Annotated in this window: 46 protein-coding genes (2 of these 46 only partly in view); 25 read left to right on the forward strand and 21 right to left on the reverse strand. The window is 36.9% G+C overall.

The genetic code is table 11. The features are described from left to right. The 3 genes from HCX49_RS24640 to HCX49_RS24650 form a co-directional block, all read left to right on the forward strand. Nucleotides 1-1,020 carry the 3' portion of a hypothetical protein gene (locus HCX49_RS24640; protein WP_168128423.1) on the forward strand. It extends 336 nt beyond the left edge of the window, so the window shows 1,020 of its 1,356 coding nt (coding positions 337-1,356); its start codon lies off the left edge, out of view; its stop codon occupies nucleotides 1,018-1,020. Nucleotides 1,021-1,077: 57 nt separating this feature from the next. Next, nucleotides 1,078-1,893 carry a hypothetical protein gene (locus HCX49_RS24645; RefSeq protein WP_168128424.1) on the forward strand — a complete coding sequence of 272 codons (816 nt, stop codon included), beginning with the start codon at nucleotides 1,078-1,080 and terminating at the stop codon, nucleotides 1,891-1,893. A gap of 73 nt (nucleotides 1,894-1,966) precedes the next feature. Further along, complete coding sequence (locus HCX49_RS24650; RefSeq protein ID WP_168128425.1) at nucleotides 1,967-2,281, forward strand: hypothetical protein; 315 nt, start codon at nucleotides 1,967-1,969, stop codon at nucleotides 2,279-2,281. A 31-nt stretch (nucleotides 2,282-2,312) separates the two neighbouring features. Here the strand turns inward: HCX49_RS24650 and HCX49_RS24655 are convergent, their stop codons facing one another. The 4 genes from HCX49_RS24655 to HCX49_RS24670 form a co-directional block, all read right to left on the reverse strand. After that, nucleotides 2,313-3,656, reverse strand: coding sequence for a S41 family peptidase (locus HCX49_RS24655; RefSeq protein WP_168128426.1), 1,344 nt, complete (start codon nucleotides 3,654-3,656; stop codon nucleotides 2,313-2,315). 184 nt (nucleotides 3,657-3,840) lie between these two features. Next, nucleotides 3,841-5,178 (reverse strand): OmpA family protein, encoded by a 1,338-nt coding sequence (locus HCX49_RS24660; RefSeq protein ID WP_132772249.1) that lies wholly within the window; start codon nucleotides 5,176-5,178, stop codon nucleotides 3,841-3,843. A gap of 192 nt (nucleotides 5,179-5,370) precedes the next feature. Beyond that, complete coding sequence (locus tag HCX49_RS24665; RefSeq protein WP_132772250.1) at nucleotides 5,371-6,246, reverse strand: universal stress protein; 876 nt, start codon at nucleotides 6,244-6,246, stop codon at nucleotides 5,371-5,373. Between the two features lie 5 nt (nucleotides 6,247-6,251). After that, on the reverse strand, nucleotides 6,252-7,094 hold the full coding sequence (locus HCX49_RS24670) for a universal stress protein (protein WP_021191118.1): 843 nt from the start codon (nucleotides 7,092-7,094) through the stop codon (nucleotides 6,252-6,254). A gap of 383 nt (nucleotides 7,095-7,477) precedes the next feature. On the opposite strand from HCX49_RS24670, the gene alaS reads away from it, so the two are divergent. From alaS to HCX49_RS24705, 7 genes are all read left to right on the forward strand, one after another. Beyond that, nucleotides 7,478-10,093 (forward strand): alanine--tRNA ligase, encoded by a 2,616-nt coding sequence (alaS, locus tag HCX49_RS24675; RefSeq protein WP_168128427.1) that lies wholly within the window; start codon nucleotides 7,478-7,480, stop codon nucleotides 10,091-10,093. A gap of 7 nt (nucleotides 10,094-10,100) precedes the next feature. Then, nucleotides 10,101-11,201 (forward strand): TlpA family protein disulfide reductase, encoded by a 1,101-nt coding sequence (locus tag HCX49_RS24680; RefSeq protein WP_237682888.1) that lies wholly within the window; start codon nucleotides 10,101-10,103, stop codon nucleotides 11,199-11,201. 100 nt (nucleotides 11,202-11,301) lie between these two features. Further along, nucleotides 11,302-11,994 (forward strand): response regulator transcription factor, encoded by a 693-nt coding sequence (locus tag HCX49_RS24685; RefSeq protein ID WP_021189425.1) that lies wholly within the window; start codon nucleotides 11,302-11,304, stop codon nucleotides 11,992-11,994. 265 nt (nucleotides 11,995-12,259) lie between these two features. Next, complete coding sequence (locus HCX49_RS24690; RefSeq protein WP_021189426.1) at nucleotides 12,260-13,597, forward strand: dihydroorotase; 1,338 nt, start codon at nucleotides 12,260-12,262, stop codon at nucleotides 13,595-13,597. Nucleotides 13,598-13,615: 18 nt separating this feature from the next. Next, a complete protein-coding gene (locus HCX49_RS24695) occupies nucleotides 13,616-14,668 on the forward strand; it encodes an LD-carboxypeptidase (RefSeq protein ID WP_021189427.1) in 1,053 nt (350 codons plus the stop codon). Nucleotides 14,669-14,672: 4 nt separating this feature from the next. Beyond that, nucleotides 14,673-16,151, forward strand: a complete 1,479-nt coding sequence (locus HCX49_RS24700; RefSeq protein ID WP_237682889.1) for a M14 family zinc carboxypeptidase — start codon at nucleotides 14,673-14,675, stop codon at nucleotides 16,149-16,151. A 208-nt stretch (nucleotides 16,152-16,359) separates the two neighbouring features. Next, on the forward strand, nucleotides 16,360-16,848 hold the full coding sequence (locus HCX49_RS24705; RefSeq protein ID WP_168128428.1) for a GNAT family N-acetyltransferase: 489 nt from the start codon (nucleotides 16,360-16,362) through the stop codon (nucleotides 16,846-16,848). A gap of 72 nt (nucleotides 16,849-16,920) precedes the next feature. Here the strand turns inward: HCX49_RS24705 and HCX49_RS24710 are convergent, their stop codons facing one another. From HCX49_RS24710 to HCX49_RS24725, 4 genes are all read right to left on the reverse strand, one after another. Continuing rightward, nucleotides 16,921-18,390 (reverse strand): RagB/SusD family nutrient uptake outer membrane protein, encoded by a 1,470-nt coding sequence (locus HCX49_RS24710; protein ID WP_168128429.1) that lies wholly within the window; start codon nucleotides 18,388-18,390, stop codon nucleotides 16,921-16,923. Nucleotides 18,391-18,522: 132 nt separating this feature from the next. Beyond that, on the reverse strand, nucleotides 18,523-21,720 hold the full coding sequence (locus HCX49_RS24715; protein ID WP_168128430.1) for a SusC/RagA family TonB-linked outer membrane protein: 3,198 nt from the start codon (nucleotides 21,718-21,720) through the stop codon (nucleotides 18,523-18,525). Nucleotides 21,721-21,842: 122 nt separating this feature from the next. After that, nucleotides 21,843-22,898, reverse strand: coding sequence for a dipeptide epimerase (locus HCX49_RS24720; protein WP_168128431.1), 1,056 nt, complete (start codon nucleotides 22,896-22,898; stop codon nucleotides 21,843-21,845). A gap of 15 nt (nucleotides 22,899-22,913) precedes the next feature. Next, a complete protein-coding gene (locus HCX49_RS24725) occupies nucleotides 22,914-24,140 on the reverse strand; it encodes a C40 family peptidase (RefSeq protein WP_168128432.1) in 1,227 nt (408 codons plus the stop codon). 182 nt (nucleotides 24,141-24,322) lie between these two features. Between HCX49_RS24725 and HCX49_RS24730 the strand changes: the two genes are divergently transcribed. Together HCX49_RS24730 and msrA are read left to right on the forward strand one after the other, a co-directional pair. Further along, a complete protein-coding gene (locus tag HCX49_RS24730; RefSeq protein WP_168128433.1) occupies nucleotides 24,323-25,348 on the forward strand; it encodes an isoaspartyl peptidase/L-asparaginase family protein in 1,026 nt (341 codons plus the stop codon). A gap of 163 nt (nucleotides 25,349-25,511) precedes the next feature. Next, the gene (msrA, locus tag HCX49_RS24735; protein ID WP_132772269.1) at nucleotides 25,512-26,027 is read left to right on the forward strand and encodes a peptide-methionine (S)-S-oxide reductase MsrA; all 516 of its coding nucleotides are present in this window, start codon (nucleotides 25,512-25,514) and stop codon (nucleotides 26,025-26,027) included. An 82-nt stretch (nucleotides 26,028-26,109) separates the two neighbouring features. On the opposite strand, the gene HCX49_RS24740 is transcribed toward msrA, so the two are convergent. Both HCX49_RS24740 and HCX49_RS24745 read right to left on the reverse strand, forming a co-directional pair. Beyond that, nucleotides 26,110-28,809, reverse strand: coding sequence for a DNA gyrase/topoisomerase IV subunit A (locus tag HCX49_RS24740; RefSeq protein ID WP_168128434.1), 2,700 nt, complete (start codon nucleotides 28,807-28,809; stop codon nucleotides 26,110-26,112). A gap of 175 nt (nucleotides 28,810-28,984) precedes the next feature. Further along, entirely contained in the window at nucleotides 28,985-29,524 is a 540-nt protein-coding gene (locus tag HCX49_RS24745) for a GNAT family N-acetyltransferase (RefSeq protein ID WP_168128435.1), read from the reverse strand. Nucleotides 29,525-29,602: 78 nt separating this feature from the next. Here HCX49_RS24745 and HCX49_RS24750 point away from each other — a divergent pair, with 78 nt between their 5' ends. Beyond that, entirely contained in the window at nucleotides 29,603-30,304 is a 702-nt protein-coding gene (locus tag HCX49_RS24750) for a sterol desaturase family protein (RefSeq protein WP_168128436.1), read from the forward strand. A gap of 136 nt (nucleotides 30,305-30,440) precedes the next feature. Here the strand turns inward: HCX49_RS24750 and HCX49_RS24755 are convergent, their stop codons facing one another. From HCX49_RS24755 to HCX49_RS24765, 3 genes are all read right to left on the reverse strand, one after another. Continuing rightward, nucleotides 30,441-31,637: an AI-2E family transporter gene (locus tag HCX49_RS24755; RefSeq protein ID WP_168128437.1), complete on the reverse strand. Its 1,197-nt coding sequence runs from the start codon at nucleotides 31,635-31,637 to the stop codon at nucleotides 30,441-30,443. Between the two features lie 46 nt (nucleotides 31,638-31,683). Beyond that, nucleotides 31,684-32,862 carry an MFS transporter gene (locus HCX49_RS24760; protein WP_168128438.1) on the reverse strand — a complete coding sequence of 393 codons (1,179 nt, stop codon included), beginning with the start codon at nucleotides 32,860-32,862 and terminating at the stop codon, nucleotides 31,684-31,686. 63 nt (nucleotides 32,863-32,925) lie between these two features. Further along, on the reverse strand, nucleotides 32,926-33,675 hold the full coding sequence (locus HCX49_RS24765; protein WP_168128439.1) for a TrmH family RNA methyltransferase: 750 nt from the start codon (nucleotides 33,673-33,675) through the stop codon (nucleotides 32,926-32,928). 6 nt (nucleotides 33,676-33,681) lie between these two features. On the opposite strand from HCX49_RS24765, the gene HCX49_RS24770 reads away from it, so the two are divergent. Further along, a complete protein-coding gene (locus tag HCX49_RS24770; protein ID WP_168128440.1) occupies nucleotides 33,682-36,027 on the forward strand; it encodes a BamA/TamA family outer membrane protein in 2,346 nt (781 codons plus the stop codon). On the opposite strand, the gene HCX49_RS24775 is transcribed toward HCX49_RS24770, so the two are convergent. Next, nucleotides 36,024-36,551, reverse strand: a complete 528-nt coding sequence (locus tag HCX49_RS24775) for a hypothetical protein (protein WP_132772284.1) — start codon at nucleotides 36,549-36,551, stop codon at nucleotides 36,024-36,026. The two genes, HCX49_RS24770 and HCX49_RS24775, sit on opposite strands and share 4 nt — an antisense overlap. Nucleotides 36,552-36,860: 309 nt before the next feature. Here HCX49_RS24775 and HCX49_RS24780 point away from each other — a divergent pair, with 309 nt between their 5' ends. Beyond that, nucleotides 36,861-37,118 carry a hypothetical protein gene (locus tag HCX49_RS24780; protein ID WP_021187767.1) on the forward strand — a complete coding sequence of 86 codons (258 nt, stop codon included), beginning with the start codon at nucleotides 36,861-36,863 and terminating at the stop codon, nucleotides 37,116-37,118. A 254-nt stretch (nucleotides 37,119-37,372) separates the two neighbouring features. Here HCX49_RS24780 and HCX49_RS24785 read toward each other — a convergent pair whose 3' ends face one another. The 4 genes from HCX49_RS24785 to HCX49_RS24800 form a co-directional block, all read right to left on the reverse strand. After that, nucleotides 37,373-37,786 (reverse strand): hypothetical protein, encoded by a 414-nt coding sequence (locus HCX49_RS24785; protein WP_021187768.1) that lies wholly within the window; start codon nucleotides 37,784-37,786, stop codon nucleotides 37,373-37,375. A 45-nt stretch (nucleotides 37,787-37,831) separates the two neighbouring features. After that, nucleotides 37,832-39,481, reverse strand: coding sequence for a M28 family metallopeptidase (locus HCX49_RS24790; protein WP_168128441.1), 1,650 nt, complete (start codon nucleotides 39,479-39,481; stop codon nucleotides 37,832-37,834). Continuing rightward, nucleotides 39,465-40,103, reverse strand: a complete 639-nt coding sequence (locus HCX49_RS24795; protein WP_168128442.1) for a SprT-like domain-containing protein — start codon at nucleotides 40,101-40,103, stop codon at nucleotides 39,465-39,467. The genes HCX49_RS24790 and HCX49_RS24795 overlap by 17 nt, the downstream gene beginning before the upstream one ends. Before the next feature lie 103 nt (nucleotides 40,104-40,206). Next, complete coding sequence (locus HCX49_RS24800) at nucleotides 40,207-41,817, reverse strand: DUF4139 domain-containing protein (protein WP_168128443.1); 1,611 nt, start codon at nucleotides 41,815-41,817, stop codon at nucleotides 40,207-40,209. 359 nt (nucleotides 41,818-42,176) lie between these two features. On the opposite strand from HCX49_RS24800, the gene HCX49_RS24805 reads away from it, so the two are divergent. Both HCX49_RS24805 and recN read left to right on the forward strand, forming a co-directional pair. After that, complete coding sequence (locus HCX49_RS24805; RefSeq protein WP_168128444.1) at nucleotides 42,177-43,070, forward strand: alkaline phosphatase family protein; 894 nt, start codon at nucleotides 42,177-42,179, stop codon at nucleotides 43,068-43,070. Nucleotides 43,071-43,567: 497 nt separating this feature from the next. Then, nucleotides 43,568-45,235, forward strand: a complete 1,668-nt coding sequence (recN, locus tag HCX49_RS24810; RefSeq protein ID WP_168128445.1) for a DNA repair protein RecN — start codon at nucleotides 43,568-43,570, stop codon at nucleotides 45,233-45,235. Between the two features lie 203 nt (nucleotides 45,236-45,438). Here the strand turns inward: recN and HCX49_RS24815 are convergent, their stop codons facing one another. Next, on the reverse strand, nucleotides 45,439-45,906 hold the full coding sequence (locus HCX49_RS24815; protein WP_168128446.1) for a helix-turn-helix domain-containing protein: 468 nt from the start codon (nucleotides 45,904-45,906) through the stop codon (nucleotides 45,439-45,441). Nucleotides 45,907-46,911: 1,005 nt separating this feature from the next. On the opposite strand from HCX49_RS24815, the gene HCX49_RS24820 reads away from it, so the two are divergent. From HCX49_RS24820 to HCX49_RS25480, 5 genes are all read left to right on the forward strand, one after another. Next, nucleotides 46,912-47,127, forward strand: a complete 216-nt coding sequence (locus HCX49_RS24820) for a hypothetical protein (RefSeq protein WP_132845921.1) — start codon at nucleotides 46,912-46,914, stop codon at nucleotides 47,125-47,127. Beyond that, entirely contained in the window at nucleotides 47,117-47,452 is a 336-nt protein-coding gene (locus tag HCX49_RS24825; protein ID WP_168128447.1) for a type II toxin-antitoxin system RelE/ParE family toxin, read from the forward strand. The genes HCX49_RS24820 and HCX49_RS24825 overlap by 11 nt, the downstream gene beginning before the upstream one ends. A gap of 911 nt (nucleotides 47,453-48,363) precedes the next feature. Then, complete coding sequence (locus tag HCX49_RS24830; RefSeq protein WP_168128448.1) at nucleotides 48,364-49,173, forward strand: sigma factor-like helix-turn-helix DNA-binding protein; 810 nt, start codon at nucleotides 48,364-48,366, stop codon at nucleotides 49,171-49,173. 15 nt (nucleotides 49,174-49,188) lie between these two features. Further along, on the forward strand, nucleotides 49,189-49,827 hold the full coding sequence (locus tag HCX49_RS25475) for a hypothetical protein (protein ID WP_206368706.1): 639 nt from the start codon (nucleotides 49,189-49,191) through the stop codon (nucleotides 49,825-49,827). A gap of 204 nt (nucleotides 49,828-50,031) precedes the next feature. After that, nucleotides 50,032-50,283, forward strand: a complete 252-nt coding sequence (locus HCX49_RS25480; RefSeq protein WP_206368708.1) for a hypothetical protein — start codon at nucleotides 50,032-50,034, stop codon at nucleotides 50,281-50,283. Between the two features lie 843 nt (nucleotides 50,284-51,126). On the opposite strand, the gene HCX49_RS24840 is transcribed toward HCX49_RS25480, so the two are convergent. Together HCX49_RS24840 and HCX49_RS24845 are read right to left on the reverse strand one after the other, a co-directional pair. Continuing rightward, nucleotides 51,127-51,540, reverse strand: a complete 414-nt coding sequence (locus HCX49_RS24840) for a hypothetical protein (protein ID WP_168128449.1) — start codon at nucleotides 51,538-51,540, stop codon at nucleotides 51,127-51,129. A gap of 126 nt (nucleotides 51,541-51,666) precedes the next feature. After that, complete coding sequence (locus HCX49_RS24845) at nucleotides 51,667-54,201, reverse strand: ATP-dependent Clp protease ATP-binding subunit (RefSeq protein ID WP_132845910.1); 2,535 nt, start codon at nucleotides 54,199-54,201, stop codon at nucleotides 51,667-51,669. Nucleotides 54,202-54,383: 182 nt separating this feature from the next. Between HCX49_RS24845 and ettA the strand changes: the two genes are divergently transcribed. The 3 genes in view from ettA to HCX49_RS24860 are tightly spaced (at most 6 nt apart) and all read left to right on the forward strand, a layout consistent with a single transcriptional unit that may run on beyond the window. Beyond that, complete coding sequence (ettA, locus tag HCX49_RS24850) at nucleotides 54,384-56,066, forward strand: energy-dependent translational throttle protein EttA (RefSeq protein ID WP_132772298.1); 1,683 nt, start codon at nucleotides 54,384-54,386, stop codon at nucleotides 56,064-56,066. Between the two features lie 3 nt (nucleotides 56,067-56,069). Beyond that, on the forward strand, nucleotides 56,070-57,260 hold the full coding sequence (locus HCX49_RS24855) for a PAS domain-containing sensor histidine kinase (protein WP_132772300.1): 1,191 nt from the start codon (nucleotides 56,070-56,072) through the stop codon (nucleotides 57,258-57,260). A gap of 6 nt (nucleotides 57,261-57,266) precedes the next feature. Then, nucleotides 57,267-57,671, forward strand: the 5' end (the start) of a protein-coding gene (locus HCX49_RS24860) for a response regulator (protein WP_132772302.1). The gene runs 657 nt beyond the window's last position; the window shows 405 of its 1,062 coding nt (coding positions 1-405); it begins with the start codon at nucleotides 57,267-57,269; its stop codon lies beyond the right edge, outside the window.

Genomic DNA, 57,671 nt, shown 5'->3' on the forward strand with positions numbered 1-57,671 from the left:
TTGATTGCCAATGGTACTGCCGCTGCACCTATTGTATTTACTTCTCCGAATGCTGCTAACTCTCGTAATCCAGGTGATTTTGGTGGTGTTGTATTACTGGGTAGCGCAACCACAAATCAAGCTGCAACAAAAAGAATCGAAGGAATTCCTCAACCCGTAGGCGTAGATGTGACTTATGGTGGTACAAATGCAGCAGATAATTCAGGCTCATTAAAATATGTACGTATTGAGTTTGCTGGTTACAATTTAACTGCCGACAATGAAATCAACGGATTGACTTTAGGTGGCGTTGGTACGGGTACTACGTTAGAAAACATTCAAGTATCTTGGGGTAAAGATGATGGTTTTGAGTTCTTTGGAGGTACCGTCAATGCGAAATACTTAGTAGCATTATCAAATGACGATGATGATTTTGATTTTGATCATGGTTATACCGGAACAATCCAATATGCTTTATCATTGAAAGATCCTAATTCTACAAACAGTCTATCAGGCGGTAACTCTGATTCGAATGGTTTGGAGTCTGATAATGAAGGTACAGCTCCATATGCTCAAACACCTAAAACACGCCCAGTTTTGAAAAATCTCACATTCTTGGGTATTAAAGATGTTACTGTAGCCGGTACTAAATTGAAATTTGGTAACCGTTGGAGAAGAGCTTCAGAGTATGATATTCAAAACTCGATTATCGCAGGTTATGCAACAGGTGCCGCATTTCAAGACGGTGCAACAGGTACATTTACTGGAAATGTCGTTCATGCATACACTGCAGCTTTCAGTGGTGCTACTCCGACAGGAAACCAAACAAATGTGTCAACAGATGCTACAACTTATTTGAAATTGGCCGGTGCTGCTAATATCTTTTATCCGACATCATCTACATTTAATCCTGCTGTGTTAAGACCGTTGTCGACTTCACCGGCATATGGTAATGGAACTACAACTTATAGTGGTGCTTTCCATCCAACAAATCCAGTTTGGACTGCGGGCTGGGCTCAATTCGCTCCCAAAACTTATTAATACTTATTTTCTTAAGTGAGCCATTTTTATGGCTCACTTCTTTTAATTAACAGACATATGCTTAAAAAATTATTTATCTATTTTATTGTACTTTGGACAGGTTGTGCGTTATATTCCTGTCAAAAAGGAGAAATAGTTGAAGATCAGCGACAGTTGGCGCGTGTGGCCTTTAAATCTTATTCAGGTGAAAATTTAGGAATAAAAAAAATCTCCATAGATGGCGAGTTTACCAATTATGATGGACCGAAAGATAGCTATCTTTTTATCTTTGATAAGAGTAAAGATACTTCTGTTGTAATTGCCTTTGGTAATGAGGATAAAATTGTGCTAAAACAGCGGTTAGCATTGAAAAGTGGAAGTAACATTTTCGGCGTTTATCCAAAAAGTCCACTTGATCCGACATTGGTAGTCGGGAAAAACCCCTTAGAAGGAGCACAATCAGATGCTACAAATTATCAAATAAAAATATTGAATTATAATAAGATCATTTCTCCCAATGGCGAGCCGGTAAGACTGGCTATATATTCAGGAACTTTAGTTTTTGATGAAAATACATTTGAGGAAAAGATGGTGTATGCAAAAGAACCTATTCTAACAACCGATCTAATAACCGATCAAATTCCTGATAATTTTATCAAAATACCTGTCGCAATACCCTATTATAGAGCTACAGTCTTGGATAAAGATTCAAAACCGCTATTGATCAATGGTCAACAAGTCTTTTTATTTTTAAGATTAGCGGCTCTTGGTTCGGATCCGATTGCCTTAATATATCTCCCACAAAAAGATCCTGATGTAATTTTTGAAGATGATTGGGTGACCTTCGTGGATGGATTGGGATTTGAACTGTCAAATGTTTGGCTAAAAAAGTAGATCCTCTTAAGAAAAACAAAGCTTTCTATTATTGCGCAGAACGTAAGCTATCAATACCATAAAACTAATCCTTATGAAAGGAGTCAATGATTTAAAACATCGAAAACTACTGGCACTCTCCCTGAATTTTCAGGGAGAAATTAAGCATGATATAGATGCCTCCGTGCTATTTGCCTTGGGTAAAGAGCTTAACGACCTGAATCAACTTTATAGTCAATATCAAGAAGTATTACTACAGTTGGAAATATTGGTCAAGGAATATGAAGTAAAAGAGCGTAATATTCGTTCCGGCATATTATCGCGTTCACTTCGTAAGCTTGTTAGAGAAGGACAAACCGGAGTTGACCTCCGCACCGTGATCAATTCTTTCAATTCCTGCGCACGCTGAAGAACGAATAGGTATTTTGATGCCTACTTTTCTAACGTGGACTTATTTCAATTGGAATCGTCTCATAACTGCTGCCTAGATATTGATGAATATTAGAATTGGTTTTATGCTTTTTATCAGAAGCGTTTCTAGCTTGAGGTTTATGTGCATTGATTGTATGTAACACTTCCTCAATAAGTGGATCTTGTATATCGCCTATGGGCACCAATGGTAAAAAATCAAATTCATTTATAGGCTTTTGTGGTAGAATTCCCGCATTGTAGTTCCCTTGGTCCAATTTGTTATAAATTTTATAAACCATTGGCAGCAAATGCCAGCTACGTTCGGAACCATGTATTTCTTCCGGTGTAGATATCGTGGAAGAAGCCATGTCCTTTCCGTAGGTTTTATCGCCAACTTGAATGACCTGTATGTAGGGCTGTAATCCATTAATGAGCATTTCGGAAGCCGAAGCTGTGTTGGGACCCGTTAGGATATGTATTCTATTTAGTCCCAGACCTTCTTTTAAAACTTCTTTGGCAACAAAAGAATAACCCTCTGGCTGTCTTTGTAGCGCAGCTGAAAAAGAGTCCTCCAGCTTTTTGATGTTTTTGTTTCCCTGATATTTTGCAAAGATCTCATTTTCTCTAATATTAGCGAATAGCAGCGCACAAAATGAAGCAAAAGCAACCTGTCCACCAGGGTTATAACGCAAATCGACAACAAGATCCTTTACCTGTTTGGATTTAAAATTTTGTACAGCTTCCAATAATGAATAAGCACCACTGAAGTCAAATTGACTTAAAAAAATGTAGCCTACTGTGGGAGACGACGAGATAATCTTAGACATATAAACAACAGGTTGTGAAATATAGGAGGCGGGTAGAATAAATATTTTCCCATCTTTTCGCTTCAGATTGATTGCAGGTAAATGAAAGGATTTATTTATCAGAGCTTTCATATTACTCTTATCCAAAAGCTCGTTGTTCATATAGGATAAAGTATCACCACGTTTTAGACCCAGTAAATCTGCTTCGCTAAATGGAACCACCTGAGTTACGACTTGTATAGTACCCCTTGCAGCCTGCATCTGCACCATGTCGAAGCCAAAAGTATTTGTCAAGGTATTACCGTAGGTGTCGCTGTTCAGGGTCTGCATTATCATTGAATAATGGTCATCTTGAAACAAAATACTTTTGAAGAATAGATCCGGACGTTGCTGATAATCGTTTGTTGTTCTGATTTTAGTATTCCAGTAATAATACTGTCGCATTTGATCCAGAGTCCAGTGATTGATGGCCTCATTTGAGCCGGGCTCTTTCAACGAGTCTTCTTTTTCACAGGAGAAAAGAATCACTGAAAAAAGGGTTAAAACAATACGATTTGATTTCCACATTTTTTAAAATCTTAACGACATAAAAATACGTATTATGGAAATGATATTGGCGTTATCTTTATGTTGTTCAAATGTTTATTTGGTTTAAACAACTTATCAAAGCATTCATATTGCGATGTTTTTATTTCATAAAAAAAGGCTACTCTATATAGAGTAGCCTTTCTATGCCTGATGTTAAAATCTACTAATATATTGTAAACTCAACACGACGGTTTTGTTGGCGACCTTCTGCAGTTTTGTTAGATGCAATAGGTTGGTTTGGACCGTAACCAGTAGCTTCTATACGAGAAGGGTTAGCGCCTTTAGATACTAAATAAGCTTTTACTGACTCAGCACGCTCTTTAGATAATCTTAAGTTCAATTGTAATGAACCAGTGTTATCTGTGTGACCAGCTAATTTTAAACTGAAATCTTTTTCAATTAATAAAGCAGCAACTCGATCTAAAGAATTGTATGAAGTAGAACGGATAACAGATTTACCAGTTTCGAATTCTAAGTTTTTGATTGCTTCATCAACAGTTCTTCTATCCGTCTCCGTGATAACTTTCTCTACAATTTTAGTTTCATTTTTAACAAGAATTGGACAACCAGCACCATCTACTTGAACACCTGAAGGTGTACCTGGACATTTGTCAAATTTGTTAGCAACACCATCACCATCATCATCTTGTAAGTCAGCGTTCAATGACTCTACTTTAGATTGTAATGCTTTATTAGCAGCATCCAATGCATCACGTTGTGCTTTTAAATCATCATATTTTGCAGTATAATCATTTACTAACGTAGCAACAGGATTTGAATTATTCAAAGTAGGTTTCGAACCATCTCCTAAAGCAATCTCTAAACCAGCATGTGCATACGAGAATAAATCATTTTTGAATGTTGGAGCAGGAGTAGCACCCGGTATAGATCCATCAAATTTCTGATTCGCCCAGTTCAACTGGTATCCTAAATCTAAATTAATCCCTTTTGCAATAGCGAATTTCAATCCGAAATCAGCAGGGACAAATAACTTCGATTGAGAATCATATGTAGTACTTGTTGAACCCATCGTTACCGTTGCTTCAGAATTTAATACCCCAATACCTAATGATACATAAGGTTTGATAAAACTGTTGAAAAATCTCCAATTGGTATTAGCCATTGTCCACTCTCCAGATAAAGCTGCTGACCAAGGTGTTTTAGTTTCGAAAGATTGTGAACCATCATCATATGCTCCACCAACTTTACCGCCTAAATAAGAAGCTTTAAATCCAAAAGAAGGAGATATTTGTTTCTTAATGTATGCCGAATAACCAACATTGTGATCTAAATCATTGTAATCTTTACGGTTGAAACCAAAAATATTAGTTTGATTTAAAACCCCAGCACCAATACCGATAGACCAAGTTCTGTATTGAGTAGATGGTCCTAGTGGTGTAGTGCCCTCTATAGAACCAACTTTTGCATTTTGTGCAAATGAAGCAGATGCCAATAATCCAGCTGCTACTAATAATCCACTTTTCTTAAGGTTAATCTTCATATTATTTAAATTTGATTTTAAATTTCTTTATAGTGCTCTAGACAATAATGTTGCCAAATATTGGACGTCTGCTACAATCAGAGTTACATTTATCCCCTCTTGTAGACAATTGTCTACTTTGCTATTTTCTTAATTTTAAAAAAAAACGCCATAATGTATACTATTAGTAACATTACAGCGTTTGTGTGTACTTTATTTAGGAATTGTGCTATTCGGATTCGTTTTGCCAAAAAAGTTAGGAATAACAATCCCCATAGCCATTTCTTTGATTATATTTTCATTAAACAAGTTCTGAAAAAATGTTTTACGGCTCTTTGTTATTAAAATAATATCAATATTTTCATCGCGAATCATCGTTTGTATTCCATTCGCAATTTTCTCAGCAGAATTTGCAAAATGACTTCTATTTTTTACGGTATAGGAAATGTCGTCAATGCCCGTTTCTGTAATGATATTGTCTATCCATTCCGTAAGCTTTTTATCCAAGATCTTAATATCAACCTCCTCTTTGTTAATATGAATCAATAATAAATGAAATTTACTGCCAAAGACAGGAATCGCCTGTTTTAACACCTCTAATTCACCTGGTTTAAAATTCGTTAACAAAGCAATCGTATCCTTTTTATATGCGGTTGCATTAGCAGGTATGGCTAAAATTGGAGTTTGTGAATCACGGATTACATCATAAGTATTACTCCCTATTAATACAGACTCTAATCCAGAGGCACCCTTTGTACCCATAACAACAACTTTATACTGATTTCTTGCCGTTTCTTTACTAATAACTTCAGCAAGAATCCCTTCATCGAAAAGTTGGCTTATGACCAAAGTAGGCCATTTTTCTTTTACCACGCCGACAAGTTGATTGAGTTGTTCCTCAGATTCCTTTATAGTTGGATCAACAATGTGTTCCCCATGGACCATAAAATTGGCGTATTTGTTTACATGTCGGGTGTAAACATGTAAGAAAACAAGTTCATCTTGATTTTCAAGAGCAATTTCTCTTGCGTATCGTGCAGCAATAATCGAGTTTTCAGAAAAGTCGATCGGAACTAATATTTTGCCCATAATAATTAAGCTTTAGAAAAAAATGTTGGAATAATAGGATGATGAATGATTTGTTTGGCGACAGATTTTTTGAACAATCTTTCAAAAAATGACTTACGTGTTTTCGTGATCAATACAACATCGATTTCTTCATCTTTGATGATATCATTGATTACCTCAGGAATAGTGTCCAATTCTTCTACATCAGTTTGTATAGAATCTACTTCTATATCCACATCGGTTATTTCCGTGTGCTTTTTGATTTGATATTTCCAAATTTCTAATTTATCCTCAATGTCAGATTCAGACTCCGAATGGTAGTGTACGTGAATAATCTGTACTTTGACATCAGATCCGAATATTTTGATGTATTCATTTAACGTATCCAATTCAGCATATTTAAAATTGGACAATAAACCTATTTTCTTAATATCTTTTGTTTGGTAATTAAAGGGGATCGCAATAACGGGAATATTACTTTTCTGACTAACAGCATATGTTGTACTGCCCACTATCACACTGGTATCATCTGTTTTACCCTTAGTACCCATGATAATAGCCGAATAAGTAGTATTTTTCGTTTCTTTCAACAGGGACTCCGTAATAATGCCGCGCTCACATTTTGACGTGAAAACGATAGTAGGATTATTGGCCTTTAGTTTCTCGATTAAATCAGCCATTAAAACATCTGCTTTGAAATTATCATCAGAACTATCACTGTTTACATCATCAAAAGTACTGGACGAAACGGTATAGTTATGATATAAATGAATATCAAACCCTCTCTTTTTTGCCAAATCAATTGCAAATTGAACAGCCGTGTTGGCGTTCTCTGAAAAATCAATCGGGACTAAAATTTTATTGCTCATGTTGTTTGGTAATTAGTTTTATTACGTACACTTTCTTTAATTAATAATGATATAATTTCATCATTGTAGCTTAACACATTTTGTATCGGTTAAGTTTGTTTTTGACTGTTGTAAAGATATTTTTTCCAATGATCTAAACATGTGCTTAATTTAATGAAATAAAGTGATTTTAAGCACAAATTTAAATAAGACGTATCACGACCATTAATTTTCCTTGTTCCTATTGTAGAGTGAAATTGAATTATTCCTAAAAATAGTCAAAATATATTTTATTTCATGACACTTTTAGTACATTATTATGAACTAAAAGACATCCGTCTAATTGCATAACGAGGCAATTTTAAGTAAGTTTGCAACATCATAATTAGACAATTAGATTTTCAATGACAAGTAGAGAAATTCGTCAGGCTTTTTTGGATTTTTTCAAAAGTAAAGGACACCAAATCGTACCATCTGCACCAGTTGTGGTGAAAAATGACCCCACATTGATGTTTACAAACGCGGGAATGAATCAGTTTAAAGATTTATTTTTAGGCGAAGCCGCCATTAAATTTCCACGTGTCGCCGATACACAGCGTTGTTTACGTGTTTCTGGTAAACATAATGATTTGGAAGAAGTAGGTATTGATACCTACCACCATACCTTATTTGAAATGTTGGGCAATTGGAGCTTTGGCGATTATTTCAAAAAAGAGGCTATTCAGTGGACTTGGGAGTTATTTACTGATGTATATAAATTAGATAAAGACCGTCTTTACGTAACGATTTTCGAAGGTGACGATTCAGAAGGACTAGCAAAGGATACTGAAGCCTATGATTTTTGGAAAGCTTTAATCGCTGAAGATCGTATTCTATTAGGAAATAAAAAAGATAATTTTTGGGAAATGGGAGAGACAGGACCATGTGGTCCATGTTCCGAAATCCATTACGATATGCGTACGCAAGAAGAACGTCAAGAAGTAGCTGGACAGTCACTTGTTAACGCCGATCATCCGCAAGTAATTGAAGTATGGAATTTGGTTTTCATGCAGTTCAACCGTCTAAAAGATGGTTCATTGCAACCTTTACCAGCAAAACATGTGGATACAGGAATGGGTTTTGAGCGTTTGGTACGTTCTATTCAAGGGAAAACATCTAACTACGATACCGATGTTTTTCAGCCTACTATTCAGTTCATCTCTCAAAAAGCCGGGATAGCTTATGGTGCGGATGAGAAAACAGATATTGCAATGCGTGTAGTTGCAGACCATATTCGGGCGATTAGTTTTGCCATTGCCGATGGTCAGCTACCTTCTAATAATAAAGCAGGTTATGTAATTCGTCGTATTTTACGTCGTGCAGTGCGTTATGCGTATACCTTCCTAAATTTCAAAACACCATTCATAAATGAGCTAGTCCCTTTGTTGGCGGCACAGTTTGATGGTGTATTTAACGAATTGAAAGCACAGGAAAGTTTTGTTCAAAAAGTAATCTTAGAAGAGGAAGTATCTTTCTTAAGAACTTTAGTCACAGGAGTACAGCGTTTCGAAAATTATGCTGAATCAAATACAACTGTTGATGGTGATTTTGCATTTGAATTATATGATACTTATGGCTTTCCAATAGACTTGACCGAGTTACTAGCGAGAGAGAAAAATCTTTCCGTTGATATGGTCGGTTTTAATAAAGCATTGCAGATCCAAAAAGACCGTTCACGTGCAGCAACTGCCATTGATACAGGAGACTGGATTTTAGTCAATGAAGATGAAGGCTTTGAATTTGTTGGATACGATACACTAAGTGCAAAAACAGAAATTGTAAAATACCGTAAAGTTTCAGCAAAAGGAAAAGACCAATTTCAATTGGTTTTATCGGTCACACCTTTTTATGCAGAAGGTGGTGGTCAGGTCGGTGACACTGGAGTTTTGATTTCTGAAGCTACAGGTGAGAAGATATTTGTAACCGATACAAAAAAGGAAAATGGGTTGTTCGTACATTTTATAGATACCCTCCCACAAAGTTTTGAAGGCCTTTTTGTAGCTCAAGTCGATCAGGCAAAAAGACAAGATACAGAGAATAACCACTCTGCGACGCATTTATTGCACGCTGCATTAAAGCAGGTATTAGGCGATCATGTGAATCAAAAAGGTTCCTTAGTAAATGATGATATTTTACGTTTTGATGTTTCTCACTTCTCTAAAGTAACAGAAGAGGAAATCAAACAAGTCGAAGATATTGTCAATGCTAAGATTCGTGAAAATATTGCATTGAAAGAAGAACGCAATATTCCTTACCAACAAGCATTAGATTCAGGAGTAACTGCGTTGTTTGGTGAAAAATATGGCGATTATGTGCGTGTCATTACTTTTGATGATCATTTTTCAAAAGAACTATGTGGTGGTACGCATGTTAAAGCTACCGGTCAGATCGGTTTCTTTAAGATTACATCAGAGTCTGCCGTTGCAGCAGGTGTACGTCGTATCGAAGCGATTACAGGAACGAAATCTGCAGCAGTGATCCGTGAACATTTTGAATTAGTTGACCAAATCAAAGGGTTATTAAATAATCCAAAAGACTTTGTTGCCGCAATGGGTAAAATTGTGGACGAAAACAGTGCTTTGAAAAAGGAAATTGAAAAAACGATTATTGAAAAATCATTAGCGTTAAAATCAGTCCTAGAAAGCAAATTACAACAAGTAGGTGATGTTAATTTCTTAGCCACAGTTGTTGATTTGCCAAACGCAGAGGCTGTAAAGACCTTAGCTTACGCATTAAAAGGAGCCGTTAATAACTTATTCTTAGTAATAGGAGCTGATTTTGACGGTAAACCAAGTTTGACCGTTGTCATCTCAGATGAATTAGCAAAATCAAAAGGCTTGAATGCTGGAAATATTATCCGGGATTTAGCAAAAGACATCCAAGGTGGTGGTGGAGGACAGCCGTTCTTTGCGACAGCCGGAGGAAAAAATAGTGTCGGATTACAAACAGCGATAGATAGAGCAATAGAATTTATAAAATAAAACGAATATGATGAAGCAGACGTTGCTAGTGGTGGGTTGTTTATTTTTATTTCTAATCGGATGTAAAAATAAAGATGAGTTTACAATTTCTGGCCAAATTGAAAATCCAGGAAATATTAAAGTAATATCGTTATACGAAGGCGAAAGAAAATTGGACTCCATGTTTTTTGGAGACAAAAATGCCTTTCAATTTAAAAGACCTACTAGTCAGGCGCGTCTATTATCACTTCGTGTAGGTAAAAATCGTTATGATTTAATTGCTTCACCAGGAGAGGACATTGTTTTCAAGGCAGATCTTCAGAAAGATGTTAACGATTATCAATTAGAGGGCTCTGAGTTGTCATCATCGATTCAGAGTTTCTCAAAAATGAGAAATCGACGTGATGCAGTTCGCGATTCCTTACAGGCAGATTTTGCGAAGAAATCCATCACAGCTGATGTGGATGATATTGAAAATCTGCGTAGTGAGTACAAACAAAAGTTTACAGAGCAATTGCAGTACTATACAAAAGCAGCGGTAGATTTTGCTGAACAGCACGATGATATCGCTGGATTTTATGCCATCAGTACACTAGACCCGGAAATTGCAGAAGCTGAAATCATAACCTATGCCGATAAGATAAAAGATAAGTTCTTAGATAATGGCTATGTTACCCAATTTAAAGAAGAAACAAATAAACTGAGAAAGTTGGCTGTAGGTCAACCAGCTCCAGACTTTGAATCGTTCACACCTAACAATAAATCCATCAAGTTATCAGATTTCAAAGGAAAATATGTTCTGTTGGATTTTTGGGCGTCATGGTGTATGCCATGTCGTCAAGAAAATCCGAATATTGTCAAATTATATAATCAGTACAAAGGAAAAGGTTTTGACGTTTTCGGAGTATCTCTTGATGATAATCCGGGACCATGGATGCGTGCCATAGCAGATGATCAGTTACAATGGACGCAGGCATCTGATTTAAAAGCATGGGGATCCGTTGTTGTTGGTCTGTATCGAATCACAGGGATACCAGCCTCCTATGTCTTAAATCCAGAAGGCTTGATCATTGCTAAAAACCTACGCGGTAAAGAATTGGAAGATTTTTTAAAGAAAACTTTAAAATAGCGCAAATTAAATATTAACTTTCGTAATGTTACTTAACAATTTAATAACACTTCGTTAATGTTTTGTTGTCATTTTGTTCATAATTTAGCAAAAAAAAAAGATGAGCATTGCAAAGCAAAAAATATTAGTAGTTGATGACGAGCAAGATATTCTAGAGTTAATTGCTTACAATCTTAAGCGTGAAGGATATCAAGTATCGACTGCTTCGAATGGTCACGAAGCTATCAATGTAGCAAAGGATATTAATCCAGATCTGATTATTTTGGATGTTATGATGCCTAAGATGGACGGTATCGAAGCCTGCCGATTAATGCGTGCTATGCCAGAGTTTAAAAATACATTTATGGTATTTTTAACGGCTAGAAGTGAAGAGTATTCTGAAATTGCAGGTTTCCATGTTGGAGCCGACGATTATATTGCAAAGCCTATCAAGCCCCGTGCTTTGATGAGCCGTATCAATGCCATTCTAAGAAGAAATGTTTCGGAAGAAGCAGCACGATCACAAGACAGATTAGAGATTATGGATCTGGTGATTGATCGTGATTCTTTTTTAGTGTACCGTGGAGAACAGAAAATTGTACTTGCAAAAAAAGAATTTGAATTGATGTACTTATTAGCATCAAAACCAAATAAAGTTTTTACAAGAGAACAAATTTTGAAAAGTATTTGGGAAGATTCAGTAGTTGTTACCAACAGAACAATTGATGTACACATCAGAAAGCTTAGAGAAAAAATTGGTGAAGATTATGTAACCACCGTTAAAGGTGTTGGATACAAATTTGATGTTGCCTAATTGACAAGATATAATTATAATTAAAAGCAGTAATGGATCCCATTACTGCTTTTTTGTTTGTAGAGGTATAATCGATAACATCTTGATCAACTTCAGTTTTAAGTCATCCAATTAAATATAAAACAAGCAGGCTTAATGCAACAGATTTAAAAGACCAAATTTTCAAACTCATAAAGTATGTAAGCAAGCATCCAATTGTGTATTTTTAGGCTGTAAATATTCAAATGCTTATATTTGTATATCATATTAAACATTACCATCATCCATGTCAACAATACTTATAAAATCTGCACAAATCGTTAATGAAGGGAAAATTACCACTTCAGATGTTTATATCAGTAATGGCCGTATCGAGATGATCGCCGCAGAGATTAACCACCCTGCCGATAGAGAGATTAACGCCGAAGGATTACACCTTTTACCCGGATTAATTGACGATCAAGTACACTTTCGCGAACCAGGATTGACGCACAAAGCTGATATCTGGCATGAAAGCCGTGCCGCAGTAGCTGGAGGTACAACATCATTTATGGAAATGCCCAATACAGTACCCAATACTTTAACACAATCTTTGTTACAAGATAAGTACGATATCGCATCTCAAAATGCTTTAGCCAATTACTCATTTTTTATGGGTGCGGCCAATGATAATCTGGAAGAAGTACTCAAAACAAACCCTCGTGATGTCTGTGGTGTCAAAGTATTCATGGGATCATCAACAGGTAATATGTTGGTAGACAATGAGCGTGCATTGGAACAGATATTTGCCAACTCGCCCACATTAGTAGCCACACACTGCGAAGATGAAGCCACTATCCAGGAAAACCTTGCTATATATAAAGAGAAATATGGCGAAGCAGGATTGACAATAGATATGCATCCCCTTATTCGTTCGGCAGAAGCTTGCTACATCTCATCCTCCAAAGCTGTAGAATTAGCAAAAAAGAACAATACCCGCTTACATATTCTGCACATCTCTACTGCTAAAGAAATCGGACTATTCAGAAATGACATTCCATTGGCAGAAAAATTAATTACAGCTGAAGCATGTATTCACCATATGTGGTTCTCCGACGTCGATTACAAGACAAAAGGTAATTTTATCAAATGGAATCCAGCTGTTAAAACAGCAGATGATAGAGATGCCATTGTAAAAGCGGTATTGGATGGACATATCGATGTAATTGCTACCGATCATGCCCCACATACCATTGCTGAAAAGACACAAGCTTATAGCGCCGCACCATCTGGAGGGCCATTGGTACAGCATGCATTACAAGCTTTATTGGACATGTACCATGAGGGCAAGATCACTTTAGAGCAGATCGTTCAAAAGTCAGCACACAATACAGCAATTTGCTTCCAGATTGAGGAACGTGGATTTATTCGTGAAGGATATTGGGCAGATTTAGTACTGGTAGATTTAAATAAACCTTATACGGTTACAAAATCAAATATACTGTCAAAATGTGGCTGGTCTCCATTTGAAGATCATACCTTTAAATCTTCTATCGAGCACACCATTGTATCAGGACAATTAGCCTATTCCAAAGGGAGCTTGATCGAGTACGGCTCTGGTAGACGTTTATTATTTAACAGATAATCATGATCATCCAGGACTATGGATAAAAGAACATTTTTAAAATCCTTAGGCTTAGTCGCAACAGGAATACCTGCACTGTCATTTGCACAGGAAGATTTCTTTGAAACAAAAGCAGATCAAAAGAAATTACTAGCTCAAGTATTGCGCAAAGGAGATACCATCGGATTAATAGCTCCTGCGGGAGTTATTGATACCGAAGAAGCCATTGTTATGACCCGCGAAATTTTTGAAAACTTTGGTTTCAAAATCAAGGAAGGAAAACATATCCGAAGTAGATATGGTAATTTTGCAGGAAAAGATGAAGAGCGCCTAGCCGATATCCACAGCATGTTTGCAGACAAAGAAGTGAAAGCGATTGTCTGTATACGCGGAGGAGCTGGAGCATCCCGTTTATTACCACATATTGATTATCAACTCATCGCCAATAACCCCAAAGTATTATTAGGTTATAGCGATATTACCGCACTGATCATGGCCTTCTATAAAAAGACCGGTTTAATATCCTTTCACGGCGCAGTCGGTATCAGTACATGGAGTAATACCGTTGCTAAAAATTTTGAAAATCAATTTTTCCTTAATCAGCCGGCACAATTTGCAAACCCAACAGAAAAAGGCGATAACTTTATCCAGTACAAAGAGCGGATCACGACCTTAAACTCAGGACAAGCAACAGGTACACTACTAGGAGGAAACCTGACATTGCTCAGTGGGTTATGCGGGTCAGCCTATTTGCCAGATTTTAAAAATGCCATACTCTTCCTAGAAGAAGTAGATGAAAATATAGAGCGCGTGGACCGGATGTTCTGTCAATTAAAATTAGCAGGAATTTTGGATCAGATCAAAGGTTTCGTCTTTGGTAAGTGTACGGACTGTGGGCCAGCAGGAGGTTATGGTTCTCTTACGCTCGAACAGGTATTGAACGATTATATCAAACCGCTCGGGATTCCTGCATATTCAGGAGCCATGATCGGACATATTGCCAATCAATTTATATTACCGGTAGGAGCACAGGTCAAAATAGATGCCGACAAAGGAACCATTACACTTTTAGAGAAAGTACTAAAAGATTAAATCGATGAAAATTATCTCCCTGATGAAAATTATCTTCTTTTTGATCTTCGTTACTTCGGGAATTACAATTTCTGCCCAAACCATGAATTTAAATAAAAATGATTTTGATGAAGCCTATTCATCCTATAAAGAAAGCACGTTAACAAAACGTAGATTTAAACATTCGACTGTAGTCGATCTCATCAATAAGCATCAGGAGGAATCAACCCTAAAGATTGATCAAATCGGACTGTCAGTTCAAAAAAGATCGATCTATAAATTAACCTACGGTCAGGGAAAAAAGAAAGTAATGCTGTGGTCGCAGATGCATGGCGATGAACCGACCGCAACCATGGCCCTTTTTGACCTGTTTAATTTCCTAGAAGGAAAAGATAGCAGATTTCAAAGCTTAAGGGAAATATTAAAATCAAACTTAGAAGTGCATTTTATCCCTATGCTCAACCCAGATGGAGCCGAAATCTATACAAGAAGAAATGCGCAGCACATTGATCTGAATCGGGATGCCAGAGATACCGCAACACCAGAAGGTAAGCTATTAAGAAATCAGGCAGAACTGATCAAACCACAATTTGGTTTTAATCTACACGATCAGAATATCTATTATAACGTTCCGGGAACTAAAACTCCGGTTACCATTTCCCTTTTAGCACCAGCATATAATTGGGAGCGCGAAGTCAATGAAGTGCGTGGTAATGCAATGAAGATCATAGCTGGGATGAATCAGCTGCTTCAAGACTATATCCCAGGAGCCATTGCCAAATATGATGATGAACACTCCCCAAGAGCTTTTGGAGATAGCTTTCAGAAATGGGGTGCAAGCACCATACTGATCGAATCAGGAGCTTTTGCTGGAGATCCGGAAAAACAGGAAATTAGAAAATTGAATTTTATTCTGATTCTTAATTCCTTACTGCAAATCGCCCAGGACAGTTATCAGCAATTTTCAATCTCAGAATACCAGCACATACCATTCAACGCCTCGCAGCTGCACGATGTGATCCTTCGTCGGGTGACCACAATATCACATGGTCTTCCTCTGAAAATAGATATTGCTATCCGAAGAGATGAGATTACCGAGGGGGAAGATTACTATACAAAAGGATATATTGAAGACATTGGAGATCTTCATGACTTTTATGGGTACGATGATCTGGATCTGACAGATTTCGAATTTGTAGAAGCTAAAGTTTACGAAAAGGAATTTTATCGCCTAAGTGATCTTGAAAACGTTGATATAAAAGCATTACTGAAGCAAGGATATGCCGGTGTAAAGATAAATGCATCTGAGCCCAAAGTACTACATTATTTACCCATCAATGTACTATCTAAAAGCAAGTTGAATACGATCAGAACATTAAGTCTTGGTAAAGAAGCAAATTTTTTCTTAAAGAAGAATGAAGAAATTCAATACGCTGTTATCAATGGTTATCTCATTGATTTGAATCAAGAGTTGCCACGAAATATGAAACAGATTGTTCGGTAGTTTGGTTAGATAGTTAGAAGGTAATAAAGTGAGATGGTTAGTAAGTTATACCTTTCGTTACTTCGTCACTAGTCACTTTGTAACTGATAAGTCGGTAATAAAGTGAGATGGTTAGTAAGTTATACCATTCGTTACTATGTCACTAGTCACTTCGTTACTTCGTTACTTGGTCACTGCGTTACTGATAAAATAAAAGTTTATTGTAAATATGGATATTAGAAAAACAAAATTAGAAGATTTAGATCAGGTGATGGCTATTATTGACATTGCACGAGGTCTAATGCGTGCTAGTGGCAATACCATTCAGTGGACAAATGGCTATCCCTCTCGGGAATATATCCAGTCAACAATAGATATCGGAGAGAATTATGTCTGTATAGAAGATGATTCAATAGTAGCCACCTTCTGTTTCTCACTAGAACCTGATCCAAATTATACCATAATTGAAGATGGGCAGTGGTTGAATGAAGAGCCATATGGTGTAGTACATCGTCTGGCTTCCAATGGTCAAGTAAAAGGGGTAGCGGCACATTGCTTTCAATGGTGCTTTGAACAATGTCACAACATCCGGGTCGATACCCATGAAACAAATACCCCGATGCAAAAAGTACTCACAAAACTAGGATACATACGTTGTGGCATTATCTATGTCGGCGATGGGACACCTCGGGTAGCCTTTCAAAAGATAGATTCATAAAAAAGATAACCTCACAAAAAATGGCTTCCGATCAACATCAGAAGCCATTTTTTATTGCGTCAATCATGGAGACTAATATCCCGGATTTTGTTGTGCTTTTATCGGAGGATTAGCATTAATCTCTTCTTGAGATATAGGCAAAATCGTTTTGAAGAATGATCTATTGATCGCATGTTCTCGAGTAGGTACGCTGATACCGGCAAATGCATCATCAAAATTGATTGTCTTATTTAGTCTGATCATATCAAAATAGCGAATGCCTTCACCAAAAAACTCCTTACTTTTCTCTGCTAAGATCAGTGCTTCCGAAACAGACGCGGCATCAATAGCCGGTAATCCTGCAGCACGTTTATGGATCGCCTGCAAATAAGTTGCCGCCTTGGCCGGATTAGGTGTACTGGCCTTCAATGCTGCTTCCGCCGCAATCAGATAAAGTTCAGAAAGACGGATCACTTTAATATTGACAGCAGTATAATTAGAAGTTCCTTTATCCCCAGAAAATGTCGTAGAACCAAGGTACTTATAGCAAGAGCCAAGACGATCAGCAGATGATTCATCTCTAGCCATCACACCTCTTCTTACATCAGAGGGATCAGCATTAAGTGCATTTAAGAAAGGTGTACTTGCTAGGAAATTTCCTAAAGCACCTGTTTGGTGATTTCTTCTCATAAAATAGAAACCTAATGAATTTCGAGCGAGATCCGCTTGATTAGGTTCGATTACAAGTTCATATATAGATTCCGATCCAAACTGGGATTGCCACGAAGTGACCCAAGCTGCATTGGTATAAAGAGAATAAATAGGATTATTATTGATCACTTCCTCCGCTGCCAATAAAGCATTATTATAGTCAGCCATCGTGAGGTACACACGTGCCTGTATGGCTTTGTTGGCATAGTAATTTAAGTAGCCATCTCTTTTGGTCTTTGGAAGACCAGTTTCCGCAGTTTTTAAATCCGAAAGAATCTGTTTATAGTTTTCATCAACCGTAGCACGTAAACTTTGCTCATTGAAAGCCAGTGTTTTGGTCACGTTAGGAATTCCAAAGGCATTTTTATCATCGGTGTAAGATTTACCGTAAAGTCTAACCAGATCAAAATTGGCCAATGCACGGATGGTTAATGCTTCCGATTTTGCAAGATCAAAGTTCTCAATACTTCCTGATGCTTTTAACTTTTCAATATTTTCGAGTAGATTATTGGTCTGGTAGATGATATTATAGATCGAAGTCCAAAAGCTCGAAAAACTGTTCGTTTGCGCATTATGATTAAAAGTATAAAATGCATCCAACCCACGACCTTGGGAGTAAAGCGTTACATCGCCACCTTTAGCATCACCATAAGCGATGAAATTACGTCCATAATAGTTCGAAGAAGTCATTTGACGCTGTATACCGTTGATCGCAATCTGAGCATCGTTGGCGGTTACAATGGCCTTATCAGCATCAACCGCATTAGTAGGTTCCACATCTAAAAAGTTCTTACACGAGTAAGTTGTACTCAGAACAGATGCGAAAAGTAAATAGTTTATATATTTTTTCATCAGAATTAGCTGTTTATTCAATAATCAATTTGTTTATTAATGGCATTAGCAATGCCTATGTCGGTTAATAGCTATTATGATCATCAGGTTTGTTGCAATAAGTTATCGTTTATCCTATGATCAATAGAAAAACTAGAAGCCGATTTCAATACCAAATGTGTATGTTTTGCCATATGGTGTTTCCCATCCACGCGTTCCATATTGGTTAACCTCAGGATCCGCTAGTTTAAATTTAGATGCCGTGAATAGGTTTGTACCATTGAAAAATAAACGCGCATTACTGATTTTAACTTTTTCCAACCATTGTGAAGGCAATTTATAAGCGACATTGATGTTTTTTAGACGGATAAACGAAGCATTATATAAATGACGGCTACTGAACTGGATAGCATCAGTTAAATCGTTACCATCGATTTTTGGTTGTGTACCATTTACATTGCTAGGTGACCACATATTATCATAGTAATACTGTGAACGTATTCTTTCCCAATAGTAGCCATCATCCATGACATCCTTTTCCGCACCATCATACAGCTTTCCACCGATCTTGTAACTAAAGTTTAGACCAAGTGAGATACCTTTATATTCCACATCTGTATTGATTCCTCCGAAAATTTTAGGCGTAGCCGAACCCAAGATGATCTGATCTGCTTTCGTATAGCTATAAGAAGCATTTCGGCCATTGTATTCGAAATCCGATTGATTATTGTTTGTATACCAAACGTTTTTACCATTGGTTTTATCTACACCGCCCCACTCATAACCATAGAAAGATAATACCGATTCATTTTCACGGTAGATAAACTGTGCACGGGCATCACCACCTGTTGGATCAGTCCAGATAATATCTTTACCAGCATCTAAAGTTTTGACTTTGGAAGTTAAAAATGAACCATTGACCCGAGCCGACCATCTGAAGTTTTCTTTACTGATGATATCGCCGCCTAAATCAATTTCGACTCCACTATTATTTATGACACCCACGTTTTGGAGCACCTTGGTAAAACCAGTCGTACCAGAAGTAGGCACATCTTGAAGCAAGTCTTTCGAATCTCTATTAAAGTATTCGATGGAACCCGTTAGTCTATTGTTAAATAAACCATATTCCAAAGCTAGATCGTAGGTATTACTTTTTTCCCAGGTTAGTTTTGTATTTCCTAATCCTCTATCTATAGCCCCTAATGAACCATCGCCAACGACACCCCCAGGGTTACCTTTGTAATTGTATTTATAATACATTAAAGTTCTCCAAGCATAATTATCTGTCGGTAGCGTACCATTAACACCATACGAAGCTCTTAATCTTAAGGTATTGACGATATCATTTTTAAAGAACTCTTCTTTATGGATACTCCATGCGCCAGATACAGACCAGAAGGTACCCCAACGATTATCTTCACTGAAACGTGACGAACCGTCCCGGCGGATAGAAGCTCCTAAAAAGTATTTCTCATTATAGTTGTAATCGACACGTGAAAGATAAGACATCAGATTATTACCGAACTGATAGCTGTCCGCTTTATAATTTGCTCCCGTACCGATAGATGTTAAAGAACTTGATCCGAGATTAATCGAATTGCTGTACTGAAAATCAGTGACATTCTTTTCAACTTCATAACCCGCTAAAATATTGAAGTTATGCTGCTCAATACTTTTGGCATACGTTAATGTATTGGACGAAACATATTTCCGCATATTTGTATTCCATTTGCTCGATGAACCCTTATCAGTCAAACCAATGAAGTGCAAGGCTGAAAAATTCAAGGCATCTTTTACTTCTGTGTTATCAAATGAGAAAATTGTTTTTGCCGTTAGATTAGGAACAATTTCCCACGATAGAGATTGTACAGCACCCAATTTGAGAGTTTTTGTACTGTTACCCCATTGTTTATTATAATAGTCAGAATTATAGGCTAAGCTACCATATTGTGCTGTCCATGGATTGCCGGTTTTGTAGTCAGTAGGCCAGTAGAAAGGAAACAATAGATTTCTAGATTGAAAGAAAGGATTAGATCCGGTACTTCGGGTATCATTGAACCCAGTTTTATCCGTATTAGCAACATTTAAATTTACATTATATTCAATATTGCTTCTTACTTTTTGATTCAGGTTGATTCTTCCTGAGATTCTTTCATATTCATTGATCGTGGCGCGTCCTTTATCTTTTGTATAGTTTAGAGAAGAGAAGTACTTTGTTGTTTCAGAACCTCCGCTCAAAGAGATGTCGTTCGTATTAAAAACACCGGTTCTAAATAAGTAATCCTCCCAATCAAAGAATTTACCTTCCCGGTTTTCGACACCGTCAGTTATTCCAAGAATTTTAACATTATTCATACGGGCAGGACCATCTACTTCAAAGCGATATCCATGTTTATTAAATCGGTTGTTGATTTGTCCCAGAGCATAAGTACTTGCCTCCTGATCGGTGTAATTGACTCCAGTAGCACTGTTTTTATTTGACGTTCTATAGTCATGGAAAATCTGATATTCCATATTGATCTGTGCCTGCGGATCCGCTACTTCATAATTATCTGTCGCCCACGATGGGGTAAAACCAAGAGAAGACCGAAAGTTTATGCGTGCCTTTCCTTCTTTACCACGTTTTGTTGTAATTACGATAACGCCATTGGCAGCTCTAGATCCATATAATGAAGATGCGGCAGCATCTTTTAATATGGTGATCGATTCTATATCCGATGGATTAAGCGTACTCATGACATTGGAAGAAGAATTGATCTGGCCACTCATTTGTCCCACATTGCCCGAAACAACAGGAACACCATCGATCACATATAAAGGATCATTAGAAGCGTTCATAGAACCGATACCACGTATCCTGATGCTAGATGTTGCGCCCGCCTGGCCGGAGCTGGAACTGATCTGAACACCAGCTACACGTCCGTTCAATGCATTTTCAAACGACGTCGTAGGGACATCTTTAATATCACTTTCTTTTACCACCGCAGCAGAACCCGTGTAGGTGCTCTTTTTAGCCGTACCATAAGCGACTACCATAACCTCATCCAGTGCATTCTCTTCTTTTTGTAAGGTTATTGTTAATGTTTTTCGGCCATTTAGTTTGATTTCTTGTTTCTGATAACCGACAGCACTGATGATGACTGTTGCATCCTGATTCGCATTTATCGTAAACAATCCACTGGAATTTGTGGATGTTGCGGTATTTGTTCCTTTGACCGAGATCGTCACATCTGGAATGGCAGCGCCATTTCCATCTGAAACTTTCCCCGCAACCTGGATTTGTTGCGCATGTACGACCTGCAGAGTCCCGCAAGCCATCGTACATAACGAGGTAAGTAAAATTTTATTCATAAGAGTATTGGTTAGTTGTTGCTTTTAATAGATGATCTATTTATACCCGTAAGGTACAAGATAAGAATAAGATCATGATATTTTTTCTGAAAATTCATGATCTTATGAAAATTTAATGTGTTTTATTCTGCTAGGATACCTATCCCTGGACGATCTGGTAAGATACATTGTCCGTCAATGACTTTCATGCCATCGTAAATATCATTTCCGATAAGAAGTGCACCATCCAGGTCTGCCCAATCTACCAAAGGAGCCAACTGAGCCGCGGCAGATATGGCACAAGAAGTTTCGGTCATACATCCGATCATTACTTTCATTTTTAATGACTGCGCTAATTCTGCCATTCGTTTTGCTTCACGCATTCCAGTGCATTTCATCAGTTTGATATTAATGCCCGAATAAACCCCCTGCAATGCAGGAACATCAATCAATCTCTGGCATGCTTCATCGGCAATAGTCGGTATGGGGCTATGTGCTGTTAACCAGGCATTATCATCGATCTGTTCTTTTGGCATCGGCTGTTCCAAAAAAACTACGCCCCTTTCAGCGAGCCAATGTGACATTTCAAGTGCCTGTTCCTTTGTTTTCCATCCTTGGTTGACATCAGCACACAATGGACGATCTGTGCATTGGCGAATGGTATCGATAATCATTTTATCCGTTTCAAGGCCCAACTTTACTTTGAGAATTTTAAACTGATCTGCCTCCATGACCTTTTTACGAATCACCTCTTCTGTATCGATACCGATGGTATAAGAAGTAGCAGGTATTAGTGCTGGATTTAATCCCCAAATTTTATAAAATGGCTGTCCCAGTATTTTTCCTATTAAATCATGAAGTGCAATATCAACTGAAGCTTTTGCAGCCGTATTTTTAGCGCTTATTTGATCCACATAAGCCAATAACTCCTCCGTTTGAAAAGGAGAGTTGAATCCGGATAGGTCGATTTTGTTTAGAAAATTGATAACGCTTTCCTGCGATTCTCCTAGATATGGAGGCATACTTGCCTCTCCGTAACCAATAATGCCGTCATATTCCAATTGTGTCAATACAACCGGAGTTGTCGTTCTGCTGAAAGATGCAACAGTAAAGACATAACGCATTTCTAAAGTGTAAGGCTTATATCTCAGTTTGAAAGCCCCAAAATCTTTAGTAATCCAGTCTGAATGTATACTCATGATCGTTGTTATCTTTTATTTGATGCTATAATAAGGGTTATTTTGTACTTTCTGTATTTGTGGATCGTTTGATCCCAAATATCTTTTTGCAGCAACAACAGTGCGTGTCTGAAAATCATCGTAATTTTCAGCATCTTTCAACATACTATTGATTCGTACAGATCCCGCTGCATGAATAAACGTTCCGTTACCGATGTAAAGTGCTACATGCGTAACACGGGCATTGGGATTCGTGTTTTTACCAGCAGCAAAAAACAAAAGATCAGCAGGTTTTAAATTTTTAAGCGCTTTTTCTGGATCAAAGTGACCTTCAGCATCCAGGATATCCACAGATTCACCTGCTAATACCTGTTGAGAAGCATCACGCGGAATAACATAACCGTTCATGAAGTAAGCTGTCTTTGTAAAGCCGCTGCAATCGACTCCCTTTACAGAAGTACCTCCCCAAAGGTAAGGAAGTCCGAGCATAGATTTGGCACTCGAGATCAAGTTGTCAGCTGTAGGATTGCGTGATTCAACCCATTTTTTTAGCGATAAAGCTTCTTCTTTTTTGATGTATGCTTTCCTTTTATCAGGATAGGAAACTTCAAAATAGTTATTTTTCTCACCCGTCAGCACCAGAATATCGCCATATACAAGATCCGATACACGTTGGCTTTGCGCATGCGGTTCGGAAAATGATTTTCCAAATTCAGCGGTATAGATTATTTTAGGTTGACTGTTCCATTGTGCCGCCTCTTCCTTTGTCATCGCTGTAACCGAAGAAGTCGGTAACCAGGCAATGTAGCCTTCCGGAGTACGGATGCGGTATTCACCATGATCCTTTTGTAAGAGATCAACTTGTGTTCCCATTAATACCTGACTCGCCATTTCAGCCGCATTATCAGGCTTAGTTCTCATATTTCCGACAGATAAATGTACGATACCGATCAGTTTATTGCCTAAGTTTTGTTCGGGCAATAAGTTAATGGCTACCGTTGCCGGAATATTTTTAAATTGTTGTTCGAAAGCTGTTTTGGCGGCTGGTTCTGTCGTTTCTATCAGATAGTCATTTTTGACAACATCTGTTTTTGAGAAGGCAAATAGCTTTGTACGCTTATCAGGAGCATATGCTTTTCTTACGGTTTCTTGCAGTTCTTTAACCTGAAGATAAACAGTGGAATCTAGTGCTTGTGAAAAGGCATGGTTAATCGTAAAAAAGCCTGCACAGGTAAGAATAGCATATTTTAGTTTATTTGTCATGCTGATTAGTTTGGTTTTTAAAGATAGTCTAAATTGTATGTTTTCACAAGAAATGTTGACGATTTGTGAATTAATGATCGATTCTTTTGCATAAATACGAATGCGGGGCCTTGGCAGAATTAAAAAATTCTTAAAAAGAAAAATGCAATTGTGTATACTTGTATTGCTAAATCGATTAAAATATGAGTTCAAGACGCCAATTTATTAGACAAGGTATTATTGGAGCAACAGCTATAGGTACTGTAGAGACGTTATCAAGTTTTTCAATTCCGCAGAAGCGGTCGGGAATGAAACCGATCGTTATTTCAACTTGGGACTTTGGTATCGCGGCAAATCAGGCGGCATGGGAAGTGCTAAAAAAAGGCGGAAAAGCAATTGATGCCGTAGAGCAGGGAGTGCGTGTACCGGAAGCTGATTTAAAAAATATGACAGTAGGAAAAGGTGGATATCCAGATCGCGATGGTATCGTTACCTTAGATGCCTGTATCATGGATTCAGAAGGAAACTGTGGTTCCGTAGCGGCCTTAGAGCATATCGCACATCCAATTTCTGTAGCTCGTCTGGTAATGGATAAAACACCACATGTGATGCTTGCAGGAGATGGTGCATTGCAGTTTGCGCTGGAGAATGGTTTTGAAAAAGAAGACCTGCTTACCCCAGAAGGAGAAAAAGCATGGAAAGAATGGTTAAAAGAAAAGAAATATAAACCGGTTATGAATATTGAGAACAAGTCATTCGCGGTCGAGCGTTTGCCAGGTAATCAGTATAATCATGATACAATAGGTATGCTTGCATTGGATGCTCAAGGAAATCTATCTGGTGCATGTACAACAAGCGGTATGGCTTTTAAGATGCATGGCCGGGTAGGAGATAGCCCGATTATCGGAGCTGGACTTTATGTAGACAATGAAGTAGGCGGGGCCACTTCTACAGGAGTAGGAGAGGAAGTCATTCGTACAGTAGGTAGTTTTTTAGTGGTCGAATTGATGCGTCAGGGATATTCACCGGAAGATGCCTGCAAAGAAGCTGTAAAACGTATTGTTAAGAAGAAACCTAATATTGCAAAAGATATTCAGGTAGGATTTTTAGCATTGAATAAAAAAGGTGAATATGGATCTTATGCTTTGCAAAAAGGATTCTCATACGCTGTATGTCATAACGAAAAGCAGGATCTGCTGATTCCAGGTTCCTATTACTACAAATCATAATTTTTCAAAATCAGTAAACTATTATGACGCTTTTTCTGTCATTTAATTTCTAAGTTTCCTCAATTATTTATTTTTTGATGGTGGAGGAGAGATCGATAAATTTGAAAGTTTGTAATTTTACTAAACAAATTTATCTAAGTTTGAATATAAAATATATTAAAATATGAAAGCAACATTTGGAGGCGGCTGTTTTTGGTGTACGGAAGTTATTTTTCAAAATACTGAAGGTGTAAAATCCGTTTTACCAGGATATATGGGCGGGCTAAATGATAATCCTACCTATGAGCAGGTATGTACAGGTACCACAGAACATGTTGAAGTGGTACAGATTGAATACGATGAAGATCTTGTTAATTACGAAGAATTATTGAAGATCTTCTTTAAAACGCATAACCCAACGACGTTAAACCGTCAAGGTAATGATGTCGGTACGCAATATAGATCGGTCGTATTTTTCCACGATGAGGAACAGGAAATACTCGCTAAGAATTTTATTGATGAGTTAGATAGTGAGGATGTTTTTGAAGATCCTATTGTGACTACTGTAGAGCCAGCGGTTACTTTTTGGGTAGCAGAAAACTATCATCACAATTATTTCAATACGCATCCTGAAAATCCTTTCTGTTCTGTTGTTATTGCACCAAAACTTCAAAAATTCATCAAAGAGTTTAAAGATTAAAAGATTTTAGAACATAAAAAAACCGCTTAATAGCGGTTTTTTTATGTTCTAATATAGCTGTAAAGTTATTTGCTTCTAAGCTTTAAAATAACTCAATCTGTCCGCCATTATCCGTTTGGATATCGTCAGGATTTGTTATTTCCAATTTAATATCACTTTGGCTATTCGTTGCTTCAGCTGTCTTTTCCGTTTCCTCACCAGATTCAGAAGTTTCAGTAGGAGCTGTCACCTCTTCCTTGGCATTCACGGCCAGATCAATTTCATCAGTAGTCAGTTTAACACTCTTCACCGTATGAAAGGATAGGCGGTTACCTTGCGCTTTCAAACCTTTGACATCAATAATTTCATTCAAAGGTTGATCTAAACTCTCCTCTGTCTGCGATTTTCCTTTCAGAACTTCCAGGTGTACCACAGGATCTGTACTGTTTGTCAGCACGATAAGTTTTGATCCAGGTTCGTCATTAATAAATGACACACTTTTACCGACAGGAATATCATCAAATTTAAATCGCTTCACATAGTAGGTGCCCGATTTACCATCTTGATGGATTGCAGTATAAACATGATCAGGGAAGTATTTCTCGATGCGAATCATCTTATCATCGAAATAATTGCTCAGATCAAAATTAGACAGCTCGTAAGTACCGTCCGACATGACGATCAAGATTTTGTCGTCACCATCAAACTCCCCTAAATATTGACCTCTTTCATCAGCATTTAAACGTTTGGTGATTTTATCAAACCAGATCTTACGGCCAGCTAAGGTCGAAACCCCAGCGCTTTTGAACGTGATCTTTTTAACCGGATATTTCGAAACAATATTTCCTTGAGATGCACGGCCTTTGATGGCTATTTCAGCAAAATTCATGTCGAAATTAAGCTTTCTTAATTTCGTATGTGGCTTCAGTTGAATATTGACTACCTCTGCCTCTCCATTCGGATTTGCAGTGAAGTAAGTTACTTTAGAACCCTTTGATCCTTTGCTGATGTCATATTCTTTATCACGCGTCACGCCGACAACAGCAAAACGTTTGATGAAACTTGTACCCGTGTCTCCTTCTTTATAGATGGCATTGTAAATTGTTCGCTCATCGCCCTTTTTAAAGACAGCGACATGGATGATATCTTTTCCGACAAATACTTTGTCCTGAATTTTGGTGACTACATATTTGCCATCTGCACGGAAAACAATGATGTCATCGATGTCCGAACAGTCACATACAAATTCATCTTTCTTCATGCCCGAGCCGATGAAACCCTCTTCGCGGTTGACATATAGTTTTGCATTGGCCAAAGCGACCTGTGTAGCTTCAACGCGATCAAAAGCTCTTAATTCAGTCTTGCGGCCACGACCTTTACCATATTTATCACGCAATCTTTCATACCATGCAATTGCATAGTCAGTCAAATGTTTAAGATGGCGTTTAACATTCTTGATTTCATCCTCTAGAGAAGCCATCTGATCATCAGCCTTTTTCACATCAAAGCGCGTGATGCTACTCATCGGTTTATCGATCAATCGCTTATAATCTTCAGGGACGATAGGACGGTAGAACTGGGAGAAAAACGGTTCGAAAAGACCATTTAGCACTTCAACAACCGTATCGAAATCTCCAGCATTTTCGTATTGAGGATGCTTATACATACCCTCTTGAATGAAGATTTTCAGTAAACTGCTAAAGAATATCTTCTCTAAGAGATCATGTAATTTGATTTCAAGTTCTTGTTTTAATAAGTTCTTTGTATTGATGGTGTTTTCAATCAAGATATCATTAACACTCAAAAAGTGCGGTTTATCTTCTTTGATCACACAGGTATTTGGTGAAATGGACACCTCACAGGCTGTGAAAGCAAATAAAGCATCAATCGTAACATCAGGAGATATTCCCGGAGCTAGATGCACTATAATCTCCACAAACTCTGCCGTATTATCTTCGATTTTCTTGATTTTGATTTTCCCCTTATCATTCGCTGCAACAACGCTGTCTATTAATCCACCGGTAGTTGTTCCAAAAGGAATTTCAGTAATCGCTAATGTTTTCTTATCACGCTCCTCAATTTTTGCACGGACACGGATCTTGCCACCGCGTTGGCCTTCATTGTAAGCTGAGCAATCTGCCATTCCTCCCGTTGGAAAATCAGGAAGGATATGTGGTCTTTCGCCATTCAAAACCTGGATGGAACCATCAATTAACTCCAGGAAGTTATGAGGCATAATTTTAGTAGCCAAACCTACAGCAATACCTTCGGCACCCTGAGCCAACAATAGCGGGAATTTGACAGGTAACGTAACCGGTTCTTTATTACGGCCGTCATAACTCAATTGCCAGTTTGTTGTTTCTGGATTGAAGACAACATCCAGAGCAAACTTCGATAGACGTCCTTCGATATAACGAGGAGCAGCAGAAGCATCTCCGGTAATAGGATCACCCCAGTTCCCCTGACAGTCAATCAGTAGGTTTTTTTGACCGATCTGAACCATAGCATCGCCGATTGAAGCATCACCATGAGGATGATATTTCATCGTGTTACCGATCACATTTGCGGCTTTGTTATATCTTCCGTCATCCATCTCTTTCAATGAATGCAGGATACGTCGTTGTACAGGTTTAAAACCATCATTGATATGAGGTACAGCGCGATCTAAAATAACATAAGATGCATAGTCCAAAAACCAGTTTTCATACAAACCCGAAAGTGGAATTGTTTTACTGTTATTTGTCTGTTCGTTATTTAATTCTTCTTGATTATCGTCTGCAGGATAGTTTGTTTCTTCACTCATGTAATCAATAATATGGTGTTTTTATTCTAATTTGCTGCAAGAAAGCATCGTTTTTTGCAAGCGTAAAAATACGAAAAGCATTTCGTTTTATCCAAAGGATATACAAATAGATTTACATTGAAAATTTCAACATTCAAAAGTGGCATTCTAAATTCAGAAAAGATGCATTCAGGTCTTATTTAGCATCTTCAACCCGATCATACCAATAACAGTCCATGTCCCAGATGGTAAACTTAAAAGTATCCGTAATCTTAAATCCAGCCTTCTCCAATACATTTCGCGAGCCTTGATTATCGACGTGCGTAATGGCATGGAGAGGTATATGCGTCATGTTTTCATAGTAAAAGGCAATACAGGCCAATGCCGCTTCTGTGGCATAACCTTTACCCCAGGACTCTTTACGGTAGCGATAGCCAAAGTCTAGAAAATTGACCCGATCATTCATCGGTTCGTCGATAAATTTAAATCCGGTCCAGCCTATAAATTGATTTGTTGCTTTTTCAATAACAGCAACACGTCCTGTACCATATGCTTCATATTGCTGCAGCAAACTAAGAATATAATCTTTTGCCTCTTCACTCGATTTTAAAGGAGATCTGTTTAAATAGAGATGAACTTCCGGTTGCGAATCCATCGCATAGAATTCTTCAACATCATCTAAAGTTATCGGACGAATAAGTAGTCTCTCCGTTTCGAGTGTAGGTACGTATTTCATAAAAATATTATTTAAAGTAAAGTTAATAGAAATTAATTATCTTCAACTATTTAAAGCTTAGTGAAGAAAATGGATACAATGGGGAGAGAAATTGTTGATTACTTACATCAGGCAGATTTTTCGGCAGTCGTACAACTAGCATTTCTAGGGAATTTTCTGCTATTTTTCTTATCCATTACATTTTATGCTGTGGCGCACTATCTGTATAACAGCAAGCAGGAGTTGGTTGAGCGTCATCCCATATTGAAAGCAGATATTGGAAATGCAATTTTAAATATCTCCCTTAATGCGGTTGTTGCCATTGCGGGCATTTATATGTTAAGAATTGGATGGATTAAAATAGTTGATCTTGATTGGAAGGTATTTCCAATCAAATTTTTAGGCGTTTTGTTTCTTGTGGATTTTTTGATGTTTATACTGCACTGGCTTGTTCACAAATCCATTTTATATCGTTATTTTCATTATAGGCACCATACCTTCGAACGTACAAATGCATTGAGTCTCTTTGTGATGCATCCACTAGAAAATGTGATGTTCGGAGCTATTCTGATCATCACCTTTATGTTAATTCCCTGCGATATTTTTACAGTTGGTTTTTATCTAGGATTCAATCTCTTGTGGGGAATATTAGGACATATTGGGTTTAATCTGTTAGAGTTTAAAAATCGATGGATCACCAATGGTCTTTTTCATATGAATCATCATCATGATATTCATGTCAATTTTGGTTTTTATACCTCAATCTGGGATAGACTCTTCCAAACTCATCGGGAATCCTGAAACCAGGAATACACTAAATTCAGCAATGTCAATCATCAAAAATCCGGTTGCAATAAAAGATCATATAAAACAATTCGTCCAAGAATCATCTTTCAGATCCTTGGACGAATTGTTTTATCACTTAGTAAAAGAGTATTTACAGTTTTTTATCTGTACTGTTTGTATCATCCTGCGAAGCCGATTCCACAACAGTTGGTGTAAGAAACTTTTTAGGTTTCCGTACAATTCCCCATTTTTGAAGCAGTTCCTGTGTTGCATTTCGTTTGAGATGCTCTTTTTCAGGCTCACCGATTAAATATCCGAAAGGCTCCATGCTAGGGATCGCATCAAAAATCACCTTTAAGGTTGCGAACATCGGTAGCGCTAGAATTAATCCTGCTAAACCAAAAATCATTCCGCCCAGTAGAATAGCAATAATGGCCATCAGGGGATTGATACTTACTTTGCTGCCGACGATATTAGGAGTAATAATATTACCTTCTAAAAATTGGACCACCTGGAACCAGGCAATCACACCGACCGCATATAAAGCGCTATCTTTTGTCGCCAACGCAAACAAAGCCGGTAAGATTGAGCCAATAGCGATACCGATATAAGGCAATAACATGAGCAAAGAAGCCATAGAGCCGAAAAACCAGGCGTATTGAATACCCATCAACATGAGACCTACTGTATTCAGCACAGCGACAATTCCCATCACCATTACAAGCCCCAGACAATAACTTTGTACTACCTCATAGATTTTGCTCAGTACAGCATGAATTTTCTTGTTATCCGTGTTTTTGAACGATTTAAAGAAAAACTCTTTAAAAAAATCACGGTAGTAAAGGAGAAAGAAAATAAAGATAGGAACTAAGATAACACCAGCTAATGTACTTCCGATTGAACCAAAAGCTGTTGACATATAACCACCCACATTTTCTAAAGCATTATTTCCTTGCTCTTTCATCTTTTGAATCACCTCACTTCGCTCTAATCCGAATTGAGATTGAATCCAGTTCTGTATCGATTCTACAGCAGCCAATACTTTTTCCTGAATCGCTACAGCATCTTTTCCAATGATAATACTTTGATGTACAATAAACCATATCAAAGTGCTGATAATTAAGATGGCAATAATAACAGCCATGATAGAAGCGGCCGCCTTCCCAAATCTCAATTTATTTTCAAAAAAAGATGCAATCGGGTAGAGCGTCATTGAAAGAATGATCGCAAAAAGTAACGGTACGATAACACTTTGAGTAACATATAAAAATCCGATGATTAATGCTAGGGCAAACAAACTTGAGGCAAGCTCAACTGAATACGGTTTTTTTCCTGATTTACTTTCCATATATGACTGCTAACAAATAAAGGGTTAATCTTAATTGAGAATACAATTAAGCTTTTTTCTTTCTATAGCTAAATCCTTGCCAAAAAAACATATAGAGTAAAGCGATACCTAAAAACAAAGCGTTAAAATACATCACTTGCGGTATCCGGGTGATAATATCCTGATAGTACATCCCTGCAAATAAGGCACCTAAACCAATACCTGCCTCCATCGATATGTACATCGTCGCTACCGCACGTCCACGTTGATTATGCTTACCAAGGTCTATAGTCCAGGCATTGATCGCAGGAGATAAGATTCCTGTACCGATACCGTATATACTTGCACCTAACATCAGCTTGTTAAAGGAATCTCCCTGTCCGATGAGGAACAATGAAATACCAACAATGAGTAAACCGATCATAATTACTTTGGTACGTCCATATTTATCCGATGCTTTTCCAGATATGAAGCGGATCAAAATTGATGCAATCGTATATGCAGCAAAGAATATCCCTTTGTTGCTCAGGTTGAGGTGATCACTCCAATCGGGGATTAATGTCAATATGGCTCCGAATGCGGAGTAAGATAGAAACGTTACAATTCCCGCTGGCAATACACCGATATCAATGATGTCGGTACGCGAGATTTTGAACATGGATAAATTGAGCTTTTCTTTTTTTGCAACTGTTTCCTTCATATTCATGACAATAACAATAGAAAGAAGTGCAAAAAGAGATGAGCTATAGAACATGATATTGATACCAAAGTATTGGAAAATTGCACTACCGATAGCGGGACCTACTGCACCACCAATTGCAAAACAGAGACCATGCATCCCCAAAGCCTCACCCCACCGTTCGCGCGGAATAATATCAGCAACATAAGCTGAAGTAGCAGTAGGTTTGAAACCTGTCGAAAAACCATGAATCAATCTCAAAAGAAGAAAACCGGAGACTGTGGTGAGTATCGGATACAGAAAACCACATAAAAAACAAACAATAGATCCGATGGCCATAACCGGTACGCGTCCCCATCGATCGGTCAATTTACCACTGAAAGGACGTGAGATACCAGCTGTTAAAGTAAATAGAGCTATGATGAGACCTTTATGTTCAGCACCTCCCATTTGACTCAGGTAGTTCGGAAGTTCTGGAATAATCATATTGAAACTTGCAGAGAAAAGTAACGAACTCAGACAGAGAAGGGCAAATTGTAATGTATAAATGGATTTATTTTCAGTCATGGTAAACGGACTCTTGTTTGTGTAAAAAATGAATCGCCTTCTTTTTGAAGAGAAGGCGATGTCTTATAATTTTTTTGTTCGCGCTATTTCCGAACAAAAGATCGTGGTTGCTACAGCGACATTTAAAGATTCTGCCTCACCGATCCTCGGAATCGTGACAGGTTTGTCGACCAATTCGATGAGCTCATCCGAAATCCCATTTCCCTCATTTCCAAGAACAAGGAGACCTTCATCTCTCCAGTCGGTTTCGTAAATACTATCGCCGTTGAGTAAAGCACCAAAAACAGGTAATTTAGCGTCTTGAATAAAAGCCTTTAAATCGAGATAATGGATCTCGATACGTGAAAGAGAACCCATTGTAGCCTGGACGACTTTAGGGTTATAAGCATCGACAGTACCGATCGAACAAAGGATCCGTTGAAAACCAAACCATTCAGCTGTGCGGATAATGGTGCCGAGATTTCCAGGATCCTGGATGTCATCCAATAGTAAGGTGTGCTGTCCTTTGAAATCTTTTATGGCTAAAGCCTCCTGTTTCGGTATATGTACTAGAGCTAGTATACCCTGCGGAGATTTTAAGCCGCTGATTTTTTGAAATTCGTTTTCAGTCAGCACATAAGATTTTATTTTTCCCGATATTTTACCCACTTTTGCGAGTACATCTTCTGTATAAAATAAGCTGTCAACTTGATAAGAGGAAGATAGAAATTCGATAACAGATTTTATTCCTTCGACAATAAAAAGACCATGTTGTTTGCGAAACTTTTTATTTTGAAGTGATGATATTAGAGTAATTTGTGCTTTTGACAACATTTTTTAATGATAAATAATCAACGCCTTTTAGCTTTTACAAGTATAACGCTTTTGTTGCTAATTTTCACATCTTGCCGTACAGCACGTTTCTTAAATGAGGACCAAGCTTTGGTAGATCATGTGGATATCCATGGCGTAAAACCTGAACTCAAAGAAACAACCTCACTCTATATCTCGAATGAGATTAAGGTCAATTCGCGGGTTAACTTATTTATCTATAATCTTTTTAATACAAAAGATGGAAAATATAAGAAACGTAATATCAGAAATGTCGGTGAAGCCCCCCATTTATTAGATTCTGGTTTAGTTGATTTATCTGCGACACAGATAAAACGATTTTTATTTACAAAAGGTTATTTTGGTGCTAGCGTAACACCTGAAATAGCAGTTAAGAAGAAAAGAGCGACCATTCATTTTAATGTTACTCAGGGCGATCCCTACTACATGAGTAAAATTACGTACAACTTTGCAGATCCTATAGTTGCCGACCTTTATAAAAAAGAAGTAAAACCAGCTACAGTTATCAAAGAAGGAGATCAATATGATGCGGTAAACCTGATCACAGAAAGAGAAAAATTGTATATGGCTATGCGTGATCATGGCTATTTTGATTATATCCGTCAATACATGCGTGTCGCTGTAGATTCGATGTCAAAGAAAAATCAATTAAATTTAGAAGTGCAGGTTGAAAATCCAAGCGATTCAACAAAACATCAGGCATATACCATCGATAATATCTTTGTTACTATTCGAAATTTTGGAACTGCAAAGAAAGAAATTAAACAGACATTCGACAGCATCAACAATATCCATTTCAAAGATGAGACAAACAATTTTCGTCTGAAACCATTGACCCGATATATGTATATCAAATCTGGGAATCCTTACAATCTGACGAAAGAAAATCTTTCTTACGATCGTTTGTACGAAATGAATGGATTTCGTAGTGTTAAAATTCATTATCAAAAGACAGATTCAAACAAATTGGATGCATTCTATGAGATGGTACCTCGTCCGTTGATGGGAAATCAGATTGAAGGTGAATTTACACTGAGTTCAGGTATGAGCGGTTTTAATATCGGAAATACATTTTCACATCGTAATATCTTTGGCGGAGCCGAACTATTGGAAGTAAAATTACGTTATGGTATTTTGTTTGACCCTAGACTTAGTGGTAGCATTTCTAACAAAATCTTTAATAATGATATTCAGATCGGTGTAAATCTGATTGTCCCACGTATGATGACACCTTTTCCTGTTAGCAATACCGCACAGTATGGTTTAGCCAAAACGACTTTTTCGACGAGCTTACAAATCTTCAATCAGGATGCCACCTATTCAAACCGTTACTTTATCAATACATTAAATTACTCCTGGCACGAATCTGCAAATAAATTCCACAGCTTTACGCCAATTGTGTTAGAATATAGACAAGGACGTTTAAATGATAATTTTGCTCAGAACCTGATAGATCAGGGGTACTTATTATATGTACGAAGTAATAACCGCGAGTATTTTGGTCTGGGATCCCAGTACGCATTCACTTATAACGCCAAGAAGCTGACCAAGAAGGAAAATTTTAATTATTTCAAAGGCTCAGTAGATTTAAGTGGTAATATTTTAGATCTTGTAAGCCGGGTAGTTAAGTTTGACCGGACGGCGGATGGCGAAAAAAAGGTTCTTGGAGTACCTTATTTGCAGTATGCCAAAACGGAATTAGACTATCGTCTTTATCGTAATCTAGGGGGCAATAGACAATTTGTTTTTAGAATCAATCCAGGTATTGCTATTCCTTATGGAAACAATTCGACGCTCATGATTTTCGAAAAAAGCTTTTACGGTGGCGGAATGAATGGCATGCGTGCCTGGCAAGCTCGGACATTGGGTCCCGGAAATTATAATCGCGAAAGTGTCAATGAAGACTTACGGTTGAACCTTCGGAACTTAGATCAATTGGGGGAAATCAAAATTGAAGGAAATGCTGAATATCGTTTCCGCATATTAAATAGCGTATTAGGAGCTAAGATGAATGGTGCTACCTTCGTTGACTTTGGAAATGTCTGGCGATTAAAAGAAAATGAATTAAATCCAGGCGGAGAGTTTAAGTTTAATAAATTTTTAAGTCAGATTGCAATAGGAACAGGTTTTGGACTTCGTTTTGATTCCGACTATTTTATTATCCGATTGGATGCAGGACTTAAAGTTAAAGATCCGCAATTCTCAGGAAGCGATCAATGGGTTTTAAAACATTTTTTCGATTCCAAAGAATTTAAGGATCAGTATTACCAGACACATAGACCTGACCGTTATAATTTTATTCAGTATAACTTTGGTATTGGATTGCCTTTTTAGAAAATTAAGTTTTTTAAACTTGCAAAAATAGATTCTATAATAGACGAGATATTTAGGCCCTGCGAGTGATTGAAGAAAAAGAAACATACAGCCAGTACAATTGCCGTTAATAATAGTTTCTTAAATGCATAAGCAATAAGTAAGATCACTGCCGGGATAATGAGAAACATAAGTCCGCTGATTGCAAATGCTGACAATCCTTTGTCAGATTTATAGATATAAAATAGTCGACCTTTTGATCTGTCTTGATTCTTATGTTTGAAGAATACAAATGTTGAGGATTCAATTTTATCATTTGGAACCCCAATTCCATCGTGGAACTGTAAGTCCTGGGTAAACCCATTAATGCTAAACTTATACGTACCGTTGATACGTTCATTTGTCTTCTCTGCCGAATCTACAGCTATAATGGCAAGTTTCCCATTGCCTGATAAATTTTCTTTTACTATAAAATTCTCTATTTTTTGCATTTGTGCATGCCCTAAAAATGGAATTAACAGCAGGAGAAACAATAGTTTTTTCATTATTAAATTTGTTTTTTAACGGATATCAAGCGATCATGATCTGCACTTAGCTATCTGTAAGATCATGATGGTTTCATTATTAAATTTGTTTTTTATCAATAATGAAGCAATCATAAATCCAGTATTCTTCAAGATTTGAACTGATTTAGTTCATGATGTTTCATTAAAAATTGTTTGCGTTGCAATTTTAGACATTTTCTATCTCTTTATAAAATAGATAGCCTTAATAATTCAATAAATGTTTTTGTTATTTTATTTCCGAAACAATGAATAATTTGTACCTTTGTCTTGTAAAAAAATTAAATCGAAATGGCAGAAACAGTACAACATAGAGAACCAAAAAAGACTGATAATAACGCAAATCAAACTCATTATTACAAGACTTTAACAATAGCTATCGTTTTGGGTCTTATAGGAGTATTCATTAGATTTGTACCAGATGTTTGCACAAACTTTGATCAACATGTATCGATGTTTTCAGCAATAGCTAACATTAGCCTTGTAGTAGCATCTCTTATCGCTTTTAGAACAGTTTTTGGAATTTTAGGATTCGGAAAAAATAAATAAGTCTTTATAAAAATATAGTAAACGTCAATTCGAAAGAATTGACGTTTTTTTTACGCTGTTTTTCTTCGAATTGCCTTGGTACGGTTCCATCTAGATGACAGGTAACCCCCTTTTGGAGGTTAAGATATAACAAAGCATAGGGTTAAAAGTTTTAAATATTTACTTACCCGCGCCAAGATAAAATGTCGAAAAAAAAATACGCTGTTTCCCGTAAGAGAAACAGCGTATTTTTTTATAGTACGAATAGCAATTAATTATGCAAATAATGACCAAGTTCCCCAAGGAATACGAGCTAAGATTAAGATTAATCCAAGAATGTAAAAAATCAAAACAGTTTTGTTAGCTTGTTTGGCATCAGTCAATTTTTTAGCTTTTATATAACCAATAGAAATTAACACAATCGCGATAATCATCGTAAGCGGATGCTCGATAATTTTAAAACGCATCGTAGGGTCTTTCATAATAGAACCTGAGATCATGGATGGGTATTTTAATACGAAGAATAAAATCAATCCAATTAATAATTGCAAGTGAGAGGCGATAAAACCTAACAGCGCAATTTTTCTATTATACGGTTTGTTACCTGAGAAGTTTACAAAGGTAATGATGATTGAAACAATCAGAGCTAACAATAAGATAATTGCTAATGTCGAGTGTAAGTGTAACATAATTTCTTCTTTAATTAATTCTTTGAATACAAAAGTATAAAATAACTAACGCTTTTCGCCTATTTCTTTAAATTCAGATTTTTCTTTCCATTTCGGGAAAGTCGCTTCTTGACTTAAGGTATAACCAATATCAAAAAATAGTCGAATATCGGCTAACATACCTTCAAAATTCCACTCCGGAATCACTTCATCGTTGACAGCATGATAACGGCCCTCCAATGCTTTTTTTCGTTTTTCAGTAATGGACCGATCTTTTTCCAGATAATCATTTCCACTACCAGCATAAAATGCAGGAACACCAACCTTCGCAAAATTGAAATGATCAGAACGATAGAAGCCTCCGGATCCAGGATTGCCCTCTGATTTCGTATAGCGGTCAAATTTGAGAGCAGAACGTTCGGCGTAGTCATCCATATCCGATTGCCCTTTTCCAACAATAGATACATCTTTGGTAGCACCCGCAGCACTGAAGGCATCCATATTGATATTAGCAACTGTTTTATTTAAAGGGTAAATCGGATTTCTAACATAATAATCCGATCCCAGTAATCCGTCTTCTTCCGAAGTCACAGCAAGAAATACAATGGAACGTTCGGGAGCTTTTTTAGCTGCTTTAAAAGCTTTAGCAATCTCAAATAGTGCTGCTACCCCAGCAGCATTATCAATGGCACCATTATAGATTGAGTCTCCATTGACTGCTTCGCCAATGCCGAGATGATCCCAATGTGCGGTGTAGATAATATTTTCATCTTGACGGCTTTTACCTTCAAGTCTGGCGATGACATTATTTGACTTTGATCTTTTTATTTTATTGCTGACCTCAAAATTTGTTGTTATTCCCAAAGGAACTGCTTTGAAGCCTTTTTTCTTCGCTTTTTCCATTAGTGAGTCATCATAACCTGCTAGTTTAAAAAGCTTGGATGTACTTTCTGTAGATAACCAGCCCTCCACTTGTGCATATTTATGAGGGTCGCTCACATTGTCTAAGTCCATCTGCGGCGCATTTCCCCAACCTGTACGGATCACATTCCAACCGTAACTAGCTGCCTTTGTCTGATGGATTATCATAACGCCAGCGGCACCTTGACGTGCTGCTTCTTCATATTTGTAGGTCCATCTTCCATAATAGGTCATTGTATCGCCTTTAAAAAGAGACTTATCATAATGTCCAGGATCATTGACCATGACAACGACAGTCTTTCCCTTTACATCAAGATCTTGATAATCATTCCACTGGTATTCCGGAGCAACGATACCAAATCCTACAAAAACGAGCTCTGTATTTTTCAATTCCACATGATCCTGCAGGCGACGGCTTGTTAACACATAATCTGTAAGATTATTTAGTGTGAGTTCGTCCTGCGGAGATTTTAAAGATAGGCTTACATTGGGAGTGGAGGTAATCTCTACCATTGGAACTTCCTGAAAGTAACTGTTGCCATTACCGGGTTCTAGCCCTAGCGCTTTAAACTGAGTTGCTATATAGTTGGTCGCCAAAGTATCTCCCTTTGTAAAGGGTTTTCTACCCATAAATTCATCCGATGAAAGTTTGAGGATGGTGCTCTTATAGCTTTTTTCACTAATGCTGCTGAGTGCTTTTTGATCGAGGGTATTTTGCTTCGTTTGCGCTGATACAAGATGCGGCATACCCATGCATGCTATACCTAGCGCTATGTAGTTAAATTGTTTTTTCATGTTGATGTGTTGTATCAATAGGATAAATCTCCGCAATAGGATGGAAAAGATAAATTTTGTTACTGCTCAATTCTACGCATTTGTAGCGCTTTCTCACTTTTTCCTGCTTTTGAAACACCCGACCATTCTGTAATTTGAAATGACTTTTCTCAGGTAACATTTCAACAGTTAATACCTGATCGGCATGTTTGTCAAATTTTTTAAGGGTACGAAAAAGATGAAGATCAGTACAACTGGATGCTGCCGGATTTGCTAAATATTGCGCTACAGCCGTGGCAATTTCAGCAGGAAAAATCTGAAGCCCTAAAAATGGATTCATTAAATTTTGAAAATTAGACTTCCATTCACTACCATGCGGCTTCACAGCATGTTTATGCTGTTGCCAAGTCTGCAGATGTGCAAACTCATGAATGGTGGTGATCAAGAAGGAATAGGGGTTGAGATCATGATTCACCGAAATGCGATGGCCAGCCGTACGAAAAGGTGCACGATAATCACCAAGTTTTGTACTTCGGGTTTTAGATATTTTGAATAAACAGCCCGTATCATTGATCCATCTGGAGATAATGGGAGCAGCCTCTTCGGGCATAAATCTTTTCAATGTAGCACTATAATCCTGCATAACACAAACATAACTTTTTTTATTATTATAGCACTTATGCAAAAAGAAATTAAAAAATAAAAGCCGCACTATAACTAGTGCGGCTTTAAAAAAAAAGAATACTTTAATAAATGTTTACCTGTTTATCTTTTGGATATTTTAAACTATAGCCAAATCGGATCTTTTTACTAGCGCCAGCAGGAACTGTGACATTCCATTTCAGTATACCGGTCTCTTTTGTTAATTCGGCACCGTCTTGATCATCGACTGTGATTTCCATCGATTTGTCTGTCGAAATTGGTATCTGGTCCTGCAGGTTGATGGTTACACTGCTCTTCTTATTATTTTTTATGGTGATCTCATACACCAAGCTTTGTTTTTTGCTTCCGCCCAATATCTTGGTTTGAGATAGATCATTCACCTTGTCACGCTTTATGCTGATCATCTTGTCTCTCCCCATGCTCATTTTGAGCGTATCGGTAGACATATTTGGATCAATAAAGGTCTTGCCAACCAGCATATTTTCAAACATGATATTTGCAATTCCGGGCATCAGATTTAGTTTTTCGTAATCTGTTAATTCCGCCAGGAGATATACGCTAGGATCTAAGCGAGGTATCGCTACATAATTGTAATTTGCCGGATGCTTGTATTCTTTTAACGATACACTATGTGGCTTGCCGTTGGATGCAATATCGTATGGGATAGTAATATCAAATGTCGTATTCAGCTGATTTTCGTTTTGCTGCGTATAAGCATTGATACCATTTGTTCCCCGAATGCGGATATTTTTTTTGTCACTTATGGTAACGACCTCATCAAGCACAAGGCCTGAAGCCTTATTTTGCAAAGCTTGAGGAAGCGTGGGCTGATTATAATACAGTTGCCAAGGAACTAGCGTTGGCGCTATTCCGTATTGAGACGGAGCACCTGTTGACAAGGTCAGATGAACCTGTTTCCAGTCGATCCCGGTTTCTTGCGTGACATTCGCTTTGTAAATGATTTCCAACGGTGCAGTAGTACTAGCGGATCGTAGATCATATGATGCATTCCAGGATGCCTGTGAAGATGTGTACGTAATGTCGAAAGGTTGATTTCCAGCTTGGTTATTGATAACCTGAACAATCAGTTGTCCCCCTGAACCTGTTGTTTGTCCCTGTACCTCTTCTAGCTGGACTTTTGCTCTGTTAACGACATCTTGCTGGCTAACGATTTTATCTTCTAATATCGTAATATTACTTTTCACCTCCAGGTATTTAGTCTTATAATAATCGGCCATTTTAGCAAGTTCAGCAACAGTAGTACTACCATTTGTTCCAGCTATTTTTTGATTGTTTTCCAGTAGTTTTAAGATACTTTCTTCCGTTGCCTTTTGATTTTCAAAAGCTTTTAAAGCGTTAGCCTCCTTTTTGTATAAATTCTCTGCTTGTACAAATGCATCACTTTTGACATCCGCTCCAATATAATTGACGGCTGACCGTACGGACATCACCGTTACGTTAGGAGAGCTTCCGATCTGAATACTGTTTTCATCGATGCCATTTGCAACATGTGTAAATACAAGTTCAGTAGTTCCTGTGGGCAGGTTTACGTTAGCATGATGATTCAGTTCAGCCGCATTGGTATACAGCATAACCTCTTTTAAATCCGTCTTAATAATTTTGGGGCTCTGTGCAAATAAACTGCCACTGATGATGATGCTACCAATTGTTAATGAAATCTTTGTTATCTCCATCTTGTTCATTTAGTAATTTATATAAAGATGCGGTAATTAGTTTTATTTCATAAAAATAATTTGGCGCAGGAATAATGTTGCCCCATGTACCTGGAATAATAGATTGGGAACTGCTAGTATGGATACAATATGCTAGAGATGAATTTTGTTTTAAAAGAAAGAGTAGGTATTTAATAAAAGGCTGCTTATCAGTAGGTAAACGGTGGTTTAAGAAATTGTAATTTTAGTTTTAATAAACAAAGTTTATGTTTGCTAAACAAAAGATATTTTCTAACTTTAGTTTTACCAATGTAATGGGACCGAATTGTTCTGGTGATGCAGTGAGTGAAATTCTGTTAAAAAATATAATATATAATACCATGAAAATAAGAGTATTAATAGTAGCATTGTTTATACTGGTTTACGTTAATGTAAACGCACAAAGGGTAGTTATAATTGGCCTTGATGGTTTTAGTACTGAAGGGTTCAACGGTTCTAAACACCCTAATATTGATCGGTTATTTGAAAAAGGACTGATTACGTTGACAAATAGGCCCGTAATGCCATCGATCACATTGCCCAATTGGACAAGTCATTTAACGGGACAGGGACCGGAAGAACACGGTATAACAGCCAACAACTGGACAATGGAAAACCATACATTAAAAGCCATAGAAACAGATGAGCAGGGATATAGTCCGTCTATCTTCAAGGTATTAAAAGATAAAAAAAACAATGCAAAAACAGCATTTTACTACAACTGGGCCGAATTAATCAATCCAATTAACAAAAAATATTTGGATGAAGTCTCCTTTGAGGAAGGGGACAGGTATAAAGATAATTATGCAAAGGCATTGAAATTTATAGAGAAAAATAAAAATGATCCTACTTTAGTCTTTTTGTATAGTGTGCATACAGACCATGCAGGACATGAATATGGATGGATGTCGCCGCAGTATATTACAGCAATTGAAGAGGTGGATGTAGAAATCGGTAATTTCATTGATAAGCTTAAAGAACAAAAGCTTTACGATGACACCTACTTTTTGTTTATTACAGATCATGGCGGTATAAAAAAAGGTCATGGTGGCGTGACTATGAATGAAATGCAGATTCCATGGGCGATTACCGGTCCAAAAATTAAAAATCTAGGGCTTACTGATCAGTTTTTTAATAGTAATAAAAATACCTCTTTGGTACTCGCTAAGCTATTTGGCTTGAAGAATATTCCAAAATCCTGGACGGGAATTGCGCCAACTGTGATTTTTAAATAACGATAAGTTTCTGCTTTCGCTAGGCAGAGATCTGAAAGACAGGTATACGAAAATTTATCGTGCCTGTCTTTTTTTATTGAAAATACTTTTACTGATGATACTTGCCGAAGTGTTCTTTTCCCTTTTGTGCTAATACAAATTAACGCGCGCACTTCGTATACATTCGCTTATTTACCTTGTCTCCCTTACATATATTTTTGTACTGCTATATGGTTATATAGGTTTGTTTTTCTTCCACATACCGCTTATTTATACTAATATAAATAGATTTTCAGCTATTTATATTAGTAAATTATCATTTATTGTTTTATCTTAGTGCTGGAAATTTTTATAGTTAGCTCGTTTTCAGTTAGCTTATAAAAAGATAATATTTATTATCTTTCCGATATTAAATAATTCTTGATGGTAACGGAGAGAGCGATATATTCGTTTAAATTTGATAGCGTTCAAGATTAATCTCATATAAATTAAGTCAAAAAATAGACACATAAAAAAATATGCTAGCGAGATTAGATATTAAGAATTACGCATTGATTGACGAATTATCAATTCAATTTGATAAAGGATTGAATATCATCACAGGTGAAACCGGTGCGGGTAAGTCAATTATCATGGGTGCGCTATCCCTTATTTTAGGAAGTAGGGTAGAAGGAAAATATTTTTTTAATCAAAATAAGAAATGCAGCATTGAAGGTTTTTTTCAAATTGAAGCATACGATCTGAAAGGTTTTTTTCAGGAACATGATCTGGATTATGAAAATGAAACCATTATTCGTCGTGAAATTAGTGTAGATGGTAAGTCGCGTGCTTTTGTGAACGATTCACCAGTTACCTTAGCTATCCTTAAAAGTTTAGGTGAAAAGTTGATTGATATTCATTCACAGCATGCCACCTTGCAGATCAATACGGAAGAATTTCAGTTTTTGGTCGTGGATAATGTCGCAAAGTCCACTGCTTTAAAAGCGGGTTACCTAACCTCATTTTTGAGGTATAAAAAAGTTAAAAACGAATTAAGAAAGATAAAGGAACAAGCCAAGCAGGCTCATATTGAAGCAGATTTTAATCAATTTCAGTTTGATGAGCTTCATCAAGCATCGCTAACTGCAGATGAGCAGGTAAATTTGGAGGCCGAGCAGCAACAACTTGAGAATGCAGAAGAGATAAAAAGAGGCTTACTTGGTGCCGTACATATCTTAGAGGAGCAGGAGCAGAACGTAATCTTACAGGTGAAAGAATCTTTAGGTCAGTTAGAGTCTGTCGCTTCTTATCTTACAGCTTTGCCCGATCTGGTCAATCGACTTCGGAGTGTCTGGATAGAGGCTAAGGACATTGCTACAGAAATTGGTTATCTGGAGCAGGGAACAAATTTGGATCAGGACAAATTATTGTTGATCAATGAACGTCTGAGTTTGATTTATAACCTTCAAAAGAAGCATCATGTCGATACAGTTGAAGACTTAATAGCAATCAAAGATGCTTTAGAACAAAAACTACTGGATGTTAATAGTCAGGATGAGCGAATTATTGCCTTAGAGAAAGAGTTGACCGAGACTTATCAGCAGGCTTTGGAAAAAGGAAAAGCATTAACAGAATTGCGGAAAAAAGCTTTACCTCAAATTGAAAAGCATGTCGTTTCAATCTTAGCGGAAGTAGGCATGCCCAATGCCAAACTGGAAGTGAAGCTGGAGGATTTAGCGGAAAATGAACTGAAAGAAAATGGAATGAACAGTATCCAATTTCTATTTTCGGCAAATAAAGGACAGGAATTACAGACAATTCATAAGGTTGCTTCAGGTGGAGAGTTATCGCGTGTTATGCTTGCGATTAAATCTTTGATTGCAAAGAGTTCAGCATTACCGACGATTATTTTTGATGAAATTGATACCGGTATTTCTGGTGAAGTAGCATTGAAAGTTGGGGAGATTATGGAGCGCTTAGCCGGAGATATGCAGGTTATTGCGATTTCTCATTTACCTCAGATCGCATCGAAAGGAAGATCTCATTTTAAAGTCTACAAAATTGATGAAGGTGATAAAACAAAATCTAATATTGTGCTTTTAAATCAAGAAGAGCGTATCAAAGAAATTGCTCAGATGTTGAGTGGAATAAAACCTACCTCTGCAGCACTAGCGCATGCTAAGGCCTTGTTAAATATTGTTGATTAGTACGTGTCAGTACTAAAAATCATCTGGTCAATTTTGGTGTGCAGGTATGTTTAAGATAGATAAAGAGCTAACAACATGATCCCTGATAGATTACTTGAATTTTGAACTACTATAAGTTTTTGGCTTCTCAACTTATGCAAAGGTCTTGCATAAGCTGAGATCGCTCATAAAATATAGTATGATATATTAAACATGTTGATCAATTAATTATTTCTATCCTCTTTCAATTTTTTCACTTCACTGGCAAGATCTAAAACCGCTTTACTTAATGCTGCAATAGATTGTGTTTTGATACGGTCTTCCTCAATGAATTTTTCCAGTAGTGCCAATAGTTTGTCTGAGCCATCATTGTTAAAAATGGGTTGTGCATTTTGACCAACTGAATTATCGCTAAATGTAGAATTATTATTGTTTTGTATATTATAGATAACATTTTCGTCTTTAAACGATTTGACAAAATCTGGTGTTACCCCAAGTGCATCTGCCAATTCTTTTAAAAGAGGTTCATCAAAAGCAACCATGTTTTCAAAATCAGAAATACGTTGTTGAGAGTATTTGCTTTTGCATAATTGCCCTAGAGCTTCTTGTTTTATTCCCTGAATTTCCCTTATCCGTTTTATGTTGTTACCGATGTGCATGGTTTCTTTTTTTTCTTCAAAAATAGTGTTCATATGCTATGATTTTATGGATCGGTACTTTACCGGTAAATCGGTAGGATACCATGAATGATTATGGTTGACAAAGTATAAATTTGATTAAAATTACGAAAGTTTGTTGGTAAAGACAAAATTGTAATGTGTTCCTCTGCAAGAGGAATTATAAACCAGATTAAACTACTTAGTTCTTTGACATATTGGTATTGATCGGGATTTAATCTACGATTTGAAGATATTTAATAATGAGGCTTCTTGTGACGCCGTAGGGTGAGGGTAGGTGCCACTCACTGAATACCTTAATAACATTGGTTGTTATTGACCAAAATTTGAAAGGTATATACAACGTTCGCCCATTTCAATTTTTAAAGAACAAGTTTTATTGTTTCTAACCACGATTTGAAAGAGTGCTTAAAATATTTAGAAAGTTTAGAGATTGGACGGTTAGTTTCTAGTTCACCATATAAAATAATTGAGGCTTCTTGTGACGCCGTAGGGTGAGGGTAGGTGCCACTCACTGAATACCGAAAATAGCATTGGTTCTTACTGATCGGATTCGAAAGGTATTTGCAATATAGGTTAATTTCAGCTTTTTACCATTTCTATTTACTGCTCAATCAATTTGAATAGAAGTCGAAATAAATGCTTTGAGGACTAGATAGTTAGGTTTTTTAAGAAATTATATAAAATAATTGAGGCTTCTTGTGACGCCGTAGGGTGAGGGTTTTTTACCACTCACTGAATATTTATCAATAATCTGAAATTTATAAAATGTTCTTGGCAGTAACACTTCATTGTTTAGGTTTAAGTTATATACACAATGCGTCCGCTTACTCGTTAATAAAATTAGAAAATAAGCTGTCAATTTTTTCTGGTCGTATTCTTTAATCTAAAAATATTCACATATAAAAGGTAGCTCTATATTGGAAATACTAAAATTAGACAAAATTGAGGCTCTCTTGATATGGTCATTTCAAACTATTGCCAGTTAGGAACTTATAATATTTATTGCTAAATTTGGTTATGACTACATTTAAAGTATCTGTTCCAGAAGACAAGACTTCTTTTTTCCTCGAAGTACTCGAACTTATAGGGGCTACGTACGAAGCGAAAGAGACTGATTTCAAACTCACTCATGAACAAGAGCAGTTCCTTCTATCGCAGAATGATGTGCCGCTCGAAGATTGCCAGCCTGCTAGTTTAGTTTTCGAAGAGTTGAAGGTCAAATATGGCCTATAGCATACTTATAACTCCTGCAGCAAGAAAGCAAATGGAAGATGCTACCGCATATTATTTGGAGCACGCCTCTAAAAAAGTTGCCTTAAAATTTCTTCAGGACTTTAACAAAGCTGTTGCTGATATTTTGAAAGTCCGATACTTCCGGGTATTTTATCTTAACTTTCGTGGCAGGATGCTAACGAAATTTCCATATATCATTTTTTATACGTTAGATGAGGAGAAAAAGATGATCATAATCAAAGCGGTTTTTCATACCGCACAAACTCCGCAAAAATATCCTCACACACAAATAATTCTTGAGGCTGCTTGTGAAGCCGTAGGGTGAGGGTCATTGCCACTCACTGAATACCGAAGATAACAGTATTGTTATTGATCATAATTTAATGGTATGTGCAATCAATCACGAAGACCATTAGTGGTGTTTACAGCTGATGAAACGATTTAAAGCAATCAAAAAGATATTGCATATAATTTCAAACTTGAATGTTAGTTTAAAATAGTTAGAAAGCTAACAGGTTAGAAGGTTAGTTTCTAGTTTAACATATAAAATAATTGAGGCTTCTTGTTACGCCTTAGGGTGAGGGTTTTGCCACTCACTGAATATCAAAAATGTATGAGTTGTAATTGACCATAATTTGTAAGGTATTTACAACATCCAGGATCAGGGTCATCCAAGTTGTTGCTGATCAGAATTTGAATGGTATGTACAACAGACTCGCTATTTATAATTTTAGAAGATAGTTGTTACGGTTCACTGTTTAAAAGAGCGTTTAAAAATAGTTAGAAAATTAAGGGGTTAGCAGGTTAGTTTCTAGTTCACCATATAAAATAATTGAGGCTTCTTGTTACGCCTTAGGGTGAGGGTTTTGCCACTCACTGAGTACCGAAAATAGCATTGGTCGTTATTGACTATAATTTGGAAGGTATATACAACTGCGCCAGAATTAGCGTATTAATATAACATTTTTTAATCGAACACAGTTTGAAAATAATTTTTCACTAAAAAAATAGATATAAGTGGATTATTTTATGCTTAGTATTCACAATAGATAGGCATTCTCTTGATAAAGCTACTAATTTCCGATCAATTCCAATATGATATGAACGTTCTAAGTCGTACTAGTATACCTCTAACATGATCTCAGTTTCCAATAAATCCGCCAGGCCGGCTGTGATCTGTTGAGGTGAATAACCAAAGAATTGGCATGCTCGAATGCCTTGACTAAAACGATGATTATGAATAAAACTTTACAAGTACTAAAAGCCGAAAAGTATATTTCCCTGCTTCAAGATGGAGATGAACGTGGCTTAAATTATTGCTATAATCGCTTTTACAGCTATCTTTTTGTGAAATCATTTCGGGTGACAAAAGATGATTGTGCAGCTGAGAGTATAGCTCAGGAAGCTTTATTGAGACTATGGCTATACCGAAAACAGGTGAAGGATATTGACGATACCTTAAATTTTTTAAAGGCACAGGTTAAGTCGGCTATATATGCATTCTTTAATACAACCCGAAATAGATTTCATAAAAGTCTATTGCGGCTAGATGGAATTGAAGATTATCAAGAGTTTTTACTCGGTTATGAAACAGAAGAAGAGCATGAAATGGATCTAGTCTATTTGGAGAAACTTGAGGAAGAAAAGCAAGAACGATTGGACCAACTTAACAAACTATTGCCAAGCCTTAACAATCAACAGCAGCTATTCATCAAACTTTGTCTAAAATATAGCTTTAACTACGAGCGCATTGCCCATTATTTGGGCGGTATATCTGATTATGAAGTCAGCTTGCAGGTTGAAAAAACCATTGAGATACTCCGTTCTGTATTCAATAATACGCAACAAATGGAGCTGCTGAATAGATCATCTAAAATTGTCCTTGATGGTGAATTCAATGACCATCAGACAGAAATTTTTCATATGCGCTATGAACTTCAACTGTCATTTGAACAAATATCTGAAGCGCTGAATTTGAATCCATCGAGGGTGAAACAGCTGTTCGTGCAGGCTCATGCTAAGATCAAAACTGCAAAAAAAGCTTAATTAAAATAGTCCGTTATGGAAAAAGATACCCTAATTTTAACTCGAAAAGTTCAGCTTTATTTGGACTGTGATGATAAAGAACAACGATCTGAGTATTATAAGAAATTATTCGAATGGCAGGATATTGTGTACCGCGGATCGAATATGGTGATGACGCACCAGTTTATTCAAGAGCAGATGAAAGATCTCATTTATCTGCGTGATGACGTTAAAGTTAAATTGGGAGATTTTAAAAAGGATCCGGAAGGCATATTTACATCCTCAAAGATGCATACAACTTATCGCATATTGTCTTTATATTTTAAAGGAAAACTGCCTTCGGATATTCTCTCATCAATGAATATGACCTTGAATAGGGCTTTTAGTACTGATCGGGTGGCTTATTGGAAAGGTGAAAAATCATTGCGAAACTATAAAAAAGATATGCCAATTCCCTTCGGTGGAAATCAGGTGAAACTTAGTAATGATGAGAAAGGATGGGATTTCAAATTGAAGCTTTTTAAAATTCCTTTCCGTACATATTTAGGGAAAGACCGATCAGACAAAAGGGTTTTATTACAGCGAGCATTGGTCGGAGAGATAAAGATTTGTACAAGTTCTATCCGGATCGTGAAAGGGAAAATATTTCTATTGCTGGCACTGGAACTGCCATAATAGCAACACCAACTGAAAGATCATATCATTGCTGAAGCATCCTTATCTGTCGAGCATCCGATTACAGTTTCTATTGATAAGGATAGTTATCAAATCGGAAATAAAGAAGAATTTCTATACCGACGGTTAGCTATTCAGGCTGCTAGGCAACGATTGCAAAAAGCTGCTACATTCAATAAAGGTGGTCATGGTCGTAAGAAAAAAATGAAAAGTTTGGATCAGTATAACGAAAAGGAGAAGCAGTATGTAGATAGTCGTCTCCATCTATATAGTCGAAGGCTGATTGATATATGTGTGAAATCTGAAGCAGGAACATTATTATTAGTCAATCAGACGACCAAAGAAGAGTTTGCTAAAGAGGATGAATTTCTATTACGGAATTGGAGCTATTATGGCCTGATTGAAAAGATTAAATACAAAGCCAATATGGCTGGGATTAATGTTATTGTAGAATAATTTTTAGGATTGTAAATCGAAGTAAATTAAATTTGGCGCAGATAACTTAAATAGAGAAGTTATAATTCTTATCAAGGCAACAGAAGCTCGTTATTAGTTATATAGGAATAAAGTATGGATAAATTATTTTTTGTAATCTTCAACAGTTATTATAAGGATAATGAATTTAAAAATGATAACCTACCGCTCACAGTAGGGGGGCTATTTTTTTGTATGTTCTTTGGAATTTATATGTTTTTTTGCTATTCCTATATTATATATCAGGATGTGAATGCTCGTCAAGGCCCGACAGATACTTTAGAATACTTGATGGTAATCCTTAGTTTTTCCACCACTTATTTTATTTTTTTCTGGAATAAACGATACATGAATATTTATGAAAAATATAAGGATAATGTAACATTAAGAAAGAAGTCAATAAAATATTTTTATTTTTTTTAATATTCTTTCTTATACTTTCTTCTTTATTTCTAGGTCTCATTCGGAATAAGCTTGTGTTTGGTAACTGGATATAATCAGAAAGTATTAGGTCTGGGAGCATGATTAGCGAATAGCATGCAAGTTATTTCGATTTCTCATTCACCTCAGATCGCATCAAAAAGTAGATGTCATTTTAAAGTATGCAAAAATGATGAGGGAGATAAGACGAAGTATAATATTGATTTATTGAATCAAGAAGAACGAATCAAGTAAATTACTGAGATGTTGAGCGGTTTAAAATAATCTACCTCAGTGGTATTGGCTGATGTTAAGGCGTGTTAGGATAGCCTATTTTAAGTTAAGCTTTAATAGAAAACAAGTAAATTTAAATGGTTAAATTTACTTGTTTTCTATTAACAAAAATTAATTGCCAGCAGTAGCATCTGTTAAAACAATTTTGATGTCCATATCGTCGGGAGCTTTTGGAGTTAAACCACTTACATCCCTCGCGAAAATACGTACTTTACCAATTGAATAGTTAGAAGAGTAGTCATGACCAAATATTATAGAAGGAATTAGTTCGTATGTTTTAGAATTTACAAAGTTTACAGCTACACTTACATGGCCATCTTCGTAATATTGTGCATCTAAGTCCTTCACAGCAATCTCAATACTATACATATTGCCATTTTTTGTCCATTGATTGGAGTTAACTGGATAAACATAACTAACTCCATCTAATACATTAACTTCTTGAGTTATATACTCTTTCGTGCAAGAACTAAGTGAAGTTAAGGTTGCACCACCTATTAATAAGGCTAATAAAATTCTTTTCATATCTGTAGTTTTTTTGTTCCTTAATTTGTAAGACTGTTTGTAACTAAAATAGTTTAACAATCTTTTAACACTTCTAACAAAAAATGCACCATTTCTGGTGCATTTTCTTAAATAAATCAAATTCTATTAATCTTCTTTTTTATCTGCTGGCTCAATCGGTCTTTCAGAACGATCAGCAGTGACTTCTATTTCTTTAGTTTCAGCGTTTAAATCAACTTTTAAACGATCGCCGGCTTTGACATCACCTTTTAAGATTTCTTCAGCGATTGGATCTTCTAAATATTTCTGAATTGCTCGTTTTAATGGACGGGCTCCAAAATTAGTGTCGTATCCTTTCTCTGCGATAAACTCTTTTGCTGTTTCAGTCAAATCTATTGTGTAACCTAAATCTGTGATTCTACCGAATAGAGATCTCAACTCAATATCAATGATTTTGAAGATATTCTCTTTCGATAACGAATTGAAAACAATCACATCGTCGATACGGTTCAAGAATTCAGGAGCAAAAGCACGTTTCAACGCTGTTTCGATAACAGTTCTTGAATGTGAATCTGCTTGTGTTGTTTTTGCCGCAGTTGTAAAACCAACACCTTGACCAAATTCTTTCAATTGACGTGCTCCGATATTAGAAGTCATGATGATGATGGTATTTCTAAAATCAACTTTACGACCTAAACTATCTGTCAATTGGCCTTCGTCCAACACTTGTAATAACAAGTTGAAAACATCCGGATGTGCTTTTTCAATCTCATCCAATAAGACTACAGCATATGGTTTGCGACGAACTTTTTCTGTTAACTGTCCACCTTCTTCATAGCCAACATATCCTGGAGGCGCTCCCACTAAACGTGATATCGCAAATTTCTCCATATACTCACTCATGTCAATCTGAATCAATGCATCTTCAGAATCAAACATAAAGCGTGCTAACTCTTTTGCCAACTCAGTTTTACCAACACCGGTAGGGCCTAAGAAGATGAATGAACCAATTGGTTTCTTCGGATCTTTAAGACCGGCACGTGTCCGTTGAATAGCTTTCACTAATTTCTGAACAGCATCATCTTGACCGATGATTCTATTTTTCATCAGATCACCCATGTTCAACAGTTTTTGACTGTCTGTCTGGCTAACGCGCTGTACAGGAATCCCTGTCATCATCGAAACAACTTCTGCAACATTATCTTCAGTTACGACATAACGTTTTGCTTTCGTTTCCTCTTCCCATGCTAATTTTTCACGGTCAAGTTCCTCTAACAGTTTTTTCTCAGTATCACGTAGTTTTGCAGCTTCTTCATATTTTTGACTGCGAACAACACGATTTTTCTCCAATTTGATCTCTTCGATTTTCTCTTCGATATCAATGATGGATTGTGGAACATGTATGTTTGTTAAATGCACACGTGAACCAGCTTCATCTAGCGCATCGATAGCTTTATCCGGTAAGAAACGATCGGTAATATAACGAGTCGTTAAACTTACACAAGCTTCGATAGCTTCAGGAGTATAGTTGACATTATGGTGTTCTTCGTATTTTTCTTTAATACGATTTAAAATCTCAATAGTCTCATCACGAGTTGCAGGTTCAATGGTGACGCGTTGAAAACGACGATCCAAAGCTCCATCTTTCTCGATGTACTGACGGTACTCATCTAATGTAGTTGCACCGATACATTGAATCTCACCTCTTGCTAAAGCAGGTTTGAACATGTTGGATGCATCCAATGAACCCGAAGCTCCACCAGCACCTACAATCGTATGAATCTCATCAATGAATAAAATCACATCTGGAGATTTCTCCAATTCGTTCATCACAGCTTTCATACGCTCTTCAAATTGGCCACGGTATTTTGTACCAGCCACTAAAGATGCGAGATCAAGCGTAACGACGCGTTTGTTAAACAGTACACGCGATACTTTACGTTGTACAATACGTAATGCTAATCCTTCTGCAATGGCAGATTTACCAACTCCCGGCTCTCCGATTAACAACGGATTGTTTTTCTTACGACGTGATAAAATCTGAGAAACACGTTCAATTTCTTTTTCACGACCTACAATAGGATCAAGACGACCTTCTTCCGCAGCTTTTGTTAAATCGCGACCAAAGTTATCCAAAACCGGAGTTTTAGATTTAATGTCAGAAACCTTCTTAGGTTGGATGAATTGCTCTTCTTCAGGATAATCGTCATCACCAGTGGACGAACCTGGAGCTTCATCTCGGATAGTTGTTTTATTTTGTTCTACTTCCGCTTTGAAGATATCATAACTCACTTGATATTGTTGTAGTATTTGAGAAGCGATATTATCCTCATCTCTCAAAATAGCTAATAACAAATGCTCTGTTCCTATGATTTCACTTTTAAAAATTTTAGCTTCTAAATATGTGATTTTAAGTACTTTTTCTGCTTGTTTAGTAAGTGGCATATTGCCAATTGGAGCGCGAGATACAGCTGAGCTTTTCACGGCCTCCTCTACAGACTGACGTAAAGCCGCAGTGTCAATTCCGATATTTTTCAAAATCTTAATTGCCATGCCATCACCTTCACGAATCAAACCTAACAACAAGTGTTCTGTGCCAATATAATCGTGACGCAACCTCAAAGCCTCTTCTCTACTGTACGATATGACATCTTTTACGCGCGGTGAAAATTTTGCTTCCATGTAATTTACCTTTCTTTTAATGACCAAGAATGATATAAATGTAATAAATTTACTTTATCAATCCTTAATATTTTAGTAATATTTATCAACAATTAAGCCATGCTATTAAATCGATCAAAATGTCAGTATAAAAGTTTACATTTGTGTGTATTTATTGTCCAAACAAAGAATAATTGATTAGTATGTCAGACGAAAAAATAATCTTTTCAATGGCGGGTGTCAACAAAATCTACCCTCCTCAAAAACAAGTTTTAAAAAATATTTACCTTTCTTTTTTCTACGGTGCAAAGATTGGTGTAATCGGTCTTAACGGTTCCGGAAAATCTTCACTGTTAAAGATAATTGCTGGTTTAGATAAATCTTTTCAAGGTGAAGTAGTTTTCTCACCAGGTTATTCTGTGGGTTATTTAGCGCAGGAACCTATTTTAGATCCGGAAAAAACAGTACTTGAAATTGTTCAAGAAGGTGTTGCCGAGATCACGGGTATTCTAAAAGAGTACGAAGAAATTAATGAAAAATTTGGCTTACCTGAAGTTTATGAAAATGCAGATGAAATGGATAAGCTTTTGGCTAGACAGGGTGAACTTCAGGATATTATTGATGCAACCAATGCTTGGGAAATTGACTCAAAATTAGAACGTGCCATGGATGCTTTACGTTGTCCAGAGCCTGATGCTAAGATTGCCAATTTGTCAGGAGGGGAGCGCCGTCGCGTGGCAATGTGTCGTCTTTTGCTACAAGAACCGGATGTTTTATTATTAGATGAGCCAACCAACCACTTGGATGCTGAGTCTATCGATTGGTTAGAACAACATTTAAAACAATATAAAGGTACAGTTATCGCTGTAACCCACGATCGTTACTTCTTGGATAATGTCGCTGGATGGATTCTGGAATTGGATCGCGGTGAAGGTCTTCCTTGGAAAGGAAACTATTCTTCTTGGTTAGATCAAAAATCTAAACGCTTAGCGCAAGAGGAAAAAACAGAGTCAAAACGTCAAAAAACATTAGAACGTGAATTGGAATGGGTACGTATGGCTCCTAAAGCTAGACATGCCAAATCTAAAGCACGTCTTCATAATTATGAGAAATTAGCTTCAGAGGAAACGAAAGACCGTGAAGAGAAATTAGAATTATTCATTCCACCGGGACCACGCTTAGGTAATGTCGTGATTGAAGCAGATAATATTTCAAAATCTTACGGTGACCGTATCTTATTTGAAAACTTAAGTTTCTCACTTCCTCCTGCAGGTATTGTGGGTATTATTGGTCCCAATGGTGCCGGTAAGACAACTTTGTTCCGCTTGATTACAGGACAGGAACAGCCTGATACGGGGACATTTAAAGTGGGCGAAACGGTAGCTCTTGGTTATGTGGATCAAAACCATGATGACTTGGATCCGGAGAAATCAGTATGGGAAAATATTACCGATGGAAACGAGAATATCATGTTGGGCAACCGCTCATCAAATTCGAGAGCGTATGTTTCAAAATTTAACTTTAATGGAGCAGATCAGCAGAAAAAAGTTGGTGTGTTATCTGGAGGTGAGCGTAACCGTGTACACTTGGCCATTACATTGAAGAAAAGTTCGAACGTACTTCTTCTGGATGAGCCTACCAATGATATTGACGTGAATACTTTACGTGCTTTGGAAGAAGGTTTGGAGAATTTCGGTGGTTGTGCAGTTGTCATTTCCCACGATAGATGGTTCTTAGATCGTATCTGTACGCATATTTTAGCATTTGAAGGTGATTCTCAGGTATATTTCTTCGAAGGGAACTATTCAGAATATGAAGAAAATAGAAAGAAAAGAATTGGCGATGTCACTCCACACCGTCTTAAGTATAAAAAACTAGTGAAATAGTAAATGGATAGTGCGAAGCTTTTAGAAGCAATTATTGATCATGCTATTGATGGAATTATTACGATCGACAATCGGGGATTGATCGAATCTATTAATCCGGCAGCGTCAAGTTTATTTGGTTATTCAGATCATGAAGTTATCGGTAATAATGTTTCGATGTTAATGCCTGAACCGGATCATAGTCGCCATGATAGCTATATTGATAATTATAAAAGAACAGGGCACAAAAAGATAATTGGAATAGGAAGGGAGGTTCTTGGAAGAAAGAAAGATGGAACCACCTTTCCTTTTCGTTTGGCAGTGAGTGAGGTGTGGTATAAAAATAGAAATATTTTTACTGGCTTTATTCATGATCTTACAAGAGAAAAAGCCGCGGAAAACCGATTGAAAAAACATGCTGTCGAGCTTGAACAGAAAGTGAGCGAAAGAACGAAAGATTTGATTATGCTTGTTTCGGAACTGGAGAAAACAAAGGCTGAAGTTTCGAAATCGCTTGAGAAGGAGAAAGAACTTGGTCAGCTAAAATCGCGATTTGTTTCCATGGCTTCGCATGAATTTAGAACTCCCTTGAGCTCTGTACAGTTATCAGCTTCATTGATCGATAAGTATATTGAAAAACCAGATTTTGCAAGTGTATTGAAACACACCGGTAAAATTAAGAGCTCTGTTCAATTGCTAACAAGCATCTTAAATGATTTTCTATCACTGGAAAAGTTGGAAGCAGGTGTTGTTACGGTCAATAAGCAAATGATCAATGTGGTTGGATTAGCAGAAGAAATTACCGAAGAGATGCAATTGATCTGTAAAAAGAATCAACATATTGTTTATCAGCACACAGGTGAGGTTGGACTGTTTATGATGGATTCTAATTTACTTAAAAATACGGTGGTTAATTTGATTTCAAACGCCATAAAATATTCTGGTGAAGATACCTTCATTGAGTTTAATACTATAATCGAGGATAATATTTGCATCATCACAGTCCGTGATAATGGAATAGGAATTCCGGAGGAAGATCAGATCAATTTATTTGAACCGTTTTTTAGAGCTCATAATACAGGCAATATACCAGGTACAGGTCTAGGGTTGAACATTGTAAAGCGCTATGTTCATCTTATGGACGGATTATTGGAATACAAATCTGCTATCAACGAAGGAGCTTTTTTTAAGATGATATTTACCCAAAATAAATAATTGTAGGTGGAAAAGAAGACAATATTAATTATAGAGGATAATACAGATATACGGGAAGGAACGACAGAGATTTTGGAGTTAACAGGACGTTATCATGTACTTGCAGCGGAAAATGGCCGTGATGGTGTTGATTTAGCAACAACTCATTTGCCCGATTTAATTCTCTGTGATATTATGATGCCTGAGTTAGATGGCTATGGCGTTTTATATATTCTAAGTAAGAACGAAGAAACGGCACACATACCTTTTATTTTCCTTACGGCTAAAGTTGAACGGTCTGATATGCGAAAAGCAATGGAGCTAGGAGCAGATGATTATTTAACAAAACCTTTTGATGATGTTGAGTTGTTAAATGCCATTGATGTGCGCTTTAAAAAGCGGGGACAGATAGGCGAGGCCATAACAGTTAAA

It is taken from the genome of Sphingobacterium sp. B16(2022), from assembly GCF_012030425.1.
Taxonomy (GTDB): Bacteria; Bacteroidota; Bacteroidia; order Sphingobacteriales; family Sphingobacteriaceae; genus Sphingobacterium; species Sphingobacterium anhuiense.

Coding starts and splice junctions, on each gene's coding strand:
- HCX49_RS24645 (WP_168128424.1), top strand. CDS start 1,078: ATGCTTAAAAAATTATTTATCTATTTTATTGTACTTTGGACAGGTTGT.
- HCX49_RS24650 (WP_168128425.1), top strand. CDS start 1,967: ATGAAAGGAGTCAATGATTTAAAACATCGAAAACTACTGGCACTCTCC.
- HCX49_RS24655 (WP_168128426.1), bottom strand. CDS start 3,656: ATGTGGAAATCAAATCGTATTGTTTTAACCCTTTTTTCAGTGATTCTT.
- HCX49_RS24660 (WP_132772249.1), bottom strand. CDS start 5,178: ATGAAGATTAACCTTAAGAAAAGTGGATTATTAGTAGCAGCTGGATTA.
- HCX49_RS24665 (WP_132772250.1), bottom strand. CDS start 6,246: ATGGGCAAAATATTAGTTCCGATCGACTTTTCTGAAAACTCGATTATT.
- HCX49_RS24670 (WP_021191118.1), bottom strand. CDS start 7,094: ATGAGCAATAAAATTTTAGTCCCGATTGATTTTTCAGAGAACGCCAAC.
- alaS (WP_168128427.1), top strand. CDS start 7,478: ATGACAAGTAGAGAAATTCGTCAGGCTTTTTTGGATTTTTTCAAAAGT.
- HCX49_RS24680 (WP_237682888.1), top strand. CDS start 10,101: ATGATGAAGCAGACGTTGCTAGTGGTGGGTTGTTTATTTTTATTTCTA.
- HCX49_RS24685 (WP_021189425.1), top strand. CDS start 11,302: ATGAGCATTGCAAAGCAAAAAATATTAGTAGTTGATGACGAGCAAGAT.
- HCX49_RS24690 (WP_021189426.1), top strand. CDS start 12,260: ATGTCAACAATACTTATAAAATCTGCACAAATCGTTAATGAAGGGAAA.
- HCX49_RS24695 (WP_021189427.1), top strand. CDS start 13,616: ATGGATAAAAGAACATTTTTAAAATCCTTAGGCTTAGTCGCAACAGGA.
- HCX49_RS24700 (WP_237682889.1), top strand. CDS start 14,673: ATGAAAATTATCTCCCTGATGAAAATTATCTTCTTTTTGATCTTCGTT.
- HCX49_RS24705 (WP_168128428.1), top strand. CDS start 16,360: ATGGATATTAGAAAAACAAAATTAGAAGATTTAGATCAGGTGATGGCT.
- HCX49_RS24710 (WP_168128429.1), bottom strand. CDS start 18,390: ATGAAAAAATATATAAACTATTTACTTTTCGCATCTGTTCTGAGTACA.
- HCX49_RS24715 (WP_168128430.1), bottom strand. CDS start 21,720: ATGAATAAAATTTTACTTACCTCGTTATGTACGATGGCTTGCGGGACT.
- HCX49_RS24720 (WP_168128431.1), bottom strand. CDS start 22,898: ATGAGTATACATTCAGACTGGATTACTAAAGATTTTGGGGCTTTCAAA.
- HCX49_RS24725 (WP_168128432.1), bottom strand. CDS start 24,140: ATGACAAATAAACTAAAATATGCTATTCTTACCTGTGCAGGCTTTTTT.
- HCX49_RS24730 (WP_168128433.1), top strand. CDS start 24,323: ATGAGTTCAAGACGCCAATTTATTAGACAAGGTATTATTGGAGCAACA.
- msrA (WP_132772269.1), top strand. CDS start 25,512: ATGAAAGCAACATTTGGAGGCGGCTGTTTTTGGTGTACGGAAGTTATT.
- HCX49_RS24740 (WP_168128434.1), bottom strand. CDS start 28,809: ATGAGTGAAGAAACAAACTATCCTGCAGACGATAATCAAGAAGAATTA.
- HCX49_RS24745 (WP_168128435.1), bottom strand. CDS start 29,524: ATGAAATACGTACCTACACTCGAAACGGAGAGACTACTTATTCGTCCG.
- HCX49_RS24750 (WP_168128436.1), top strand. CDS start 29,603: ATGGGGAGAGAAATTGTTGATTACTTACATCAGGCAGATTTTTCGGCA.
- HCX49_RS24755 (WP_168128437.1), bottom strand. CDS start 31,637: ATGGAAAGTAAATCAGGAAAAAAACCGTATTCAGTTGAGCTTGCCTCA.
- HCX49_RS24760 (WP_168128438.1), bottom strand. CDS start 32,862: ATGACTGAAAATAAATCCATTTATACATTACAATTTGCCCTTCTCTGT.
- HCX49_RS24765 (WP_168128439.1), bottom strand. CDS start 33,675: ATGTTGTCAAAAGCACAAATTACTCTAATATCATCACTTCAAAATAAA.
- HCX49_RS24770 (WP_168128440.1), top strand. CDS start 33,682: ATGATAAATAATCAACGCCTTTTAGCTTTTACAAGTATAACGCTTTTG.
- HCX49_RS24775 (WP_132772284.1), bottom strand. CDS start 36,551: ATGAAAAAACTATTGTTTCTCCTGCTGTTAATTCCATTTTTAGGGCAT.
- HCX49_RS24780 (WP_021187767.1), top strand. CDS start 36,861: ATGGCAGAAACAGTACAACATAGAGAACCAAAAAAGACTGATAATAAC.
- HCX49_RS24785 (WP_021187768.1), bottom strand. CDS start 37,786: ATGTTACACTTACACTCGACATTAGCAATTATCTTATTGTTAGCTCTG.
- HCX49_RS24790 (WP_168128441.1), bottom strand. CDS start 39,481: ATGAAAAAACAATTTAACTACATAGCGCTAGGTATAGCATGCATGGGT.
- HCX49_RS24795 (WP_168128442.1), bottom strand. CDS start 40,103: ATGCAGGATTATAGTGCTACATTGAAAAGATTTATGCCCGAAGAGGCT.
- HCX49_RS24800 (WP_168128443.1), bottom strand. CDS start 41,817: ATGGAGATAACAAAGATTTCATTAACAATTGGTAGCATCATCATCAGT.
- HCX49_RS24805 (WP_168128444.1), top strand. CDS start 42,177: ATGAAAATAAGAGTATTAATAGTAGCATTGTTTATACTGGTTTACGTT.
- recN (WP_168128445.1), top strand. CDS start 43,568: ATGCTAGCGAGATTAGATATTAAGAATTACGCATTGATTGACGAATTA.
- HCX49_RS24815 (WP_168128446.1), bottom strand. CDS start 45,906: ATGAACACTATTTTTGAAGAAAAAAAAGAAACCATGCACATCGGTAAC.
- HCX49_RS24820 (WP_132845921.1), top strand. CDS start 46,912: ATGACTACATTTAAAGTATCTGTTCCAGAAGACAAGACTTCTTTTTTC.
- HCX49_RS24825 (WP_168128447.1), top strand. CDS start 47,117: ATGGCCTATAGCATACTTATAACTCCTGCAGCAAGAAAGCAAATGGAA.
- HCX49_RS24830 (WP_168128448.1), top strand. CDS start 48,364: ATGAATAAAACTTTACAAGTACTAAAAGCCGAAAAGTATATTTCCCTG.
- HCX49_RS25475 (WP_206368706.1), top strand. CDS start 49,189: ATGGAAAAAGATACCCTAATTTTAACTCGAAAAGTTCAGCTTTATTTG.
- HCX49_RS25480 (WP_206368708.1), top strand. CDS start 50,032: ATGAAAAGTTTGGATCAGTATAACGAAAAGGAGAAGCAGTATGTAGAT.
- HCX49_RS24840 (WP_168128449.1), bottom strand. CDS start 51,540: ATGAAAAGAATTTTATTAGCCTTATTAATAGGTGGTGCAACCTTAACT.
- HCX49_RS24845 (WP_132845910.1), bottom strand. CDS start 54,201: ATGGAAGCAAAATTTTCACCGCGCGTAAAAGATGTCATATCGTACAGT.
- ettA (WP_132772298.1), top strand. CDS start 54,384: ATGTCAGACGAAAAAATAATCTTTTCAATGGCGGGTGTCAACAAAATC.
- HCX49_RS24855 (WP_132772300.1), top strand. CDS start 56,070: ATGGATAGTGCGAAGCTTTTAGAAGCAATTATTGATCATGCTATTGAT.